Origin of the sequence: Methylobacterium sp. 22177 (genome assembly GCF_052045615.1) — a bacterium.
In the GTDB taxonomy this organism is placed as follows: Bacteria; Pseudomonadota; Alphaproteobacteria; order Rhizobiales; family Beijerinckiaceae; genus Methylobacterium; species Methylobacterium radiotolerans.
The window spans coordinates 11783-67420 of the sequence record NZ_JBQEPK010000025.1; the positions used below are offsets into that span (position 1 = coordinate 11783).

The following is a 55638-nucleotide window of genomic DNA, read 5'->3' on the forward strand; positions in this document are numbered from 1 at the left end:
CGGACCGGATCTCTGCCCGGGCGGCCCCGCCGCGGCGGGGCCAGCGCCGGAGCGGTCAGGCCGCCGGGGCCTTCACGCTCGCCAGGCTGGAATCTTCCCGGAGGAAGTACTTGTTGGTCAGGTAGGCGACCTCGGTCCGGTTCTTGGCCTTGAGCTTCTTCATGATGTTGCGGACGTGAACCTTCACGGTGCTCTCGCACATGTTGAGCTCGTACGCGATGATCTTGTTCGGCGTCCCCTTCCGGAGCGCCCGGGCCACGCAGAGCTGCCGCGGCGAGAAGATATCGTCGTCCCCGGCCTCGACCGGCTCGTCCACCTTGATGTTGGCCAGCAGGGGGAGGAGGCACTCGGCCGGGATGTAGACGCCGCCCGCCTGCACGAGCTGGAGGGCCTGCAGGGCGATGTCCACGGAGGTCGTCGTCGGGATGTAGCCTTTGACGCCGAGCTTGATGATCCGCACGATCTGGTCGAGGTTCTCGCCGTCCGAGATGACGGCCACCGGCGGAGCGCCGGCCTCACCCTGCAGGAACGCCAGTTCCCGCGTGATCTCGGTCCACTCGGTCTCGGTCAGGTTGCCGTCGGGCCGGCAGAGCACGACCACGCTCGCGGGGACGAACGGCTTCTGCCGCTTCCACGATTCGATGTCCGCGAAGACCTCGAACGAGGTCTGCCGGTCGGCCTCGCTGAGAGAGGCGGCGAGGCATCGGCCGACGAGCTGCCGTCGATCGATGATGACGATGCGGCTGGAGCGGCCCCGGGACTGGTCCCGTTGCTCGACGACGACCGGGCTGTCACCGGCATGTGCACCCGAAAAGCCGCCGCGGCTTTCGGCCGTGTCCCGCTCAACGAGGGTGAGCGCGTCTCGAGTACCAAGACTGGCCATAGAGAATTACCTCCTTTCGAAGGAAGCCGAATGTCAGCGATGACGGGATACCCAATGCGCTCGCCGACGGCGTGACACTGAGATACGCGGTGGCGCCGGTCGCCTTGGGCGATTGCCGATGACCACGGAAACAATGCTAGCTTTCGTAAAATCGTCTGTAAATACCCTATCTGAATCTAAACGCTTAAATTGCGGGGCTAAATACAATCATCGGGCACTACGTACGTACACGGTGATTTGTTTGGGTGCGGGGGGCGGCGCTGATGGAGAGATGCATTCGCAAGGTCATCCGCCAGCGGTCGGTGACCCGACGCAAGATCTTTCCGAATCTAGGCGCGCGAATGCCAGATTTAGAAATATGGAAATGTTGCCTCCTGTATCTCTGCTTATTGCGAGTGCGTCTTGGCAAGGCTTCAATCGCAATTCAGTGATCTGGGTTCGATGTCCCTATTCGGGGCGATAGTATTCGGTCGGTTTAGGCTCGCTTTACCTGGCTGAGGCTAAAAGGCAACATGCGTACACGGTTGTTTACCATGTTGGGGTCCGAGTACTGATTTCGTTGGTACGGCGCTGTACCGAACGGCACGCGCCGCGGGCGGGACAGCCGCCCCGTGCGCTGTCCGGCGCGGCGGGCGAATCACCGGCGAGTCCCGGCCGGGCTCGGAGCCGCCGCGGCGGCGACCTAGTCGAGCCGGACCAGGAGGTCGCGCATGCCGCCGACATCGACGAACGCGGCGAGGTCGCGGGCGAGCAGGTCGGCATGTCGCTCCGCGTAGGCGGCCGGCGTCAGCGTCCGCAGGAACGAAGTCACCGAGTCCGCGAGCGGCTCGGGAAACGCCCAGCCCAGGCGTTCCGCCACCGCGTAGCGGCCGCTGGCCGTCGCGGCGCGCGCCAGAGTCAGGGCGCCGCACAGGCCGCCCTCGTAGAGCCGGTTCGGCAGGAGCCAGTCCGAATTCAGTCCGTCATCGAGGTAATCGACGGCCCAACTGAAGTGAATCCCACTGTAAATCTCCGGAAGATCGCGGGGATTGGCGTAGGGACCACGGAACGACATGTTCGGCCGGCCGTCCAGCGTGTCCGCCAGGGCGCGCGGGGCGATGTCCTCCTCGGAGAGGCGCCCGGCCAGGACGATCCGCACCGAGTCGCCGAGGGCGTCCGCGATGGCGGCGAGGATCGTCAGGCTCCGGCGGCAGCGCAGCGTCCCGAACCAGCCGATCACCCAGGGCGGCTCCGCCGTCCGGGTGCGGTCCAGGCGGGTCGACACCTCGCCGAGGCGGTGGCCCATGACCTTGTTCTCGAGGAGGTGCCACGCGCCGGCGAAGCCCTGGACGGGCCGGAAATACCGGTCGATGAAATCCGGGGCGCTGACGACGAGGAGGTCGCTTTGGCCGAGGAGCCAGCGCTCGACCGCGCGGGCGATCCGCCCCGGGGCGTCCCGCCGGACCATCAGCCGCTGGATGTCGAGCACCTCGTAGACGAGGCGCGCGCGGCTCCCGGCGAGGCGCGCCGCGGCCCAGGCCACGAGGGCCATGTCGAGGTTGCGCACGTAGATCACGTCCGCCGCGCGCAGGTCGCGCCGGCGGCGCAGCGCCCGGGCGATGCCGACGGCGAGGCGGGGCAGGCGGCGGGCGTAGTTCCGGTCGACGGTCAGGCCGAGGGGGACGACGTCGTCCGCCACCGGGGCCTCGGCCACCACCCCGCCGGGGCGGTCCCGCTCGAAGGCGTACACGGTGACCGACCACCCGGCGTCCCGGATGGCGTCGACCCGCTTCCGGACCGTGGGCTCGGCCCTGTCGTGTCCGAAGAAGGCGACGCGGCGGCCGCGCGCGGTCGCGGGGGCGGTCGCGAGCGCGGCGACCGGGGCCGGCGCGTAGGCCGCCACGGGGTCGAGGCCTTCGGCGCGCGGGCCGGTCACGAGGCCGCCTGGGTCGCGCCGCGGGCGTTGCGCCGGGCCGCGGCCCAGCGGGTCAGCGCGCCGCGCAGGCCGCCGCGCCGGACCGTCGGGCCGTCGTTGGTCTTGTTGAGCACGATGCCCAGAACGGTGCTGCCGCCCGACTCGAGGTCGTGCACGGCGGCGGCGACGTCGTCGATGCTGGTCCGGCCCGCCTCCACCACGATGATCAGGCCGTCGAGTCCGTCGAGCAGCGGCCGGAGGGTGGGGAGCTCGTCCACCGGCGGCAGGTCGACGACGACGCGGTCGAGGGCGGGGCGTCCGTCACCGACCACGGCGGCGACGCCCTCCGGCGTCATCAGGTCGCTGAAATGGGGATCGTTCGGGTGGCGGTTGCCGCAGGCGAGCAGGCGGACCTCGCCGGGCTGGGGCCGGACCGCCTCGGTGGCGCAGCAGCGGCCGGCGAGCACGTCGAGGAGGCCGCGCTGCTCGGTGGCCTGGCTGAGCCGCGAGAGCGTGGCCTGCCGCACGTCGGCGTCGATCATCAGCACCCGCCCGGAACTCGAGCGGGCGCGGGCGAGGAGCTGGCCGAAATTGCTCGCGAACAGGGTCTTGCCCGCGCCGGCCCCCACCGAGGTGACGCCGATCGCGAAGACCGGGCCGCGGCGGTCGCTGCCGAGGACGTGGGCCTTGAGGCTGTGCAGGCGCTCGACGAACACCGATTGCGGCATGAACCGCACGGCGCTCGCCCGGAACGCCTCGACGCTGGCCGGGCGCTGCGCCTCGTTGGCGTGGGCCTGCGCCAGCGCCAGGGCCGCCCGGAAGCCGGGCTCGCGCCGCAGCTCGGGGAGGGCGGCGAGGCAGGTCAGGCCGTGCCCGGTCAGCTGCCGGGGCGTGCGGATCGTCCGGTCGAACCAGTGCCGCGCGAAGGCGCCGCTGACGCCGAACCCGGTCCCGACCAGCAGACCGAGCAGCATGATCAGGCTGCCGCGGGGCGCGCTCGGGGATTCCGGCACGGTCGCGGGCGTGATCACGTGGGCGGAGGGCTGCGGGTAGGATTGCTGGTTGACGGCGTCGATGTAGCGCTGGAGCAGGTTCGTGTAGATCTGGTCGTAGGTCTCGGCGGTGCGGTCGAGTTCCTTCGCCTTGACCCGGGCGTTGCTCATGATCAGCGTCTTCGAGATCAGGGCGTCGAAGGCCGCCGTCATGCTGTCCTCGCGCGCCTTGGCGACCTCGTAATCGTGGTCGAGGGACACGGCGAGGCGCTCGAGCTCGGTGCGCAGCGACTGCTTGGCCGCCTGGATGTCCCGCTGGATCGCCTGGACCGCCTCGTGGTCGGGGCCGAGGCGGCGCTTCAGGTCGTCGGCGCGCTGCACGAGGTCGACGTACTGCCGGCGCAGCTGGATGATCACGCTGTCCTTGAAGGCCTCGGTGATCCCCGGATCGGCGATGTCGGAATCGAGGAGCCCGCGGATCTGGTCGCGCACCGCGCGGGCGTCGACGGTCTTGGACCGGGCGGCGGCCACGGCGGTGTTGAGCTCCTCGACCTGCTGCTCGCCCACGAGGCCGCGCTTGCCGAGGTCGATGATGGTGTGCTCGGCCTTGTAGGTCTGGGCCTCGCGCGAGGCCTGGCTGGCGCGCTGCTGGAGTTCCTTCAGGCGCGGCAGCATCCACTCGCCGGCGACCTTCCAGACCTGGGCCCGGTTCTCCAGCTCGGTGCTGACATAGGCCTCGGCCACCGCGTTCGCGACGGCCGCCGCCGTGGCGGGATTGTCGGCGCTGTAGCCGACCTCGATGACGTAGGCGGCGCCGATGCGGCTGGCCTCCACGTTCTCGCGCAGCGTCCGCGCCTGGCGCAGGTCCGGGCTCACGGGAGCGGGCTCGCGGACCGGCCGCTCGGCGCCGATCAGCCGGAGGGCCTGCGCCTTGGCGGCCTTCACGAACTCCCGGACCTTCGCGACGAGCGGGTGCGTCGGCGTCGCCAGATCCCGCAGGGCCGACCCGTCGAGCCTGTGCACGGCGGCGAGGGCGATCTTCTCCGAGCGGATGTACTCGACCTGGCTCTCGACCTCGGCGATCTCGAGCGGGGTCCCGGCGTTGGGCGTGTCGCGGGCCGTGACCGGGCTGGAGCGGCTCTCGATGTAGACGCGGGCCCGGGCCGTGAAGATGGCCGGCGCGGTCGCGACGTAGATCCCGGCGCAGACCAGCCCGACGGCGGCGAAGGCCAGTATCGACCGCCAGTTCTGCCGCGCGATGGTCAGGATCGAGACCTGGGACTCCGTCTCGGGCGAGAAGGGCTGGCCGCGCCAGGCTCCGGTCCCGCCGGGGCGGGTCGCACCGATCGGCAGGAAGGACGCGCTGGTCGAGTGTCGGTTCATGGATCTCTCCTCGCCGCGGCGGTCACCGCCCCGGAGCGCTCTCCGTCAAGGGGACGCCGGCTCGGCCCGATGGGCGCGTCGAGCCGGGGTGGTGGGTCAGTTCTGGCCGGCCCCGTCGCCGACGCCCCGCATGGCGGGATCCGGCTTGAGCGCGATCTCCACGACGTCGCCCGGCAGGAGCGCCGTGTCCTCGGCGGCGTCGATCTGCGTCTTGGACGGGCCGCTCTGCCGGTAGACGGCGATTGCCGCCTGCGCCCGGCTTCCGGACAGGAGCTGCGCCCGGAGGGCGCCGGTGTAGACCAGCTTGTCGTTGATGCTGTTCAGGCGCGACCGGTACGTCGCGAGGTTGTTCTCCGCGACCTGGAGCTTCTCCAGGGCGTCCATGGCCTGCACGTCGTCGACCCGCTCGAGCTTGCGGCCGACCTCGCTCTTGTCGCGCTCGAGCTGGGTGAGCTGGACCGTCGTCTGCAGGGCGCGGGTCGAGGAGAGCAGGACGGCGCGCCGCGCGTCGGTCAGGCGCGTCGTGACGACCGCGCCGCGCTGGAACAGCGCCCGCACCGTGTCGTAATCCTCGGCGTCGGCGGTGACGCCCTCCTTCTCCTTGGCCTGCTGCTCGCTGAGGCTGGCGAACTGCGTCTGCGTCCGGTTGAGGGACCGCTGCAGGTGGTCCTTCTCCTTGGCGATGTCGGTCATCTGCACCCGGAGCTGCTGCTCGGCGAGCTTCTGCGCGGGGGTCGCGCGGCTGCCCGGGGCGACGTCCGCCGGCGGCGGGGACTTGTCGCCCCGCGACGCGGCGACGATCGCCTTCAGGCGCCAGATCGTGGCGGATTCCCGCTGGATGCTCGCCCAGGTGCTGTCGTACTCGGCGCGCAGGTTCGCCGTCTCGACGACGGGGTTCTCCATCCTGAACCGCAGGAGGTTGTAGCCGCCCGCCAGGGCGATGGCCTGCCGCACGGTCATGCCCGGGTGGAACGGGTGCTCGCCCTGCTTGGTCACGTCGCCGCTCAGGTAGACCGGCTGGTACTTCGAGATCCGCACCCCGATCTCGTCGGGCTCGAGCACGGCGATCGATTCCTTGCCCTCGGAGTTGCGCTGCCGCACCGCCTTGGCGGGCAGAGCCTTCTGCAGGCTCTGGCGCAGCTCCGCGACGGTGAGCCCGGCGGCCGGCACGTCCCCGAGCAGCGGGACCATGACGGTGCCGTCCGTGGAGACCGTCGCCTCCTGCTTGAAGGTCGGGATGCTGAGGGCCGTGACCTCGATCGTGTCGCCGGGACCGATGCGGTACTCCGCGGCCGCCGGCAGCGCCGACAGGGCGAGCAGGCACGCCGCGAGACCGGTGCGGGTGGTGGCGCGGGTGGCCGCGGTCTTCGTCGACGTCTTCGACACGCATCGTCCCCTTGAGGCTCGCCCTCGGAGCCCGGGCGCGGCGGTCGAGCGGCGGGACCGCGCGCCGGCCTCACGGGCTCCTGAGGGCTGAGACGGCATGATGCGTAACGGCCGAGCCGGCCGGGACCCCTCCAAAAGGCGGGCGCGCGCATCCATGCCGGGGCGGGGGCTTCGCCTTTCGGCGTAGCCCCCCTGTCCGGAACGGCGCGCCGGAGCCGGGAGGGGCCGCCCCGGATGGGCGCCGTTCGCCTTTCGACGGACGAACCGCATCGAAAGCCTGGGTTCCCGGCCGTCCGCAGCTCTGTGCAGTTTTGACGCACAGAAGTTGTGCGGAAGGAGCGGCGGTTATGCCGATTACCGATGCGGATATTGGGTCAGATGTGGGTATCTTCTACCCGGATCTAGTCAATATTTATGGATGTCGAATCGAAAGCGGTTCGCGCATCGGCCCCTTCGTCGAGATCCAGCGCGGCAGCCGGATCGGCCCGCGCTGCAAGATCTCCTCGCACAGCTTCATCTGCGCGGGCGTCTCGATCGGGGCCGAGGTGTTCGTCGGCCACGGCGTGGTCTTCACCAACGAGCTGTATCCGGAAGCCACCAACGCGGACGGCAGCCTGAAGCGGGACGGCGAGTGGGAGCTCGTCGAGACCGTGGTCGAGGCCCGCGCCTCCATCGGCTCCAACGCCACCATCGTGGCGGGGATCACCATCGGCGAGGGCGCCCTGGTCGGCGCCGGTGCCGTCGTCACCCGGGACGTCCCGGCCTTCGCCATCGTCGCCGGATGCCCCGCGCGGGTCGTCGGCGACACGCGCACCAAGCGCGCCGAGAGCGCCGCGCGCGCCCGTTCCGTCCAGTCGCCGCGGCCCGAGCCGGCCGAGCCTCTGCAGGTTGCTTGAGGGGAATGCAGTCATGATCTCGATCGGTATCGTCGGCTACGGCTACTGGGGGCCGAACCTCGCCCGGTGCACCTCGGAGAGCGAGCGCTGCCAGCTGGTGGCCATCGCCGACCAGTCGCCCGCCGCACTCGCCCGGGCCGGCAAGCGCTACCCCGCCGTCCAGCTCCATCAGGACTGGCGCGACCTCGTGGCCGATCCCGCGATCGACGCCGTCATGGTGGCGACGCCCGTGAGCTCGCACTTCGAGATCGCCATCAACGCGCTCCGGGCCGGCAAGCACGTCTTCATCGAGAAGCCGATCACGCCCTCGGCCTTCGAGGCCCGGCTGCTGATCGAGGAGGCGGCCAAGCGCAACCTGACCCTGATGGTCGACCACACCTTCGTCTACACGGGCGCGGTCGAGAAGATCCACGAGCTCGTCACGACCGGCGCCATCGGCGACGTGTTCTACTACGACTCGACCCGTGTGAATCTCGGCCTGTTCCAGCGCGACGTGAACGTGATCTGGGACCTGGCGGTCCACGACCTCGCCATCCTCGACCACATCCTGGACCTCGCCCCGGTGGCGATCTCGGCGAGCGGCACCGGCCATTTCAGCGGTCGCCCCGAGAACATGGCCCACCTGACCGTCTTCTACCCGCGCGGCGTCGTCGCGCAGATCAACGTCAACTGGCTCGCGCCCGTGAAGGTGCGGCAGACGCTGATCGGCGGCAGCAAGAAGATGATCGTCTACAACGACCTCGACCCGATCGAGAAGGTCAAGGTCTACGACCGCGGCGTCACCGTCGGCGGCGGCTCGGACGACATCACCGAGCTGATGGTCTCCTACCGGACCGGCGACATGTGGTCGCCGCACCTGTCCTTCCGCGAGGCGCTGATCGTCGAGATCGAGCACTTCGCCGACTCCATCGAGAACGGCACCGCGCCCATGACCGACGGCCACAGCGGCCTGCGCGTCGTCGAGATGCTCGAGGCCGCCATGCGCTCCCTGCGCCAGAACGGCCACCCCATCGACCTCATGCCACTTGCGAGGGCCTCGTGATCCCCTTCCTCGACCTCAAGGCGCAGTACGCGGCGATCGGCGGCGACGTCGAGACCGCGGTTCTCAACGTCCTGCGCAGCGGCGACTTCGTCCTCGGCCCGGCGGTCAGCGCCTTCGAGGCGGCCTTCGCCGAGGCCTGCGGCGCCCGCCACGCGGTCGCCGTCAGCAGCGGCACCGCGGCCCTGCACCTCGCCCTCCTCGCCCTCGACATCGGTCCGGGCGACGAGGTGATCACGGTCTCGTCGACCTTCGTGGCGACGGTGGCGGCGGTGCTGTACGCCGGCGCCACCCCGGTCCTCGTCGACATCGACCCGGTCAACTGGACCATGGACCCTGCCCTGGTCGAGGCGGCGATCACGCCCCGCACCAGGGCGATCCTGCCGGTGCACCTCCACGGCCGGATGGCCGACCTCGACGCCCTGGGCGCCATCGCCCGGCGCCACGGGGTCGCCCTCGTCGAGGACGCCGCCCAGGCGCACCTCGCCGAGCGCGCCGGCCGCAAGGCCGGCACGATCGGGGATATCGGCTGCTTCAGCTTCTATCCCGGCAAGAATCTCGGGGCCTACGGCGAGGGCGGCGCCATCGTCACGGACCGGGACGACCTCGCCGCGGCGGCCCGCTGCCTGCGCGACTGGGGTCAGCAGGGCAAGTACAACCACGTCCGCCACGGCTTCAACCTGCGCATGGACGGCGTCCAGGGCGCGGTGCTGGGGGTCAAGCTCCCGCACCTGGAGGCCTGGACCCGCGCCCGCCAGGCGGTGGCGGCGGAGTACGGCGCCCGTCTCGCGGGCCTCGGACTGGAGCTGCCGGCCCCCGCCGGGCTCGACCACGTGTTCCACGTCTACGCCGTGTCGACGGCGGACCGCGAGGGGCTGCGCCAGTACCTCAACGCGGCCGGCATCGCCACCGGCATCCACTACCCCGTCCCGGTCCACCGGCAGCCCGCCTACAGCCACCTCGACGACGGCGCCGGCCGGCTGCCGGTCACCGAGCGGCTGGCCGCCCGGACCCTGTCCCTCCCGATGTTCCCCGAGATGACGTCCGCGCAGATCGACACCGTCTGCCGGGCCGTCACCAGCTACTGCGAGGTCGCCGATGCCCAAGCTGCGTGAGGTCACCAAGGGAAGCCGGTTCAGCGGCGACCTGCGCGGGACCCGGATCCTGGTCACCGGCGGATCGGGCTTCATCGGCTCCCACATCATCGACCTGCTGGTCGAGGCCGGCTGCGACGAGATCGTGGCCATCGACAACATGATCCGCGGCCGCCCCGAGAATCTCGGGGACGCCCTCGGCTCCGGCCGCGTCCGCCTCGTCCAGGGCGACATCCGCGACCGCGCCCTGATGGACACGCTGATCAAGGGCACCGACGTGGTGTTCCACCAGGCGGCCCTGCGGATCACGCAGTGCGCCGCGGAGCCGCGCCACGCCTTCGAGGTGATGGCCGCCGCGACCTTCAACCTGCTGGAGAGCTGCGTCGAGGCCGGCGTCGCCAAGGTGGTGATGGCCTCCTCGGCCTCGGTCTACGGGATGGCGGAGGTCTTCCCGACGACCGAGAAGCACCACCCCTACGACAACCGGACCCTGTACGGCGCCGCCAAGTCCTTCGGCGAAGGTCTGCTGCGCTCGTTCAACGACATGCACGGGCTCGACTACGTCGCGCTCCGGTACTTCAACGCCTACGGCCCGCGGATGGACCTGACCGGCCGCTACACCGAGGTCATGGTCCGCTGGATGCAGCGCCTGGCCGAGGGCCAGTCGCCGATCGTCTTCGGCGACGGCCTGCAGACCATGGACCTCGTCCATGTCCGCGACATCGCCCGGGCCAACATCCTGTCGGCGATCTCGCCGGCCACCGACATGGTGCTCAACGTCGGCACCGGCGTCGAGACCTCGCTGGTCGACCTCGCCGGCCACCTCACCCGGATCATGGGCCGGGACGGCACGCCGCTGATCCACGAGGCCGAGCGGGCCGTGAACCCGGTGCCCCGGCGTCTCTGCGACACGAGCCTCGCCAAGGAGCTGATCGGCTTCGAGGCGAAGATCGGGGCCGCCGAGGGCCTCGCCGACCTCGTCGCCTGGTGGCAGGACGAGTCCCGCTCCGAGCATCTGCGGCGGGCGATGGCATGATCCCGATCGCCAAGCCCGAAGTCGGCGACCCCGAGGCCGAGGCCGCCGCCGCCGTCGTCCGCTCCGGATGGCTGACCCAGGGGCCGCAGGTCGCGGCCTTCGAGACGGAGTTCGCCGCGACCGTCGGCGCGCCCCACGCCTGCGCGGTCTCGAACTGCACGACCGCGCTGCATCTCGCGCTCCTCGCCGTCGGGGTCGGCCCCGGCGACGAGGTGGTGACGGTGAGCCACAGCTTCATCGCCACCGCCAACGCCATCGCCCAGTGCGGGGCGACGCCGATCTTCGTCGACATCGACCCGGCCACCTTCAACATGGCTCCGGACGCCGCCGCGGCGGCGATCACCGCTAAGACGAAGGCGATCGTCTGCGTCCACCAGATGGGCATGCCCTGCGACCTGGAGGCGATCGCCGCGATCGGGCGCCGGTCCGGCATCCCGGTGATCGAGGACGCGGCCTGCGCCATCGGCTCCGAGCGGCTCCAGGGCGACGTCTGGCGGCCGATCGGCAGCCCGGCGGGCGACATCGCCTGCTTCTCGTTCCACCCGCGCAAGGTGCTGACCACCGGCGACGGCGGCATGATCACCACCGCCAGCGCCGCGTGGGACCGGACCTTCCGGCTGCTGCGCCAGCACGGGATGAGCGTCTCCGACATCGCCCGCCACGGCAGCGCCCGGGTGGTGGTCGAGGAGTACGCCATCGCGGGCTTCAACTACCGGATGACGGACGTGCAGGCGGCCATCGGCCGGGAGCAGCTGAAGCGGCTGCCCGACCTGATCGCCCGGCGCCGCGCCCTCGCCGACGGCTACCGCGCGCGGCTGGCCGACCTTCCCGGGGTGACGCCGCCGCCCGAGCCGATGGGGCTGCGCAGCAACTGGCAGAGCTACTGCGTCCGCCTCCCGGACGACGCGGACCAGCAGGCGGTCATGCAGGCGATGCTCGACCGGGGCATCGCCACCCGCCGGGGCATCATGTGCGCGCATCTGGAGCCGCCCTACGCGGAGGCGCCGCGGCGGTTCGCGCTGCCCGAATCCGAGCGGGCGCGCGACCACGCGATCCTGCTGCCGCTCTACGCGGCGATGACGGAGGCGGAGCAGGATCAGGTCGTCGACGCCCTGCGCGACGCCCTGCGATGATCCCCGCACCGGTCAAGAGCCTCGCCCGGACGGTCGGCCTGACGCGCCCGCGCGTCGCCGCCGCCCGGATGGCCTGCGAGCGCACGACGCTCGCCCTCGCCCGGATCCGGCGGCCGGCGCCGGGCGGCCGCATCCTCTGCTACCACTCGGTGGGCCAGTCGGAATGCGGCGTCAACGACGTCTCTCCCGCGCGCTTCCGCCACCAGCTCGAGCGCGCGCTCGGGCTCGGCTACCGCTTCGTGCCGGCGGCCACGATCGCCGACGGGCGCGGCGGCGCGCGGGACCTCGCCATCACCTTCGACGACGGCTGGCGCAGCGTCCTCAGCGGGGCGGCGCCGGTCCTCAGCGATCTCGGGATCCCCTGGACCCTGTTCGTCGTGTCGGGCTGGCTCGACCGGCCCGAGAGCGCGCCGCCCGGAATCCTGGGCTGGCGCGCCATCGAGGCGCTCGCGGCGAACGGGGTCGAGATCGGCAGCCATTCCGTGACCCACCCGGATTTCGGGCGCCTCAGCGCGGAAGAGGCGGCCGAGGAGCTGGAGGAATCCCGGCGCGCCATCGGGGCCCGCCTTGGCGTCCTGCCCGACTCCTTCGCGATCCCCCTGGGGCAGTCGGCGAACTGGACGCGGGCGGCCGCCCACGCGGCCCGGGAGGCGGGCTACCGGATCGTCTACGCGCAGGCGGTGGAGACCCGTCCCGCCGGAACCGTGGCGCGCAGCTTCGTCACGCAGTTCGACAACGATCTCGTCTTCGGTGCCCTGCTCCGGGGCGCCTACGACGCCTGGGAGGAGTGGGTATGAACCGACTCGCGCAGCGCCGCGTCTCCGTCGTGGTGCCCACCTGCAACCGGCCCGCCTTCCTGCGCGAGGCCCTGGCGAGCATCCGCGCCCTGGAAGGCCCCGACCTCGCCTTCGAGATCATCGTCGGCGACAACGGCGAGCCGGGGCCGGCCGCCGAGGTCGCCGCCGCGTTCGGCGCGATCCACGTCCCGGTCGACCGGCCCGGCGCCGGCGCGGCCCGCAACGCCGGCCTGACCCGGGCGAGCGCGCCCTACGTGGCGTTCCTCGACGACGACGACGTCTGGCAGCCGGCGCATATCCGGGAGCATCTGCGCCTGTTCGAGGCCGATCCGGAGCTCGGGGTCGTGTTCGGGCAGATCGTCACCGCCGACCACGACCTCGTGCCGACCTACGGCCCCTGGCCGCCGGAACTTCCGTCCGACAAGGGCGCGCTGCTGCGCCGCATGCTGAGCGGCTACTTCCCGCAGATCGGGGCGACCGTGGTGCGCCGGACCGTCGTGGACGCGATCGGCCTGTTCGACGAGGCCCTGCTCGGCGATCAGGACTGGGACTGGCAGCTGCGCGCGGTCCGCGGCCACGGGGTGGGCTTCGTCGCGGCGCCCTGCGTCCATTTCCGGCAGCGGCCGGCGGGGACCTTCGACCGCCTGATCGCACGCCGGATCCACTTCACCCGCGTGGTCTTCCGACGCCACGCGCCGGCGCTCGGCGTCTCGCGGATCGCGGCCCTGCGGCTCTATTTCGGGACCGTGCAGGGTTACTACGACGCCCTGCTGGACGCCACCGAGGCCCACATGGCCCGCGGCGACCGCCGCGCGGCCGCGGGGGCCTTCCTCACGGCTTTCCGCCTGATGCCGCACCGGGCGATCCGGCAGGCCTTCCGGCCGACGCGCGTGCGCGCGGCCCTGCTGGCGCTGGCCGCCGGGCCGGCAGCCCGGCCGCTGACCGCCGACCCGAAGACGCGCTGAGCCGGACGGGACTGTCGCTCCGCGGCGCGGGCCTCCCCGGGGCCCGGCCGCCGGAGCGCGCTCGCTGTGTCCCTGTCGTACCCGGCGCGCGCCGCCGCCCGGGAGGCCGCGCCGTCCTGCGAGGCTCGACCGCCGCTCCCGGCGAAGCGCGGGCCGTCGCGGCGGACGCCCGTGAGGGCCCGGAGACGACCGCTCCGGCCTCCGGCGCCGCGCGAGGCCGAGGGGACCGCGTCGCCGGTCGCGACGCGCCCCGTCCCCGCATGACCGACTTGCGGCCGCCCGGGCCCCGGTGGCGGCCTCAGGTGCTGGGGACCTGCGCCCGGACCCGCATCGGGCCGAACCGGTCCTTCACGTTGCGGACCAGCCATTCCGGGAGGAGCAGCCGCACCGGTTCCCAGAGGCCGGAGAAGTCGCCCGCGCGGCGCAGGACGAGCCAGGAGGCGACGCGCTGGCGCAGCGGCAGCATGCCGATGTAGTTCTTGGTCATCTCCGACACGGGGAAGTCCGAGCCGAACATGTCCTGGTGGCGCAGGTCCGGCTCGCCGAGATGGGGCGTCTCGGCCGGGCCGGCCGCGTCGGTCTCCGGGGGCAGCCGGGGCAGGGCCCGCGCCTGCGCGTAGATCGCGTCGAGTCCCGCCAGCCAGGCGGCCGGCGCGTAGAGGCCGGCGACCGCGGCGGCGCTCTCGGCGCCCGCGGCGTCCCGCGCGGCGGCGTCGGTGATCAGCGCCGTGAGGTGGGCCTCGTAGGCGGCCTGGTCGTGGGCGACCCGGGCCGTGACGTCGAGCCCCGGATGGTTGATCGCCACGATCTCCGCCGCCGCGGGGGCCTCGAAGCGCGTGACCAGCGGCAGCCCGTAGGCGGCGGCCTCCAGCATCGAGGTCGACGACACGAACGGGTAGGAATCGACGTAGATGTCGGCCGCCTCGAAGAAGACCCGCGGGTCCGGCAGCTCGGCATGGGCCGTGATGCGCCCGCCGGTGGCGGCCCGGGCCCGTTCCCAGTCGGCCCGCTCGCCGGGGCCGACCACGATGAGCCGGGCCTGCGGATGCGCCGCGAGGAGGTCGACGTGGCGGTCCGCGTAGGTGACCGCCCCGACGTTGCGGTACTTCGCCCCCCGGGCCACCGAGACCAGGAGGACGCTGTCCTCCGGGACACCGAGGGCCCGCTTGGCCGCGCTGCGGGTGCGCTGGCGCTCGGGCAGGGTGATCAGGGTCGGCAGCAGGAGGCTGCGGGCCGGATCGACGCCGCGCCGCGTGACGGCCAGCCGGCGCGCGGCCTCGCGCAGGTTGATCACCGCGTGGCTGATCCGCGTCCCGATCCAGAACAGGTGGTCGGCGTGGTTGAGGAGCAGGACCGGCGGGCTCTTCGCCGGATCCGCGAAGGCGATCAGCGGGACCACGTCCTCGCAGTGGATGTGCAGGACGACGACGTCGTAGCCGCGCGCGATCTGGCGCAGCTCCCGCGCCCAGGCGAGCTTGTCGCCCTTGTGGTGGTTCAGGTGGTGGATCCCGCCGCCGCTCTCGCGCACCGCGGCGGTGATCCGCGCGTCGACCGGGCCGCGGTGCTGGGTCAGGGCGACGCCGTTGACCCGGTCGCGGTCGGCGCCGATCCAGAGCGCGAGCATCTTGGTGAGGCCGCCCACCGGGGCGAGCTGCGTGCAGACGTGGAGGACGCGCCGGTACGGGGCCCCGTCGGCGCCCGCGCCGTGCCGGGCGTCGCCGCCGCCGTCGAGGGTTCGGCCGATCCCGGTCATCAACCGTTCGAGGCGCGGGCTCGCGAACACGCCGCAGTGCCGGTGCGCCGCCAGGGTCGCCGCGATGGCGGTCTCGACGGCCGCGCCGGCCCGGTCGCCGGCTGCCGCGAGGCGCTCCGCGTGCCGCACCCGGGCATCGAAGGCGGCGAAGTTCGACCGGATCCGCCCGGCGCGGGACGCCGTCCCGCCCGCGGTTCCCCCATCGCCGTCACGGCAGAGTTCCGACGCGCCTTTGACCATCACGCCCTCCGGGCCTCAGCGCTGCGACGCGGCGCCGTACGTTGTCCAGGTCCCCGCCTCGTGGAACACGCCGAAGACGTCCGGCGCGAAGACGGGGTGCTCGATGTGGAAGCGGCCGCCGATCTTGGCCGCGAGGAGCCGCTCGAAGCCGCGCTGCCGGACCACCACCGAGACCGTGTAGGTGTCGGCGGTCAGGGTCAGCGGCGGCGTCAGCAGCTCCACCTCGCCCTCGCCCGAGAGGGCGGTCAGGCCGGCGCCGTCCGCCTGCGTGCTGAAATTGCAGCAGAGCAGCTCGTCCGACCGGGTGATCGAGAACAGGACGTGCGGGTCGGCGACCGGCTCCGCGGCGCTGTAGCGGGCCCGGATCCGCATCCGCTCGCCGTGGCGGAACAGCGTCCGCGGCGCGCCGGATTCGTCGGCGATCGTCACGTCGCTGATCCGGACCGGCAGGTCGCCGGCGTCGGGGCGGAACCACGCGGTGTCGGCGAGGTAGCTGTCCCGCTCGTAGTGGGTCAGGCCCTCGTCGGTGGGGCCGTCATAGGCGACGCGGCCGCCCTTGATGTAGATCACCCGCTCGCACATGGTCTTGATGCTGAACATGTTGTGCGAGACCAGCAGGATCGTCGAACCCTTGCCCTGGAGCCGTCGGGCGAAGTCCATGCACTTGCGCTGGAAGGTGTAGTCGCCCACCGCCAGCACCTCGTCGAGGAGCAGGATGTCGGGCTCGAGATGCGCGGCGACCGAGAAGGCCAGCCGGACATACATGCCGCTGGAGTAGCGCTTCACCGGCATGTCGATGAAGTCGCCGATCTCCGAGAACGCGACGATCGCGTCGAACTTCGCGGCGATCTCCCGGCGGTCCATCCCGAGGATCGAGCCGTAGAGGAAGATGTTCTCGCGGCCGGTCAGCTCCCGGTGGAAGCCGGTGCCGACCTCGAGCAGGGCCCCGACCCGGCCCTCGAGGCGGATCCGGCCGGTGGTCGGCGCGGCGATCCGCGACAGGAGCTTGAGGAGCGTGCTCTTGCCGGCGCCGTTGAGGCCGATGATGCCGACATTCTCGCCGTGCCGGATGCCGAAGCTGACGTCCTTCAGCGCCCAGAAGCTCTCCTGCGATGGGCGGGCGGCGGAGCGGCGGGTCACCAGGCCGCGGACGCCCTCGCTCAGCGCGTCGCGCAGCGAGTTCTGGTGCGCGGCGCGCGGGGCGCGCCAGTACTGCTTGCCGATATCCTGTACGCTGATTGCCATCGACATCAGATTACATCCGCGAAGGAGCGCTCCATGCGCTGGAAGAAGATCAGTCCGCTGACGAGCAGGGCGAGCGCGGCCGTGACCGAGACGGCGACCGCGAAAACGTCGGGCGGCGTGCCGCCCAGGATGGCGAAGCGGAACGCCTCGATCAGGCCGACCATCGGGTTGAGCGCGTAGATCCAGCGCACCGAGGCGGGCACGATGCTCGACGCGTAGACGATCGGCGAGGCGTACATCCAGATCTGGATCAGGAACGGCAGCGTGTGCTTGATGTCCCGGAAGCGGACGTTGACGGGCCCGAGCCAGAGGCTCACCCCGAGGGCGAGCATCGCCGTGACGATCAGGGTCGGGACGGCCAGGAGGAGGTGCCAGTCCGGCACCGCCCCGTACCAGGCCATCAGGGCCAGCAGCACGCCGAGGGCGATGGCGAAGTCGACCATCGGCGACACCACCGTCGCCAGCGGGATGACCAGCCGCGGGAAGTAGATCTTGCGGATGAGCTCGGCCTCCGCCACGAGGCCGTTGGCGCTGCGCCGCACCGCCTCGGAGAAGTACGTCCACAGGACGACCGCGCTGCCGGCGAAGAGTGCGTAGGGGGCGCCGTCGGTGGGGATCTTGGCGAAGTGCCCGAAGATCACCGTGAAGATCAGCACGGTGAAGAGCGGCTGCGCAATCGCCCAGGAGGCGCCCATGGCGGTCTGCCGGTAGAGCACCTTCAGGTCCCGCAGGATCAGGACGCGCAGCAGGTCGCGATACTGCCAGAGGCCGACCGCGTCGAAGGCGACGATCCGGTCGTCGGGCGCGATCTCGGTCACCCGCAGCGTCGACGGGTCGGTCCGCTGTTCGGCCGGCCCGCGCTCCGACGTGCCGAGGGCAAGCGCATCCAGAGATTTCATCATTCGAGGCGGTCCCGCATGACGCTCTGAGCCCGTGGTCGAGCTCGGGGGACTCGGTGCGAATCGGAAGTTGTGCCGCCCGGTCGTCCCGCCGGAACGGGCTATCATCGCGGTGCAGCGGTCCGAATTACACCTTTCGTCGTATCGGTCCGGCCGACTGAAGTGGTGGTTGTGATCAACGACCGTAATCGTAGCCAATCACGTCAAATGAGACCTCGGGGGGCGCCGCGCGCGGCGCCGGTCCCCGTCCGGGACGACCGGCTCTGATCGGCCGGCGACCGGGGCCAGGTTTCGGGAGAACCGCCATGCAGGACCCCGTGAGCGCCGCCGGCGCTCCGCTCGTGACGATCGCCATGCCGGCCCTGAACGAGGCCGCGCACATCGCCGACGCCATCGCGTCGGTGCTGCCCGACCGGGACGCGATCGCCTGCGAGCTGCTGGTGCTGGACGGCGGCAGTCGCGACGACACCTGCGCGATCGTCGCCGCCCTGAGCGTCCGGGACCCGCGCATCCGGCTCGTCCACAACGAGCGCCGCATCCAGGCGGCGGCGATCAATCTCGCCGCGCGGCTGGCGCATCCCGCCTCCACCTACCTCGTCCGCGCCGATTGCCACGCCGTCTATCCGGAGGGGTTCGTGCAGAATCTCGTCGGCACGATACGCCTGCGCGAGGCCGTCTCGGTGGTCGTGCCGCTCCGGACCGTCGGGGTCACACCGCTGCAGCGGGCGATCGCGGCCGCGCAGAACAGCCGCCTCGGCAACGGCGGCTCGGCCCACCGGCAGGGTGGGATCTCGGGCTACGTCGCCCACGGCCATCACGCGGTCTTCGACCGGCGCGAGTTCCTGCGGGTGGGCGGCTACGACGAGACCTTCACCCACAACGAGGATGCCGAACTCGACCGGCGGCTCTGCGCCGCGGGCGGGCGGATCTACCTCGCCGCCGAACTCGCCATCACGTACTTCCCGCGCGCCTGCCTGGGCAGCCTCGCCCGGCAGTACCTCCACTACGGGCGCGGCTGCGCGCGGACCCTCGAGAAGCACGCCAGCCTGCCGCGCCCGCGCCAGATCCTGCCGGCCCTGGTCCTGCTCTACGCCGTCGCGGCCCTGCCGCTGGCGGCCCTGATGCCCGCCCTGCTGCTTCCCCTGCTGCTCTATGCCGGAGGCTGCGCCCTGAGCGGCCTCGCCCTGGCGCTGAAGGCGCGGGAGCCCGTCCTGGTGATGAGCGGCCCGGCGGCCGTGACCATGCACCTGTCCTGGGCGGCGGGGTTCCTGTCCTACCCGGGCTACCGGCGGACGCTGTTCCGGGCCGCCCTGCGCCGGAAGCGCCGCCTGCTCGGCCTGCCGCCGGGATCCGACGCGGCGCGCGTCAATTGACCGGCTGAGGCCCCGTCGTCCGCGCGCCCGGCCTGTTCGGGGCGCGGACGAGGCGTGTCAGAAGCCCGACGCTCTCACGCATCCGTCGCCCGTTGGCCCTTCGGGGCGGTGGTCTCGCGCGGCCAAGGCGATTATCGACACGCGCAACGATCCGGCCGCGCAGAGGGCCCGGAGACCGGCCGCGCGCCGCGCGCGGCAGCCCAGGAGAGTTGTGACCGTGCCCGACAGTACCCCGCGTCCCGTGATGCTCGTGATCCTCGACGGCTGGGGTCTGCGGGACGCCGTGGCCGACAACGCCGTCCACCAGGCCAGGACCCCGGTCTTCGACGCGCTGATGCGGGAGCGTCCCCGGGCGCGGCTGAAGACCTTCGGCGCCGATGTCGGCCTGCCCGAGGGTCAGATGGGCAATTCCGAGGTCGGCCACCTCAATATCGGGGCGGGCCGGGTGGTCCTGCAGGACCTGCCGCGGATCGACGCGGCGGTCGCCGACGGCTCCCTCGCCCGGAACCCGGCCCTGATCCGGTTCATCGAGGCGCTGCGCGCGTCGGGGGGAACCTGCCACCTCGTCGGCCTGCTGTCGCCCGGCGGCGTCCACGCGCACCAGGACCACGCCGTGGCGCTGGCGCGCGCGCTGACGACGGCTGGCATCCCGGTCCGGCTCCACGGCTTCACCGACGGGCGCGACATGCCGCCCCGCTCCGCCGCCGCCTGCATCGCCGACGTCGAGGCGGCCCTCCCGAAGGGCGCCCGCATCGCCACCCTGTGCGGCCGCTATTTCGGGATGGACCGCGACCGGCGCTGGGAGCGGGTCCAGAGAGCCTACGACGCCCTCACGGAGGCGCGGGGAACCCGGTTCGAGCGGGCCGGGCAGGCCGTCGCCGCGTCCTACGCGCAGGACGTGTCCGACGAGTTCATGCCGCCCGCGATCATCGGCGACTATGCCGGCATGCGGGACGGCGACGGCATCCTGAGCTTCAACTTCCGCGCCGACCGGACCCGGCAGATCCTGGAGGCGCTCCTCGACCCGGCCTTCGCGGGCTTCGAGCGCGCGCGCGCGGTCCGGTTCGCCGCCGCCCTGGGGATCGTCCAGTACAGCGTCGAGATCGACGCCTTCGCCGAGACCCTGTTCGGGGCCCTCGACCTGCCCAACGGCCTCGGCGAGACCGTGGCCCGGGCCGGGCGCGCGCAGCTGCGCATGGCCGAGACCGAGAAGTACCCGCACGTCACCTACTTCATGAACGGCGGCCGCGAGGAGCCCTTCGCGGGGCAGGACGCGGTCCTCGTGCCCTCGCCGAAGGTCGCGACCTACGACCTGCAGCCGGAGATGTCGGCGCCGGAGCTCACCGACCGCGCCGTGGAGGCGATCGGCTCCGGGCGCTACGACCTCATCATCCTGAACTTCGCCAACCCCGACATGGTCGGCCATACCGGCAGCCTCGCGGCGGCCGTGAAGGCGGTGGAGACCGTCGACACCTGCCTCGGCCGCGTCGTCAAGGCGGTGACGGCCCAGGGCGGGGCGCTGCTGGTGACCGCCGATCACGGCAATTGCGAGATGATGCGCGATCCCGAGACCGGCGAGCCCCACACCGCCCACACCCTCAACCCGGTGCCCGCCGCGCTCGTCGGCGTCGACGGCGTGACCCTGGCCGACGGACGGCTCGCCGACGTGGCGCCGACGCTCCTCGACCTGATGGGACTGGACCAGCCGGCCGAGATGACCGGCACGTCGCTGATCCGCCCGCGGGGCCAGGGCTGAGGGCCGGCGGCACGCCGCCTGCAACGGCCGGGCTGTCATGCGCGCCGTCCCTGCGTTACCTCCCGCCACGGGCCGGTCTGTCCCAGCGTGGTGCGAGGTCGTGGTGCGTCTGACCGGTTCTAGGACATGATCGCCCGGCACAGCCTGATCTACGTCGGCTCCCGGGGCTTCGCGGCCGCCCTGAACATGGCCTCCGTGGCGGTGTTCACGCGGCTCGCGCCGGTGGAGAGCTACGGCACCTACCTGTACGTCCTGTCCTGGGCACTCGTGCTCTACGGGGCGACCTGCCAGTGGCCGAAATTCGCGTTCTTCGCCCTCTACGACGAGGCGCGCGAGCCCGCGCAGGTCGGCACCGTGGTGCGGATCCTGGGCGGCACGCTGCTCCTCGCCGGGCTCGGCAGCGCGCTCGCCGCCGCCCTCGGCCTGATGCCGGCGCGGATGGCGGCCGCGATCCTGGCGCTGGCCTTCGGGACCACCCTGTTCGAGGGCTCCACCGAGATCGCCCGGACCCGCCTGCGGGCCGGGGCGGTGGCGGCCTCGGTGATGAGCCGCGCCGTCCTGATCCTGGCCCTCGGCAGCCTGGCGCTGCACCTCTCGCAGGATCCCCTGCACCTCGCCTGCGCGGTGGCGGCCGCGAACGCCCTGGCGTCGCTCCCGGCCGCCGCCACGATCGCCCCGATGATGCCCGGCCGCGGCAGCCGGGCGGAGGCCCTGCGGTTGTTCGCCTACGGCTGGCCGCTGGTGCTGTCCTTCGGGACGGCGGCGCTCGCCCAGAGCCTCGACCGGCTGATCATCGCCAAGACGGTGGGGCCGGCGGGGCTCGGCGCCTACGGGGCCCTGGCCGACTTCCTGAAGCAGAGCTTCATCGTGTTCGGCGAGGCGATCGCCCTGTCGCTGATCTCGATCGCCAAGCGCGAGGCGCGGGTCGGCGGGATGGCGGCGGCCTCCGGGGTGCTGCGCGACGCCGCCCGGGCCATGACGCTGATCGCGGCCTTCGGGGCGGTGTTCTTCCTGTGCTTCGACGATCTGGTCGTGGCGGTGCTGCTCGGGCCCGACTACCGGGCCGAGGCGCGCGAGCTCGCCCCGGTGCTGATCCTGGCGAGCATCCTGATGATGTTCCGCGCCTACTATTTCGGGCAGGTGATCTACTTCGCCCGCTCCAGCGGCCTGGAGGCGGCCGCCGCCTTCGCGACCCTCGCCACCGTCGCCGCGCTGTCGCTCCTGCTGATCCCGCGCTTCGGCGCCGCCGGGGCGGCGCTCGCCTTCGCGGGCGGCCAGGGCGCGGCCTGCCTCGTGCTGGTGCTCGGCGCCCGCCGGACCGGCACGACGATGCCGCTGCCGCTCGCCGACATGGCCGGCATCGCCGGGATCGCGCTGGCCTGCGGCGCGGTGAATGCCGGCATCGCCCTGGTCCCCGGCGGGCTGATGCCGCCGGGGCAGGCCCTGCGCCTCGTCCTGCTCGCCGCCGCCGCCGGGGTGACGGCGTGGCGCTACGACGTGCTCGGCTTCGCCGGCGCGATCCGTCACCGCCTCGCGGCCTGACGGTCCCGCGATGGCAGGCCCCGCGTCAGGCACCCCATCGGACACGGCCGCGCTTCCCGGCGGGCTCGTGGCGGCGGTCCGGCCCCTCGACGGGGCGGCGCCCTGGGTCCCGGCCTGGCGGGCCCTGGGCCGGGCGAGCCTGGTGCGCAACCCGTTCTACGAGGCGGGCTACGCCCTGGCGGCCCGCGACGCGTTCGGGGCGGGCGTCCGGCTCCTCCTCGTCGCCGACCGGCCCCCCGAGGCCGCCGGGGCCCGGCTCGTCGCCGCCTGGCCGTTCCGGCCGTCGCGCCGCCGCTGGGGCGTGCCGCTGCCGCTGCTCATGGGCTGGACTCACGGCTACGCCCCGTTCGGGGCGCCGCTCCTCGACGGCACCGCCCCGGAGGCCGCCCTGGCGGGGCTGCTCGCTGCGCCGGGCGCCCTCGGCCTGCCGCCGCGCCTCCTCCTGCCGAACGCCCCGGCCGACGGCCCCCTGCCGGAGCTCCTGGCGGCGCGGGGCGGGCGCCGCGCCGCCTTCTGGCCGCACGACCGCGGGCTGCTCGACCTGACCGGGCTCGGGCCAGAGGCGCGGGCCGCCTATCTCGGGCACCTCTCCGGGCAGCGCCGCCGCAAGCTCCGCCGCGCCCGCGCGCGGCTGGAGGCTGCGGGGCCCGTGACCTTCGACATCCTCGCCGCGCCCGACGCCCTCGGCCCGGCCCTCGAGGCCCACGTCGCCCTCGAGGCCGCCGGCTGGAAGGGGGAGGCCGGCACGAGCCTGGCGCAGCGGCCGGCGGAGGTCGCGTTCCTGCGCGCCGCGCTGGCCGATCTCAGTGCCGATCTCGGGGCCGATCGCGGGGCCGCGGACGGCGTGCGGATCGCGCGCCTGCGCCGGGGCGACCGGCTCCTGGCCTCCCTGATCCTGCCGGTCACCGGCCGGGAGGCCTGGGTTCTGAAGATCGCCAACGACGAGACGCGGCCGGAGACCGCGCCGGGCGTCCAGCTCGTCCACCGGCTGACCGAGGCGGTGGCCGCGGGCGACTGGCCGATCGACCGGATCGATTCCTGCGCGCCGCCGGGCTTCGCCCTCGGCACCACCTTCTGGTCCGCGCGCCGGCCGATCGCCCATCTCCTGGTGGAGGCGGGCCGCGATCCGCTGTTCCCGGTGGCCCGGATCCTGGAGCGGGCCCGGGAGGGCGTCGCCCGGGCCCGCGTCACCATCCGAAGCGGGCGATCTGCTCCAGCCGCGCCCGCGTCGCCGCCGCGTCGCGGCCCATGACGGCGATCCGCCCGGACAGGTCGTAGCAGGTCGCGCAGAACGGCAGCTGCAGCAGCGCGTACCCGTCGTCGCGCGCCCGGGCGACGGAGGCGACGAGGCAGGGCAGGACCGGCCCGTCGGGCGGTCCGGCGAGGCAGTCGGCCCGGGGGCTGCCGAAGGCCGGGCGGTTCGGCCAGGTCAGGAGGAGCGTGGTGCCGCCCCGGCGGTCCGGGGCCGGCGGCAGGGTGTAGCTGCGCAGGAACAGCGCGCAGGCCGCGAGGACGAGGATCGGCAGGATCAGGGCTGTGCGCATCGGCGGGCTCCGGACGCCTCAATCCCCCACGTCGAAGCGCGTCCGATAGAACACCTCGCGGCCGGCGCCGTCGATCACCCGGACGGCCTCGGCCGGCTCGCCCGAGCGCTGCGGCACCCGCGCGCGGGCGAACAGCCGCAGGGCCCGTTCCTGCGCGCTCTCCAGGCTGCCGACCCGCACGGAGATCCGCGTCTGGATCTCGTCCGGCTCCGGTCCGAGGACTTCGATGTGGAAGGTCTCGCGCACGGGTATCCGCCTGATCGAGGGACGTTCAGCGCCGGATATCGGGATCCGGCCGGCGGCCGCCATAGCATGTTCCGGTCGGATACCGGGTTCGGCGCCCCGCGCGGGCTGACCGCGCCGCGCTGTCGGGGCGCCGCGCGGCGATTCCTGGGCGCCGCGCCGCAGGCTCGATCTCGGCACGAAGGCCAATTGCCCCGCGGCCCGCCGCGGCCCTAAGAGGACCGCTCCGCCCGAGGAGACATCACCGGAGCAACCCCGTGGACCCGCTCAAGGCCGCCGCAGCGACCCTGCTCTGCCTCGCCCTGTTCTGGCTGGCCTTCCGGCTGACCCGGCGCCTGGTCGATCTCGCCATCGCGGGGGGCTACGCCGAGGAGCGCCGGCGACTCGCCGAGGAGGAGGCCGCTCAGGCCGAGGCGGGCACCGTCCCGCAGGCCTCGGCCATCCGGGCCACCGCTTCGAGCTTGGCCTCGAACAGGGACCAGTCGTCGGCCGCGGCGATGGGCGCCCACAACGCCTCCACCTCGTCGATCAGGAGCGTGCAGGGCGCCTCCGCGAAGTAGGGGTGGTCGAGCCGCGCCCCCGGGGCGGGCGCGAGTGGCTCCAGCGCGGCCCGCACCGGCGCGAAGGCCTCGGACCGGTACTGCGCGGCGGCCGGCCCGGCCTCCGCCCGCCCGGCGCTGGCGCGGCCGCCGTACCAGTCGAAGAAGAACCGCTCGAAGGGCGCCCGCGTCTCGGCGAGGAACCGCCAGACCGCCGAGACCAGCCGGTCGGTCTCCGGCCGCGGCGCCGCGGCGAGGCCGAGCCGGCGGAACAGCGCCTCGGCGAACGCCTCCTGCAGGGCCGGGCCGAAGTTCGAGAGGGCGGTTTCGAGGCGCGCCTGGGGGGCCAGCACCAGCAGGCAGTCGGCGAGCCGGGCGAGGTTCCAGAACAGCGCCTCCGGCTGGCGGCCGAAGCTGTAGAGCCCGGTCTCGTCGAAGTAGGCGGCCGTGAAGTCCGGGTCGAAGTGCGGCAGGAAGCGCCACGGCCCGTAATCGAAGCTCTCGCCGGTGACGTTGATGTTGTCGCTGTTGAGCACCCCGTGGACGAAGCCGGCCGCCGCCCACTGCGCCCCCATCCGGGCGACCCGGGCGACCACGTCGTCCAGGAAGGCGACGGCGCGATCCTCCGCGCCGTCGCGCCAGAGTTCCGGCCGGTGGGTCGCGATCGCGTGGTCGAGGAGCCGGGCGATGTTGTCCGGCTCGCCGAGCGCCAGGAAGCGCTGGAAGGTCCCGATGCGGATATGGCCGTGGGACAGGCGCACCAGCACCGAGGAGCGCGCCGGCGAGGGCTCGTCGCCGCGCACGAGGTCCTCGCCGGTCTCGATCAGGCTGAAGCTCTTCGAGGTGTAGACGCCCTGCACCTCCAGGAGGGCGGTGGCCAGCACCTCGCGCACCCCGCCCTTGAGGGTGAGCCGCCCGTCGGCCCCGCGCGACCAGGGCGTCGTGCCGCTGCCCTTGGTGCCGAGGTCGAGGAGGCGCCCGTCCAGCCGGTCGTGCAGCTGCGCGAACAGGAAGCCGCGCCCGTCGCCGAGGTCCGGATTGTAGGAGCGGAACTGATGGCCGTGGTAGCGCAGGGCCAGCGGCGTCTCGAAGCTGCCCGGTAAGGGCTCGAACCGGCCGAAATGGGCGATCCACGCTTCGTCGGACAGGTTGCCCAGGCCGACCCGCTCCGCCCAGGCCTGATTGCGGTAGCGCAGGATGGTCCGCGGGAACCGGGCCGGGGTGACGGGATCGAAGAAGGCGGGCCCGAGATCGGCGTGGCGCCGGGAAGGCGTGAAGGCGGTGTCGTCCATGCGGCGGCGCGTCTCTCCAGTCGGAAGGTAGACCACGTCCTACCAAGCCGGCGGAACGGGATCCGTTGCGGTTTCCGTCCTTGCGAGCGGAGCCGAGCAAGCCAGCCGGCGCCCCGGTCACGGAGGGCGCGCGGCCCTGGATCGCTTCCATCCGCTCGCGAAAACGGCGGGAAGCCGTCATCGTGCGCGCTGTCTTCGGCGGCGGTCAGCCCACCTGACGCAGGGCCTCGCCAGCGATCATCGCGGCCGCGACCGCGACGTTGAGCGAGCGCAGGCCCGGCCGGATCGGCACCACGATCCGCGCGTCGGCCGCCGCGTGCACCGCCTCCGGCACGCCGGCGGATTCGCGCCCGACCATCAGGCAATCGTCCGGACGGAAGGCGAAGTCCGTGTAGGGCACGGCGCCCGCCGTGGTGGCGAGGACGAGCCGGATCCCGGCCTCGGCCCGCCACGCCGCGAAGGCCGCGAAGGAGCGGTGCCGGGTGATCGCCACGTGGTCGAGGTAGTCGAGGCCCGAGCGCCGCAGGTGGCGGTCCGAGACGTCGAAGCCCGCGGGCTCCACGATCTCCACCGCCAGCCCGAGGCAGGCGGCCATGCGCAGCATCGTGCCGGTGTTCTGGGGAATGTCGGGCTGGTAGAGGGCGAGGCGGAGCATGGCGCCGGCCTTGTGCGGGGCGCGGGCCCGGCCGTCAAAGGCGCGCCGCGCCGACGCGCAGCCGGCAAACCGCCGCGGCATCCCCGGCCGGCGCCGAGACCGCGCGGAACTTAAGCCCCGCCAGAACCTTGAGGCGGCGCCACCCCGTGTTCGGCCTCTCTGAAAGACCTGCTCCGATGCGCACCCCGCTCCTCGCCTCGGCCCTCCTGCTGGCCGGCCTCGCCACCGCCTCGGCGCAGACCGACGGCGCCAAGCCGGACGGCGGCAGCGCCGCGACCCCGGTTCCCGGTGCGCCCGCCACCATGGCCGACAACCTGCGCCCGACCTTCGTGGCGCAGACCCCCGACGACATGGTCGCCAGCAAGCTGATCGGCTCCAGCGTCGTCAACGGCGCCAACGAGACGATCGGGCAGATCGCGGATTTCGTCCTCGACCAGAAGGGCGCCGTGAAGGCCTGGATCATCGGGGTCGGCGGCTTCCTGGGGATCGGCTCGAAATACGTCGCGGTCGACCCGTCCGTGCTCAAGCTCGACCGCACCGACGGCAAGACCCTCCAGGCGCGGATCGACACGACCAAGGATCAGCTCCGGGCGGCGCCGGAATACGTCTATCTCGGCAAGGAGCCGCCGAAGGGCGCCGCCCCGGCGAGCCCCGCGGGGGAGCCGGCGTCGAAGCCGTAGCGGTCGCGCCGGCGCGGCGCCGGGCGGCCGGCGGCACCGCGCCGGCTTGCCTCCGCGCGCCGTTGTGTGCTGTGCCGGCCTCCCCCGGAGGTCGGAACCCGTCCCATGCGCCGCGCCCTCGTCCCGCTTGTCGCCTTCTGCCTCGGCCTCGTCGGCCTCACCGGGGCGGCGGTGTTCGCGTTCCTGCCCGACAAGGCGCCGGTGGGCGTGCCGAGCGTCGGCGGCCCGTTCACGCTGGTGAACCAGGACGGCCGCACCGTCACCGAGCGCGACTTCGCCGGCGCGACGCACCTCGTGTTCTTCGGCTTCACCCACTGCCCGGACGTGTGCCCGACCACCCTGCAGCAGATCTCCGACGTGCTGGCCGCCCTGGGCCCGAAGGGCAAGACCATGCGGGTCGCCTTCGTCACGGTCGATCCCGAGCGGGACGATCCGGCGAGCCTCAAGACCTACCTGTCGAGCTTCGACCCGCGCATCACCGGCCTCACCGGCACGCCCGAGCAGGTCACCGCCACCGAGAAGGCGTACCGGGCCTACGCCCGCAAGGTTCCGGCCAAGGACGGGGACTACACGATGGAGCACACCGCGCTCGTCTACGTCATGGACGCGCAGAACCGCTTCGTCGGCGCCCTCGACCTGACCCGGCCGGCCGACGAGGTCGCCGCGCAGCTCGCCAAGAAGATCTGACCGCGGGCCGGTCCGGCCGGAGGCGCGTCAGAGCGTCATCCCGGCGTGGAAGCGGTCGGGGGAGAGCGGCAGCAGGAACTGCACGCCGAAGCCGCCCTCGAAGTAGCGCACCAGCCGTCCCGGCGTGCTGCCCACCGTGACGGCGGCGCCGAGGGGCAGCGGCACCGGGCAGGAGATCGCCACGCCCGACATCGAGATGTCGATGAGGCGCGCCCGGATCTCGCGGCCGCCCTCGACGCGCAGGACGACCGCCGTGTTGGTCGGCACGAGGCGCTCGTGCGAGCGTCCCTCCGGCAGGCCCAGCATCTCCCGGTTCGCCAGCCAGGTGAGCTGGGAGGCGAGCTTGTCGCGCTTGCGGGAGGTGGCGTTGAGCTGGACCGCGAACCCGTCCGGGCAGGTGCGGGCGACGACGCCCTCGATCCGGCCGATATGCTCCAGGTAGAGCACCACGCGCTCGCCGACCTCGCCCTTGACCGCGCAGGTCAGCCGCACGCCGCCCGGTGACATGTCCACGGTCTGACAGGGATATTCCCGGCGGTCGGCCAGCATGTAGCGGCCGAGCACGGCGACCCGCACGCGCTGGTGGCGGCGCTGGTCGGCGGCGCCGCGCGCCGGCTCGGCGGCGAGGCCGCGCAGATCAGTTCCAGCGGTGGCCGCGACCGCGATCATTCCGAGTTTGGTCCTGCGCCGTGAGAATGGCCGGTGCAGACTAGGCGCGGACTGTTACGAAACCCTTTTTTCCTGTCTCGCGGTCTATCGGCCTTGTAGAAACATCCACTATCGAGCGCCGTCGCGGCGCGCGCGATCGACTTGTGCGCCGAAGATTTCCGCGGGCGCGCGCGCTGATTCGATCGAACTGGCCGGTGCGGCCCGGGCGTAACCTTGGACGAATACGGTCCTCAGGCGCGCCCGCCGGCATGGACGAGGAGGTGGCCGTGGCGGACCGGGCCGGGATAGCCCGCGCTCGTGCGCACGGCGGTGCGGGCGGGCGGGACCGGCTCGGTCCGGCGGCTCGGCAGGATGCGCAGGGAGGTGGTCTCGGCCTCCACCAGCGGGCGCAGGCCGAGCCAGTGCGGCGCGCCGTCGAGGCTGAGGGTGCCGAGGGCGCGGACCTGCGTCCGGCCGCGGTGGCGCAGGGGCAGGAGCAGGAGTTCGAGATCCGCCGCCTCGCCGGCCGCGTTGGTCCCGCGCAGGCCCGCCACGACGCCGAGGGTGTCGCTGGCCACGATCTCGACGATCCGCCACGGATCCGTCGCCCGGGAGCCCCACAGCCGGGCGAAGGGCTCGCCCTTCAGCTCGCGGCCGTACAGGGCGCAGACCCGCGTCCCCGCGAGCCGGATGCTCGCCGAGCGGCTCGGCATGTCGAGCTCCAGGATCAGGCTGTCGGCGAGAAGGTGCCGGATCTCGCCCGGCTCGATCTCGGCGCGTTCCGGCGCGGCCCGTTCTCCGCGCAGGCGCTCCCAATAGGCATGGAGCATGCGGCTGGTGGGATGCTTCATCGGTGTCCCGATTCTCAACGCCTGTGGTTCATCCCCGGATCATTCTGGCACATCCGCGGGGATGCGACCGGCCGATCCGGGCGTTCACCGCGTCCGGGCGCACGGGCCGTGCCGGCCCCGCACCCGCGCGTCGCCGGGCCACCGGCGACGCACCGGGCGGGGGGTAGCGCGTCGTGGCCGGCGACACAATCGTCGCACCCTGCCGGGCGCGCCGCGGTTGCCCGCGGTGGATCCGGCTCGGAGACGGGCCGGTCCGGTGTGGCGGACCGGTATCCGGCCGGTCTTCGCGAGCTTCAATACGTCGCCGGGGCTTGCCCCATCGCGCCGCACCCCGACATGGTGCCGCGATGGATGCCTCCCCCGATTTCCCGCGGCAGAGCCGCGTGCCCGTGTTCAACATGCCGGGCATCGTCACCGCGTCGATCGGGCTGCTCCTGGCGATCCAGGCGGTCCGCGAGTTCCTGCTGCCGGACACCTGGGACATCCGCCTGGTCCTGGACCTCGCGCTGGTGCCGGCGCGCTGGACCCTCTGGTTCGATCCCGGCCGGGCCTCCGAGGTGATCCGCGCCGCCGCCGATACGGGCGATCCCGGCCTGGAGGCCGCCCGCGAGGCCTTCGCCCGCTACATCGTGGGCGAGCACGCGCTCCAGCCCTGGACGCTCGTCACCTACGGGCTGCTGCACGGCTCGTGGATGCACGTGATCTTCAACAGCGTCTGGCTCGCGGCCTTCGGAGCCCCGGTGGCGCGCCGCTGCGGCGCCCTGCGCTGGTGCGTGCTCGCGCTGGCCGGCACGGCGGCCGGCGGGCTTCTCCACATCCTGATCGACCCGCTGAGCGCGGGACCGCTGGTCGGCGCCTCGGCGGGGATCTCCGCCCTGATGGCGGCCGCCGCCCGGTTCGTGTTCCAGCCGCCGGTCTCCGGCTACGGCGCGCCGGCCTGGCAGGTGCCGCCGCCCCGGCCCGCCGAGACGATCCCGGAGCTGCTGCGCAACCGCACCGCGGTGTCGTTCCTGGTGATCTGGCTCCTGACCAACCTGCTCTTCGGCCTCGTCAGCGTGCCGCTCGTCGGCGAGAACGCCGCCATCGCCTGGGACGCGCATCTCGGCGGCTTCATCGCGGGCTTCTTCCTGTTCCCCCTGGTGGATCCCCGGGAGCCGCGCCGGCACTGAGTCCCGGCCCCGGCGCCCGGCACCTTGCCATCCGGCCGGATCGGTCACACACTCGCCACAATGTGAACGAGCCGGGCCAACCCGGCCGAGAACGCCATCAGGGCGCCGCGGGCTGACGGCGCACCGGACGCGTCACATAGGGAGAGAGCCATGACCGTCGCACGCATCCTCGCCGAGAAGGGCAGCTCCGTCGTCACCGTGGGCCCCGACAAGACCCTCGATGAGGTGATCCAGATCCTCGCCGACAAGCGCATCGGTGCCCTCGTGGTCGCCCAGGCCGACGGGACGGTGGCGGGCATCATCTCCGAGCGGGACATCATGCGGGCGCTCGCCCGGCACGGCGGCTCGGCCTTCGACGCGCCGGTCTCGGCGCACATGACCGCGGAGGTCACGACCTGCGGCCGGAGCGCGACGATCGAGGAGGTCATGACGCTGATGACCGACGGGCGCTTCCGCCACGTGCCGGTCTGCGAGGACGGGCGGCTGATCGGCCTCGTGTCGATCGGCGACGTGGTGGCGCGCAAGATCGCCACCGTCGAGGCCGAGCACCAGGCCCTGCGCGACTACATCACGATGGCGTAGCGGCGCCGGAACCGCGCGTCTCTCTCGCCCTCCGCCCCCGGGCCTCGCCGGTTCTGGGCAGGCCGCCGGGGCCGGGGCGCGACGCGCTCCCTCTCCCGTGCGGGAGAGGGTTGGGGTGAGGGATCAGGTCTTTCCGGAGCGGTCGCACCCCTCACCCTGTCCCTCTCCCGCACGGGAGAGGGGACCCGCGCCCCTTCGCGTCGACGGGCCAGCAGGCCGACATCGCGAGCCCGTATCACCCGCGGTCCGTCTCAGGCCTTCACAGGATCGAGCGTGACGTGCCAGAGGTCGGTGTCGGCCGCGTCCTTGAGGGTCACGGTCATCTGCTCGGTCCGACCGTCCACCGCCACGTGGCCGAAGAACTGGTAGCCGGCGGCCGGCGACAGGTTCACCTGCCCCTTGTCGGGCGCCTTCACGTAGCGCAGCTGCGGCCCGAACGTGTTGTCCAGCGCGTTCGGCCCGAAGGTGCCCGCGTGCAGCGGCCCGGAGACGAACTCCCAGAACGGCTCGAAATCCTGGAACTGCGCCTTGTCGGGGTCGTAGTAGTGGGCGGCCGTGTAGTGCACGTCGGCCGTGAGCCAGACCGTGTTGCGGATGCCCGCGCTCTTGATGAAGCGCAGGAGGTCGGCGATCTCCAGCTCGCGCCCGAGGGGCGGGCCGTCGCCCTGCGCCACCGCCTCGGAGCCGAAGTTGCGGTCCGTGTCGTAGGTGACCACGAGGCCGAGCGGCATGTCGGCGGCGATCACCTTCCAGGTGGCCCGGGATTCGAGCAGCGCCCGCTTCAGCCACGCGATCTGCTGCGGCCCGAGGAAGTGGGACTCGGGCCCGTACGCCGTCTGCCGGTTCTCGCCGTTCGGCCCCCGGTAGGAGCGCATGTCGAGCATGAACACGTCGACCAGCGGGCCGTAGCCGATCTTGCGGTAGACCCGGCCGGGCTCCGACGGCTCGAAGCGCATCGGCATGTACTCGTGGAAGGCCTTCGCCGCCCGCAGCTGCAGGGCCAGCACGTTCGGGTCGGCGTACTTCTTCTTCAGGTGTTCGGCCCGGGTGAGGGGCTCGCCCGGCCACCAGTTGTTAGTGACCTCGTGGTCGTCCCACTGCGCCAGGATCGGCACGGCGGCGTTCATCGCCAGCACGTTCCGGTCGGTGAGGTTGTACTTGTGCCGGCCCCGGAACTCCGCGAGCGTCTCGGCGGGCTTGGCGACCTCCTCGGTCACCCGGTTGCGCCACAGGCTGCCGTCGGGGAGCTTCACCTCGGACTGGATCGGCCCGTCGGCGTAGATCGTGTCGCCGGAATGGATGAAGAAGTCCGGCCGGTTCTTCAGGATGGCGGAGTAGATCGTCATGCCGCCACGGGCCTCGTCGATGCCCCAGCCCTGGCCCGCCGTGTCGCCCGACCAGCAGAACGACACCGAGCGCCGGTCCGCCGGCGCGGTCCGGAACCGCCCGACCTGGGCCGGTCCGACGATGGTCGGCGCGGCGACGTCCTCCAGGCGGACCCGGTAGAACACGTCCTGGCCGGCCGGCAGCCCGGTCAGCGCCACCTTCACGGTGCCGTCGGTCTCCGGCAGGGCGTCGGCGAAGACGCCGCCGCGGATGTCGGCGAAGCTCTCGGTGGTCGCCCACTCGACGATCGCCCGGGCGGGCCGGTCGGACCGGGCCCAGACCACCGCCGAGTCGGTGCCGACATCGCCCGACTGGAGACCGTGGGTCAGGACCGGCCGGTCGGCGGCGCGGCTCAGGCCGGGCCGTCCGAGGCCCGAGGCCAGCCCGACGAGGCCCGCGCCTCCGGACAGCAGGATCTGACGGCGACTCGTATACATTGGAGGTCCTCCAGCATGCACGGCGCCCATCGCAGGCGGCCACGACAGCCGGATGACGGCCTCCTCCGAAGGGACGCGCCCGGACCTTTCAGGCCCGCGCGGCCGCACCCTCCAGCACGGCCCGGATCCGGGGCAGGGCGGCGCGGGCGGCGCGGTGCCCGAGGGCGATGCCCTCCGCGGCCCGGTGGAAATCGAACAGCCCGAAGGCGGCGAGATCCGGGCCGATGGCCACGTCCGGCGGGTCGCGCTCCAGCCGCGCCCGCGAGATCCGGTCCTGCGTGGTGTTGAAGGCGTCGAGCACCACCCGGGCGATGCCCGGCACGGCGATCTCGGGCTCCGGCCGGTCGAAGCCCGGCAGGCGCCCGCGCACCCCCTGCAGGAAGCCCCGGCGCGGGGGCGGGTGCGGTGCCTCGCGCACCACCGGTCCGCCGGTGTCGCCGTTGAGGTTCACGCAGATGACCAAGTCGGCTCCGAGCGCGCGGGCGAGCGCCACCGGCACCGGGTTGACCAGTGTCCCGTCCATCAGCACGCGGCCGTCATGGGCCACCGGCGGGAACAGGCCGGGGATCGCGTAGGAGGCGCGCACCGCGTCCACCGCCGGGCCCGCGGTCAGGCTGACCTCGTGGCCGGTGCCGTACTCGGTGGCGACGCAGCCGAAGCGGACCGGCAGCGTCTCGATCCGGCGCTCGCCGAGATCGGCGGCGAGGCGCTGGCGGAGGCGGTTGCCGGCGATCAGCCCGGAGCCCGGCAGGCGGGGATCGATGAGCCCGACGACCCGGCGCCGGGTCAGCGCCCGGGCGAAGGCCTCGAGCCGGTCGAGGCGCCCGGCCGCGTAGCAGGCGCCGACCACGGCGCCGATGGAGCAGCCCGCCACCACGGACGGGTGGATGCCGGCCTCCTCCAGGGCGCGGATCACCCCGATATGCGCCCAGCCCCGGGCCGAGCCGCCCCCGAGGGCGAGCCCGACGAGCGGACCGGGGCTCGGCGGCGGCCGGAGCGGCTCGACGGTTCCGGGCGGGAAATGCGGGTCGGCGGACTCGTCTTGCCACCGGGTGGCAAGAGGGCGGCTCATCGCCCGGCGGCTTTCAGGACCACCCGGCCGTCCGCCTCCCGGACGACGCTGCGGTAGAAGCAGTCGCGCCGGCCGGTGTGGCAGCAGCCGCCGTCGCCGCCGACCTCGACGCGGATCAGCAGGGCGTCCTGGTCGCAGTCGACCCGCATCTCGACGATGCGCTGGATCTGGCCGCTGGTCGCCCCCTTGTGCCAGAGTTCCCGGCGCGAGCGCGACCAGTACCACGCCTCGCCGGTCTCGAGGGTGCGCGCCAGCGATTCGGCGTTCATGTGGGCGAGCATCAGCACCTGCCCGTCCCGCGCGTCCACCGCGATGCAGGCGACGAGGCCGTCGCGGTCGAAGCGCGGCGTGAGGGCCGCGCCCTCCTCGACCTCGGCGCGGGTGCCGGGGGGATCGAAGGCGATGTCGCGCGCGGTCATGGCAGGGTGATCCGGCTCGCTCGTCGGAGCTACTTGGCGCCGCCGCGCACCAGGGTCAGGAAGCGGACCTGCTCGTTGGCGTTGTCCTTGAAGACGCCGCGGAACTGGCTCGTGATGGTCGAGACGCCGGCCTTCTGGACGCCGCGCATCGCCATGCAGAGATGCTCGGCCTCCACCATCACGGCGACGCCGCGGGGCTTGAGGATGCTCTCGATCACGTCGGCGATCTGGGCGGTCATGGTCTCCTGCGTCTGCAGGCGGCGGGCGAAGGTGTCGACCACGCGGGCGAGCTTCGACAGGCCGACCACGCCCCGGGTCGGATAGTAGGCGATGTGGGCGAGCCCCATGAACGGCACCATGTGGTGCTCGCAGTGGGAGTGGAACGGGATGTCGCGCACCAGCACGATGTCCGAGTAGCCCTCGACCTCCTCGAAGACGCGCTCCAGCAACTTCTCGGCGTCGACCGCGTAGCCGCCGAACAGCTGCTCGTAGGCCTTGGTGACCCGGGCCGGGGTGTCGAGCAGACCCTCGCGGGTCGGGTCGTCGCCGGCCCAGCGCAGGAGGGTGCGGACGGCGGCCTCGGCCTCGGCGCGGCTCGGGCGGCCGGTCTCGATCCCGTCCGGGACGCGGGTCGCGGAGGCCGGCTCGGGCGCCACCTCGACGGGCCGCCCGTCATCGGCGGGCCGATTGTCATTGCGCATGCCGTTCAGACCTTGCCCCTCGATCCCGTTCCGGTCGAAACCCTGGCCGTCACCCTGGTAGGACAAGGATTTGAGCGCGGCATCCATGGCATCTCCGGCCCGCGCGATGCGGGATTTCATCGGGGTGCTGTCGGGCTTGGCGTACATCGTCGGATCGCGTCGGGCGTTCGAGGGAAGATCCCGGGCTCGAAAAGGTTTCAAGCCGGCGCCCCGGGATGGACGAAAGGCCGTGGGAACCACCGTGGCCGTGGGCGCGACCCTGGTCGACGGCCCGCCTCCTCGCGAAGCGGCCGCATCGCGCCTATATCATCGTTCGCGGGGCAACGCGCAATGCGCGTCGCACGCGGCAGAGTCCCGATGGACATTGTGCCTCCGGCCGAGGACCCGATGCTCGACGACATCTACAACCGCCGTATCCTGGAACTCGCCGCCGACATCCCCCGGCTCGGCCGGCTCGAGAACCCGGACGCGACCGCCACGGCCCATTCCCGCCTGTGCGGCTCGACCGTGACGGTCGACCTCGTCCTGGGCGAGGACGGCCGGGTCGCGGATTTCGCCCAGGAGGTCCGGGCCTGCGCCCTCGGGCAGGCCTCCTCGTCGCTGATGGGTCGGCACGTGGTCGGCGCCAGCGCGGAGGAGCTGCGCGGCGTCCGCGAGACCATGCGGTCCATGCTCAAGGAGAACGGTCCGGCGCCCGACGGCGCGTGGTCCGACCTCGCGGTGCTCGAGCCGGTGCGGGACTTCAAGGCGCGCCACGCCTCGACGCTCCTGACCTTCGACGCGGTGGTGGACGCCCTCGACCAGATCGCCGCCAAGCGGCAGGCCGCCTGACGGGATGGTCCGGCGCGCCGCCCACTGGGCGATCCGCGGCTACCAGCTGACGCTGTCGGGCCTGGTCGGCCGCCAGTGCCGCCACTGGCCGAGCTGCTCCGAGTACACCGACACGGCCATTGCCCGGCACGGGCTCTGGCCCGGCGGCTGGATGGGATTCGCCCGGATCTGCCGCTGCGGGCCGCTCGGCACGCACGGCATCGACCTCGTGCCGGAGCGCCTGCCCGCGGGAGCGGCGTGGTATCGCCCCTGGACCTACGGCCGCTGGCGCGGCGTCGAGGCGCCGCCGTCGCCCTTCGCCTGCGAGGCGGTGGGGCAGGAGGCCGACATCCGCTAGGCCGATGTTCCTGGTTTGTTTCACGTGAAACACGCCCGCCGAGCCCGTGGCCCGGGACGACCGGCTCGCGTTCCACGGAGGCCGGCTCCGGCGATGATCGCGACCGCCGCGGCACCTCGGGACGGGGGCGCGGATCGCCGCCCCCGTCATCCGCCGAGTCTCACGCCGCCGAGTCTCACGCCGCTCGGCTGGCTGCGAGCTTCTCGGCGAACTCGATCGCCTCGATGAGGCTGCGCTCGTTGGCGACGCCGGTGCCGGCGATGTCGAAGGCGGTGCCGTGATCGACCGAGGTGCGGATGATCGGCAGGCCCAGGGTGATGTTCACGCCCGACAGGTCCATCCACTTCCCCGTGGCCGGGTCGATCTCGAAGCCGAGCAGCTTCACCGGGATGTGCCCCTGGTCGTGGTACATGGCCACCACCGCGTCGTACTGGCCCGCGCGCAGCTTCACGAACACCGTGTCGCCCGGCACCGGCCCGTGCACGTCGAGACCCTCGGCATTGGCCTTCTCAATCACCGGCGTGCTGACGTCGATGTCCTGGCGCCCGAACAGGCCGCCCTCGCCGGCGTGAGGGTTCAGCGCGGCGACCGCGATCTTGGGCTTGGCGAGGCCGAGCCCCTTCAGGGCCTTGTCGGTGAGGTCGATGACGAGGCGCAGCCGCTCCGGGGTCAGGCGCTTCGGCACGTCCTCCAGGGCGACGTGGGTGGTGACGTGGGAGACCCGCATGTTGCCGTGGGCCAGCATCATCACCGACCCGCGCACCCCGGTCAGCTCCGCCAGCATCTCGGTATGGCCGGCATAGTGGTAGCCGGCCTTGTTGAGCGCCTCCTTGTTGAGCGGCGCCGTGACGATGCCGCCGATCCGCCCCGCCATGGCCAGGCGGACGCCGGCCTCGATCGCCTTGTAGGCGAAGCGCCCGCCGTCGGCGGAGAGCCGGCCGGGCTCGATGGGCGCGCCCTCGGCGTCGGCCTGGAGGCAGCACAGCGCCGGCCAGTCGCCGGCCTCGGCGACCTCCGGGATGGCCTCCGGCAGGAGGCCGAGCGCCTGCTCGGCCCGGCGCAGGGCCGGGGCGCTGCCGATGACCACGAGCTTCAGGTCGCCCGCCGCGATCCGGTCCTTCAGCCGGGCCGCGGCCTTGACGATGATCTCGGGGCCGATGCCGGCGGGATCGCCCATGGTGATGGCGAGATGTTGGGTCACGGGGCGCTCCTGTCGTGCGGGAAGCCGTTCTGGTGGAGGAGGTCGCGCCAGACGCCCTCTGTTCCGAAGGCGCCGGACTTCGACACGACCGGCAGCCCGTCCCAGCGGCCGCCCCGCAGGGTCGAGCGGGGCAGGCCGGGCGCGATCTGCCCGGTGACGTCGAGGCGCGCGACGGCGAGGGCGAGGCAGAGCGCCTTCAGGGTCTCGCCGCCGGCGACCAGCAGCGTGCCGGGCCGCGGGATGCGGTCGATCACGCCCGCGAAGGTCGCGGCGATATGCGCCGCGGCGTCCTCCCGGGCGGTGCCGGCGGGCAGCGCGAGGCTCGCCAGGACAGCGCCGTCCCGGTCGAGGCGCGCGGCCACCGCGCCGGCATGGTCGGGATCGTCCGCCGACAGGACGAGGTGGTGGGTGCCGGAGGCCGCGAGCTGCGCCGCGGTCTCGGGCCGGTCGGAGCCGAACAGCCCGAGCACGGGACCGGCCAGCCGGGCGTCGCCCGGCGGCGCCGCGCCCCGCGCCAGGGCGGCGGCGAGTCCGCCGCTGCCGCACCAGAGCACCGGGCCGCCGCCACCGAGATCCGCCACCCGGGCGAGATCGGCGTCGCTCGCCGCGTCGTAGACGGCGACGCCCGCCACGGGGCCGTCGGCCGGGTCGACCCGGCGCGCCGGCAGCCCGACCGCCCGCAGGGCCTCGGCGATGTCGCCCGAGACCGGCTCGAAGCCCGCGCCGCGCCGGGCGAGCTGCCGCCCGCCCGCCGTGCGGCGTCCCTGGTACGGGAAGGCCGGCGCCACGACGCAGCGCTCCCAGGTCCCGGTCCGCAGCACCGCCGCGAGTTCCGCCGCCCAGGGGCCGCGCAGGAGGCTGTCGACCTTCTTGAAGGCGATGCCGGCTCCGTCCAGCCGGGGCGCGAGGGCGCCGACGATCCGCCCGGCGGCCTCCGCCGACAGTTCCCGCGTGCCGGAATCGATCGCCAGGCACCCGCGCGAGCCCCCGGCGGCCTCCGCGGCCAGGATCTCGGGCCACGCCACAGGGATCGACCCGCACAGGCCGGTGAAGCCCGCGGCCGTGTCGAGGGTGCCGGTGAGATCGTCGGCGATGAGGCGCAGGCGGGTCATGTCGGGCGGATCATGGCGGGAGCCTCGCCGGCCGCGCCGCCCGGCCGAGCGCGGCTCGCGTCCTTGTTGTCAGGTTGTCGCGAGGCATACAGACCGGCCGGCGCGGCGGTCAAGCGGGCGGCGCGGCGGCGCCGGCCTCCGCGGGCCGTCCGAGCGAGAGATCGAGGAGCCGCCCCTCGAACAGCCGGTCGCGGGACCCGGCGATATGGGCGGCCATGCGGCTGCGGGCGCCCGCGCCGTCGCGGCCCTCGATCGCCGCGAAGATCCCGCGATGCTCCTCCAGCACGCCGCGCAGGCCGGAGCGCGGGCCCTGCAGGGCGAGGCCGTGGATCGTCATGCCCACGGCGATGTGGGATTGCAGCGCCTCCAGGCAGGCCGCGTAGTAGTGGTTGTTCGACGCCGCCGCGATCGCGTGGTGGAAGGCGAAATCGGCGTCCGCCCGGTGCTGCTCCTGCCGGGTCGCGACCGCCAGCCGGTCGAGGGCCGCCGCGATCCGGTCGAGGGCCGCCGCGTCGTGGCGCAGCGCCGCGTGGTAGGCCGCCTCCGGCTCGAGGGTGAGGCGGAACTCGTAGCAGCGCTGGATGTCGGCGACGCTCTCCACGGGGGCGAAGCCCAGGGCCGGGCGCACCGGCCGCGCCCGCACGAAGCTGCCGGCCCCCTGCCGCGAGACGATCGCGCCCTCCCGGCGCAGCCGGTCGAGGGCGGCCCGCACCACCGGCCGCGAGACCTGGAAGCGTCCCGCGAGGTCGTGCTCGCTCGGGAGCCGCGCGTCGGGCCCGTAGGTGCCGTTCGCGATGCCGGTGCGGATCGCCTGATAGAGGCCGTCGGCCAGGGAGGCGGGCCGTGCCGGCTCCGCGCCGCGGAGCGCCCGCTGCCCGGGCGCCTCCGCCGGATCAGGGGAGCCGGACAGGGAAGGGGACATCGCTGACGACATCCGGGGACGCCTCCGTGGATCGAGCCGATCCGCGCCGAGTCAGCGTTGCGCCGGCGGACTTGTCAACATTTGTGCTGATCCGGGCGCCAGTTGCGCCGACTTGTCGAAAGGTTGTAGCAGCCCGCCCGGGGGGAAGAGTGGGTGCCAGGGCCCGGGCAGGGCGGCACCGGAAGGGCGACCTATGCAGATACCCATCAAGCGCTCCCTGGAGCGCGTGCCCGGCGGCCTGATGGTCGTGCCGCTGTTCCTCGGCGCGATCCTCCACACGCTCTTCCCGAACACCGCGACCTTCTTCGGCTCGTTCACCGGCGCGCTGTTCAACGGCGCGCTGCCGATCCTGGCGGTGTTCTTCGTCTGCATGGGCGCGGGCATCGATTTCCGCGCCACCCCGGCGATCGCCCGCAAGGGCGGCGTCCTGCTGGCCGCCAAGGTCGGCATCGCGGCGATCATGGGCGTGGTGTTCGGCCAGCTCCTCGGCGAGGCGCCGGTGGTGGGCGGGGCTTTCGCGGGGATCTCGACGCTGGCGATCGTCGCCGCCATGAACGACACCAACGGCGGTCTCTACCTCGCGCTGATGGGGCAGTTCGGCCGCCCGAAGGATGCCGGCGCCTACGCGATCATGAGCCTCGAATCCGGGCCGTTCCTCACCATGGTGACCCTCGGGCTGGCGGGTCTGTCGGCCTTCCCGTGGCCGACGCTGGTGGGCAGCATCCTGCCGCTGCTGATCGGGATGATCCTCGGCAACCTCGACCGCGACATGCGCGCTTTCCTGTCGGGGGCGGCGCCGGTGATGATCCCGTTCTTCGCCTTCGCCCTCGGCTTCGGACTCGACCTCACCAAGATCTGGCAGGCGGGCCTCCTCGGCATGGGTCTCGGCGTGGCGGTGGTGGCGATCACCGGGGCGGCCCTGTTCGTCGCCGACCGGCTCACCGGGGGCAACGGCGTGGCGGGCGTCGCGGCCGCCTCGACGGCGGGCAACGCCGCCGCCGTGCCGGCGATCATCGCCGCCGCCAACCCGGCCTACAGGGAGGCCGCCGGTCCCGCCACCGTGCTGGTGGCGGCGAGCGTGGTGGTCACGGCGCTGCTGGTGCCGCTGCTGACCGCCTTCGTGGCGGCGCGGGTCCGCCCGGACGCGGCCGAAGCGGATCCGGCGCCGGTCCCGAGCCCCGCGCCGACCGCACCCTGATCCGTCGCGCGCCCCGGCCGCCCGTCCCGCGCGACCGGCGGCAACCGAAGTCTCCGAGCCCGGTTGTCCCTCCAGGGCGCGCGGCACGGCCGCGCCTGACGGCGAACCGGAGCGGGCACAGCATGTCGACCGAGGCCAGAGGCAAGACGCATATCGACATCTACGACCGCGCCACCCGCGAGGAGTGGGCGCAGCGTTTCGGCGTCAGCGAGGAGCGGCTGCGCAAGGCGGTGACGATGGTCGGGAGCCGGATCACCAGCGTCGCCGCCTATCTCGACAAGCCGGCCTCCTGAGGCCGCCGCCATGGAAGTGCCCCCCGATTTCCGTCCGCCTCCGGATCACCCGATGGCGGGGACACAGGCGCCCGCGTCCGAGACCGGCTCCGCGCCGGAACCCGCATCCGGGCTCGAGGCGGCGGCACCGCAGCCCCCGCCGCGGTCGCCCGACACGATCACCTTCGAGCAGATCCGCGAGCGGGCCTACGAACTCTGGGAGCGCAACCACCGGCCCGAGGGCTTCGAGATCGAGTTCTGGCTGCTGGCCGAGCGGGAATTGCGCAAGGAGCGGGATCGCCAGAGGGCCGACGCGGCGCCGGCAGCTCCGGGATCCGAGCCGCCGCCGGGCTGACGGCGTCCGATCGTCTCCTGAGACGGCCCCGGGTCGCGGCGGACCCGGGGCCGGCCGGCCTTCAGGCCTCGATCGCCGCCCGGGCTTCCTTCACCGCCGCCTCGAACGCCACGAACGCCGTGGTCGCCGAGTCCCAGGCCTGGCTGCGCACGTGGCGGACCAGGGCGGCCGCCTGCTCGCGGGCCTGCGCCAGGGGCGTCTCGATGGCGGCCGGCCGCGTCGCGTCGGCGGGGATCCCCTCCGGCGGCGTGTCGGTCGAGCGCATGCCGACCAGCGTCGCCGCGACGGCGCGCCGCCACGCGGCGCAATCCGCCGACAGGCGGATCACCCGCTGATCCGCGGTGGTTCCGGTCTGCCGGTCGAGCAGGGTGCGGCCGAGATCCTCGATCCGTCCGAGCTGCGCGAGGGCGTCGCCGATCTCCCGGCGCGCCTTGTCGGTCCCTTCCGCGATGCGGCCGACGTTCTGGGCGATGTCGCCGGTGGCCTGCATCTGCTGGCCGAGGATCTCCGAAGCCTCGCGCATCTGCGCGGCGACGTTCGCGACGGCGCCACTCTCGGCCTCGACGCGGGCATTGGCCCGCACCATCGCGGCCGCGCCGGCCTCGACGGCGTTGCGGCTGCGCGACACGGCCGCCTGCATCGCGGCCATCTCCTCGCGCAGGCCGCTGACCCGCGCCCGGATCTCGTCCGTCGCCTTCGCGGTCTGCGCCGACAGCGTCTTCACCTCGGCGGCGACCACCGCGAAGCCGCGCCCGGCCTCGCCGGCCCGGGCCGCCTCGATCGTGGCGTTGAGCGCGAGCAGGTTGGTCTGGGCCGAGATCGCCGCGATCGTGCCGGCCATCTCCTCGATCCGCAGCGCGGCGGTCGAGAAGCTGTCGAGACGGCTGCCGATCTCCTCGGTGCCCTCCTCGATCCCGCGCATGCCGTCGGTGGCCCGGTGCAGGTCGCCCACGCAGGTGGCGATGCCCGCCCGGGCGGTCTCGGCCATCTCGGCCGCCGACGAGGAGCGGGCCGCGATCTCACCGGTGGTCGCGGCGAGTTCCTCGCTGGCGGCCGCGATGAGACGGGCCTGCTCGGCGGTGCCGGAGGCGTCGTGGGTCATCCAGCCGATCGAGGTGCCGGCATCGGACGCGGAGGCGGACAGGCGCGCCAGGAGGGTCAACCATTCCCGGTCGACGGCCAGTTCCGCGACGGGATTCGGTGCCGTCTCGACCGGCGCGGCAACGGCCGTCTCGACCGGTGCGATCGCCGTCACCGGGGTTGCTAGCGCGTCAGGGTTCTGACGCTGCCGGCGCAAACTGAACATGCGGGCCTCTCCGACATTCTAATCGGAGCGCATGGTCACACAGAACCTTCAACCAATGGTGAAGGATAGACTAGTCTCCGAACAAGCGTTGCGGGGCATCCCTGCGGCGCAACAGCTTTTCTTCGAGAAGTTGCGCCCCCGGATAGCGCTCTATCGAGGGGCGCAATGCTTCATTCGCCGGTCAGGGCCGCCTTGGTGCGGGACCACCAGCCGGCGCGCTTCGGCCGATCCGGGTCGGACGGGGGCGTCAGCACGATCGCCACGGGCTCGGGCGCCGGCTCGGCGGGGGCGGCCTCGGGCGACGCGGGCTCGGGCGACGGGGCTTCTGCCTGCGCGCCGACGCTCGCCCGGTCGGCCGCCGGCGCCGCGGACTCGGCCGGCGCCACCGGCAGGTCCACCGCGGTCTCGGCGTCGGCGGCCGGTGCCGGCGCCGATCCGACCGCCTCGGCCACCGCCTCAGCGCTCACCGGCTCCTCCGCCGACAGGGCGACGACGTCGCCCGCGGCCTCCGAAGCGTCGTCCGTCGCGGACGCGTCGCGGGAGCGGCCCTCGCTGCGCCCGCGCCCGCCGCGGCGTCCGCGGCGACGGCGACGGCCGCCCTCGTCCTCGGACCGGGCCGCCTCGTCCGAACCGGCCACCGTCTCGTCGGCGTCGCCGGCCTCCGCGGCGACGGCCGCGGCGGGGGCCTCGGTCCCGGCCGGCTGCTCGCCGTCCCAGTCCCCGTCGCCTCTCTCCGCGTCCGAACGGGCGCCGTCCTGCGGGTCGTCCTGCGAGTCGTCCTGATCGTCGTCGCCGCGATCGTCCTCGGCGCGGCCCTCCTCGCCGCGGCCCTCCTGGCGACCGCCGCGCCGCCGGCGGCGGCGGCGGCGGCGACGGCCCTCGCCGTCCTCGCGCGACCCGTCCTCGCGGGCCTCGGCCCGGCCCTCGTCGGCCTCGCCCTCGGACTCCGTCTCGGCCTCGGCCTCGTCGGCCTCCTCGTCCTCGTCGTCGAACTCCATCGCGGGCGAGATCGCCTGGGCGCGCACGCCCGTCACCGGGCCCTCCGCCCGCTGGGCCGGCTCGCCGCGGTCGAGCTGGAACGGGGTGGTGGCCGCCAGCCGCTCGTCGGCCGCGATCGTGATCGTCACGCCGAAGCGCACCTCGAGCTCGCGCAGGTGCCCGCGCTTCTGGTTGAGGATGTAGAGCGCGATCTCGGTGCGGGTGCGCAGGACGAGGTTGTGCGAGGCCGACTTGAGCAGCACCTCCTCGATCGAGCGCAGGATGTGCAGGGCCACCGACGCGGTGGCGCGCACGAAGCCCGAGCCGCCGCAATGGGCGCAGGGGATCGAGGAGGATTCGAGCACGCCCGTGCGGATCCGCTGGCGGCTCATCTCCAGCAGGCCGAACGGCGAGATCCGGCCGACCTGGATGCGCGCCCGGTCGTTCTTCAGGCACTCGTTGAGCTTCTTCTCGACGGCGCGGTTGTTCCGCTTCTCCTCCATGTCGATGAAGTCGATGACGATCAGGCCCGCGAGGTCGCGCAGCCGCAGCTGGCGGGCGACCTCCTCGGCGGCCTCCAGGTTCGTCTTGAGGGCGGTGTCCTCGATGTCGTGCTCGCGGGTGGCGCGGCCGGAGTTGACGTCGATCGAGACCAGCGCCTCGGTCGGGTTGATCACGAGGTAGCCGCCGGATTTCAGCGAGACGTGCGTGGAGAACATCGCGTCGAGCTGCTGCTCGACGCCGAAGCGGGCGAAGATCGGCGTCGAGTCGCGGTAGGGCTTCACGACCTTGGACTGGCCGGGCATCAGCATCCGCATGAAGTCCTTGGCCTCGCGGTAGGCGTCCTCACCGGCGACCAGAACCTCGTCCAGATCCTTGTTGTAGAGGTCGCGGATGGCGCGCTTGATCAGCGAGCCCTCCTCGTAGACCAGCGCCGGGGCCATGGAGGTCAGGGTCAGCTCCCGGACCGACTCCCACAGCCGCATCAGGTACTCGAAATCGCGGGCGATCTCGGGCTTGGAGCGCGAGGCGCCGGCGGTGCGCAGGATGACGCCCATCCCCTCGGGCACCTCCAGGTCCTGCACGACCTCCTTGAGGCGCTTGCGGTCGGCCGCCGAGGTGATCTTGCGGGAGATGCCGCCGCCGCGGCCCGTGTTGGGCATCAGCACCGAGTAGCGGCCGGCGAGCGACAGGTAGGTGGTGAGCGCCGCGCCCTTCGTGCCGCGCTCCTCCTTGACGACCTGCACCAGGATGATCTGGCGGCGCTTGATCACCTCCTGGATCTTGTACTGGCGGCGGTAGTGGCGCGGACGCTCGGGGATCTCGGCCAGCGCGTCGCCGTTGCCGCCGACCTGGGCGATCTTGGGCTCGGCGTCGGGATCGTCCGACTCCTCGTCCGACTCCTCGTCGTCGTCGGACTCGTCCTCGTCGTCCTCCGACTCGTCCTCATCCTCGTCGTCGTCGGACTCCTCGTCGTCCTCCTCGGAGGCCTCGTCCGCCGCGTCGGCGGCGGTCGGCGCGGCGGACTCCTCCGCCTCGCTCGCCTCCGTCGCGAGCGCGTCCGCGACGGTCTCGCCCGGCGCGTCGGACACGGTCAGCGCCTCCGCGACGGCGATGCGGGCCTCCGGCTCGGACAGGTCGGATCCGGGCTCGGCGGCGACCGGTTCGGCCCCGGCGGGGGCGGCCTGCGCCTCGACCGGAGCGGTCTCGGACAGGTCGGATCCGGCCGCGTCGACCGCGGGCTCGGCGGCGCGCGCCGGCTCGCCGTCCGCCGGGATGTCGCCGGCGGCGGCCTCGGAGGCGAGGGCCTCCTGCACGGCCTCGGGGTTCTCGGCGAGCGTGTCGGGCTGGACGGCCGGGTCGATCCCCGACTCGTTCCGGACCTCGGCCTGATCCTCGCCCTCGGCGGCCGCGTGCGTGTCCTCGGCGCTCACGGTCTCGTCGGCGCCGCGGGCACGGGCCTCGGCGCGGCGGCCGCGGGACCGGCGCGACGACGACCGGCGGCGACGCTCCTCGCGCTCGCGGTGCTCCTCGGCGTCGCGGGCCTCCTCCTCGAGGAGCGCCTGCCGGTCGGCCAGCGGGATCTGGTAGTAGTCGGGATGGATCTCGTTGAAGGCCAGGAAGCCGTGGCGGTTGCCGCCATACTCGACGAACGCCGCCTGGAGCGACGGCTCCACCCGGGTGACCTTGGCGAGGTAGATGTTGCCGCGCAGCTGGCGCCGGTTGGCGGCTTCGAAGTCGAACTCCTCGACCCTAGACCCGTGGACCGTGACGACCCGGGTCTCCTCCGGGTGCATCGCGTCGATCAGCATTTTGTTGGCCATGTCGGACTCTCGGCATGGCGGCCGACGTCGTTCTCCGTGCCCGTGGTCCCGGCGGCGCCTCGCCCGACGTCAAACCTGTCGGGCGGGATGCCGGCCTCGTCGCCGAGGCGGATGGGTTCGAGGGGAAATTGCCGTCAACCGCCGTTCGGCGCCCTGGGCGCCTGGGGTTGAAACAGGCCGGGCGGACGGACGGACCGGTGCGACGCGCCTCGTGCGCCTCCGGGGCACGCGCAGCTCTATGCTGGGCCGTGCGTCCGTCCATCGTGGTCCCGACCTCGCGAAACAATCTCGGCCGGCGGGGGACCGGCCGTGAATTCCTGGGTGCGACGGAGGAACTCCGCCGCGTCGTGCGACACCTGCCCGATCGCGGGCGGCACGGGCCGCCGCCAGGCGGACCGACAGGGCCCGCCGCGACACCACGACCGATTTCGCGAGGAATTCGGTCACGTCCGCGGGCCGTTGCGGCGACCGGCGGGACCGGAGAGGGGTCGACATCATTACAGACCGCTGCGCGGATTTGGCAAGGGTCAACGTGAATAGATGTCACGGGCCTGTCACGGCGCGGAGGCGGCCGGTCCGCGGTCGCGAGCGCGGCCAAGCGATCCAGGGCGGCGCTGACGATCGCGGATGGGCCGCATCCCTGGGCCGCATCCCTGGGCCGCATCGCCGGATCGCCTCGCTGCGCGCGATGACGGCCTGCCGCGTCGCGACAGGCGTGTGCCTACTCCGCCGCTTCGAGCCGCGGCGCCACCCCGGCCAGCGCCGCGGGCTTCGGGCCGCCGGTGGCCCAGTCGAGCAGCTCGACCGTGTGGACGATCGGGATGCCGGTGCCCTTCCCGATCTGCGTGGCGCAGCCGATGTTGCCGGTGGCGATCACGTCGGGGCGCACGCGCTCGATATTGGCGACCTTCCGGGCGCGCAGCTTCGCGGCCAGCTCCGGCTGCAGGATGTTGTAGGTCCCCGCCGAGCCGCAGCAGATGTGGCCCTCGGGCACGTCCTTCACGGTGAAGCCCGCGCGCTTCAGCAGCGTCTTGGGCTCCAGCCGGATGCCCTGGCCGTGCTGCATCGAGCAGGCCGAGTGGTAGGCCACCACCAGGTCGGTCTCGGCGACGGGGGCCAGGTCGAGCAGCGCGAGGTACTCGGTCACGTCCTTGGCCAGGCTCGAGACCCGCAGCGCCTTCTCGGCGTAGGCCGGGTCGTCGCGGAACATGAAGCCGTAATCCTTGATGGTCGTGCCGCAGCCCGAGGCCGTGACCAGGATCGCGTCGAGGCCCTTGGCGATCTCGGCGTCCCAGGCGTCGATCGCCTGCTTGGCGTGGGCGTGGGCCGAGTCCTCCTTGCCCATGTGGTGGGTCAGTGCCCCGCAGCAGCCCTCGTTCGCGTGGACGACCTCGATCCCGTGCCGGTTGAGCAGCCGGATCGCGGCGGCGTTGAAGTCCGGCCGCAGCACGCTCTGGGCGCAGCCGCGCAGCAGGGCGACGCGCTTGGGGGCCGTCCCGGCCGCCCCCGCGCCCGCCGGCGGGAACCGGCCGGGCCGGTTCGTCGGCTCGCGGGGCGGCGTCCCGGCCGGCGCGAGGTCGAGCATGGCCGCGAGGCGGTTGCCGACCCGCGGCAGCCGGGCCACCAGGCCCCGGAACGGCGCGCCGAGCCTGGCGGCGGTGAGCGCGAGGCGGAAGCGGCCCGGATAGGGCAGGACCTGGGCGAGCAGCGCCCGCAGGAACCGGTCGCCGGCGGGGCGGGTGTAGGTCTCCTCGATATGCGCCCGGGCGTGGTCGACGAGGTGCATGTAGTGCACCCCCGACGGGCAGGTGGTCATGCAGGACAGGCACGAGAGGCAGCGGTCGACGTGCTTGACCACCTCCTGCGAGGCCGGCTTGCCGCCCTCCAGCATGTCCTTGATCAGGTAGATCCGCCCGCGCGGGGAATCGAGCTCGTCCCCGAGCAGCAGGTAGGTCGGGCAGGTCGCCGTGCAGAAGCCGCAATGCACGCAGGTCCGCAGGATCTTCTCCGACGCCGCCATGGCGGGATCGGCGAGCTGGGCGGGGGCGAAGTTGGTCTGCACGGGTCGCGTCCTCGGCGCCACGCCTCCCCACGGTCGGGGAGGGGCGAAATCTGATGCTTACAGTCCGGCGTACATCCGGCCGGGGTTGAGCACCCCGGCGGGATCGTGCGCCGCCTTGATGCCGGCGGTGAGCCGCATCAGCGGCTCGGCCAGCGGCTCGAACACCGGCACGGCGGCGCGCACGGCGTCGGGTGCGCGCACCAGCGTGGCGTGGCCGCCCTGGGCCTTCACCGCCCGGCGCACCGTCGCGGCGCCGGCATCGCCCGCCGAGCCGGTGGCGAGCCAGATCAGGCCGCCGCCCCAGTCGAAGAACCAGCGCGCCTCGCGCTCGGCCGCGACCGCCGCCGCCAGGGCCGGCCCGCGGGTCGGCGCGGTGGAGATCCGCCAGAGGGCGGCCTCCCGGGGCTCGGCGAGCGGCGCCGCGTCGCGCACCGACCGCCAGAGGGCGGCGCCGGCCTCACCGTCCACGGTCTCGGGCTGACCGTAGCGCTTCAGCAGGCGGCGCAGCGCGCCCGCGCGGTAGTCGATGGAGTCGGAGAAGCCCTCGAGGCGCATCAGCGTCCGCGCCTCCGGGGCGCCGATCCCCGCCGGCAGGTGCGCGGCCCCCGTGAGCTCGAAGGGCGAGCCCAGCGCCTCCGCCAGGGCGGTCACCGCCCGGGCGTCCTCCAGGCCGGAGAAGACCAGGGTCGCCACCCGCTCGCAGGCGGGCAGCACCTTGAAGGTGATCTCGGTGAGCAGGCCCAGCGTGCCGTGGGCGCCGGCCATCAGCTTCACGAGGTCGAGGCCGGTGACGTTCTTCATCACCCGGCCGCCCGACTTGATCGCCTCGCCGCGCCCGTTGACGAAGCGGACGCCGATCAGGCTGTCCCGGGCCGCGCCGGCGTTGATCCGCCGGGGACCGGCATTGTTGATCGCCGCGACCGCCCCGAGGGTCGGCTCCCCGGCGCTGCCGTAGAGGCCGCGCAGGTCCATCGGCTCGAAGGGCAGCATCTGGCCGCGGGAGGCGAGCAGCGCCTCGACCTCGGCGAGCGGCGTCCCGGCCCGGGCCGCCACCACCATCTCGGCGGGCTCGTAGAGCGTGACGCCGGTGAGGGCCTTCGCCGAGAGGGTCGCGCTGTCCTGCGCGGGCCGGCCGAGCCCCGCGGCGGTGCCGCCGCCGGCGAGGCGCAGGCGCTCGCCGCGCCCCGCGGCCGCCCGCACGATCTCCCCGGCCTCCGCCTCGGTGCCGGGCTCGTACACGCCCATCGTTCCCGCCCCGGTCCTGTTTGTATCCATTCCAGGACGGGTGTCGCCGGATCCGGCGGCGGATTCAAGCGGAGGTGGAGTCGCGGGGTTTCAGCGGCGGGATTTCCACTGCGGCGGCGGCGCGCGAGCCTACTCCGCCGCCACGGTCCCTGCCGGGCGCAGGCGCGCCAGGACCTGGCGGCGCAGGCCGGCGATGTCGAGGATCCAGACCAGGGTCCCGTAGAGAACCATCCCGGCCGGAACCAGGACCGCCAGCGCGGTGGCGGGCGGCAGCTGCCGGAAGGGGGCGAGGGCGAGCCCCATCGCCGCGCAGGCGAGCGCCGCGACGCCGATCTCCCCCCAGGGCAGCGCGATCCGCTCCGCGCCGGTCAGGGCGCGCCAGCCGAGCCACGTTCCGGCGGCGGCGAGCCCGGCGCTCTGCGCCAGCGCGACGCCGAGACCGCCCATCCGGTCCGGCAGGACGAGGAGGCCGGCGCCGTTCACCGCGAGGCCGACCAGGGCGGCGGCGACCACCGGCAGGGTCCGGCGGCGGATCTGGAAGACCGGGTTGAGGGCGTAGAACATCATCGCGAGGCAGAACAGGCCCGGCATCAGCACGGTGCTGTAGGTCTCGAACGGCCCGCGATAGGCGTCCGGCACCACCAGCCCCTGGAGGGCCGGCAGCACCGCCCAGAAGCCGACCGCGCAGGGCGCCAGCAGGGCGAACACGGTGCCGGCATTGGCGGCGACCTGCGCCTCGGCGGCGGCGCGGCCGCTCTGCTCCTCGGCCTGCACGGCGAGCTGGAACAGCAGCAGGTCGAGGGCGGTGCCCAGCGTCATCAGCGCGCGCGAGGTGACGTCGGCCGCCAGGGCGAAGTAGCCGGCCTCGGCGAAGCCGGCCTGGCCCGCGATGGCGCCACGATTGACGAAGGTGAGGCACTGGTAGGCGGTGTTGGCGGCGATGAGCGGCAGGCCGTAGCGCGCGAAGACCCGCCAGGTCGCCGACAGGCGCGGCCGCTCGAGGGGCGTGCGCGGGTCCCGCAGGGGGTGGCGCAGCACCACCACCGCGAGGAGCTGGCTCAGTCCCGCCGCCGCCAGCACCCAGGCCGGCTGGGGCAGCCACCACGCCGCCGCCGCCATCAGGGCGAAGGACAGGACGTTCTTCACCGCGACGAGGCCGAGATAGAGCTTGCCGTCGAAGCGCGCCCGGGCGAGGGCCGCGTGATAGTCGAACACGCCGATGCCCAGGGCCGCGAGGCCGGTGCCGCACAGGACCGCCTCGCGCCCGTCGGCGCCGCCGGCGAAGCCGAAGGCCCCGCATAGGGCCGCGGCGGCCAGGAGCAGGGCGCCGATGCGCAGGTAGGCCCGGTCGAGCCCGTGGCGGATCCACGGCTCGTCGACGCGCACGCGCCCCGAGTAGAACCGCGTCGCCGACAGGCGCAGCCACTCGAACAGCACCGTGTTCAGCACGATGGCGCCGGTGGTCGCGAGGGCGAACCGGCCGAAATCCGCCGGGCCCAGCAGCTTGGCGATCAGCAGGCCGAGGACGAAGTTGAGCCCCGCATTGATGACGAAGGCGACGATCACGGCCATGGACGGCGACTCATGCGCGGCGGGATTGCGCCCGCCCGTTGCGTACGCTGTAGCGCGCGAGCCGTAAGACTCCCCTAAACGGGCGAGATCGGGGCGGAGGCCCGCGGGCCCCGGCACCGTTCGGTCAGGCGGCCCGGACGCTGTCGAGGAAGCGCGCGACCTCGGCGGTGAGCGTCTCGGATTGCCGCGACAGCGCGGACGCCGCCGCGAGTACCGCGGCGGCCGCCCGGCCGGTCTCCTCGGCGGCCCCGGCGACCCCCAGAATGGTGTTGGTCACCGCGCCGGTGCCGACGGCCGCCTGCCCGACGTTGCGGACGATCTCCCGGGTGGCCGATCCCTGCTCCTCCACCGCCGCCGCGATCGCGCTCGCCACGCCGCTGATCTCCTGGATCCGCCCCGTGATCGCGCCGATCGCCGCGACGGCCCCGCCGGTCGCGCCCTGGATGCCGGCGATCTGGCCGGCGATCTCCTCGGTCGCCCGGGCGGTCTGCGCCGCCAGCGCCTTCACCTCGCCGGCGACGACCGCGAAGCCCCGGCCCGCCTCGCCGGCGCGGGCGGCCTCGATGGTGGCGTTGAGCGCCAGCAGATTGGTCTGCCCGGCGATCGCCGCGATCAGCCCGACCACGTCGCCGATCCGCGCGACCGCGCCGCTCAGGTCGCGGACCAGCGCGCCCGTCTGCCCGGCCTCCGAGACGGCCCCCTGGGCGAGCCTGGTCGATCCCTCGACCTGCCGGCCGATCTCCTCCACGGAGGCGCCGAGTTCCTCGGCCGCCGCCGCCACGGTGCTGACGTTGGCGGCGGCCTCCTCGGCGGCGGCCGCCACCGTGCTGGACTGGCTGGCGGTCCGGGTCGCGGTGGCCGTCATGGTCTGGGCCGTACCCTGCAGCGCGGTGGCCGAGTCCGAGACCTGGGCGATGATGCCGCCGACCGTCCGCTCGAACCGCTCGGCCATCGCCCGCAGGTCGGACCGGCGCCGCGCCTCCGCCGCCAGCCGCGCCTCCGCGGCCTCGGACTCGAGCTGCCGGCTGCGGATGAGGCTGTCCTTGAACACCTGGACGGCCCGCGCCATCGCGCCGATCTCGTTGCGGTAGGTGCGCGCCGAAACTGTGACGGAGGCGTCCCCGTCGGCCAGCGCCCGCATCGTCGCGGTCAGCGCCCGGAGCGGGCGCAGCACGCCGCCGAACAGGGTCCACAGGCCGAGGGCCACCAGCAGGATCACCGCCAGCAGCGCCGCCCCGCTGCGCGCGACGTCGCTCCGGGCCGCGTCGGCGAGGGCCTCGGCGCGCGCCACCATCGCGTCCAGGGCCGCGTCGCAGAGGGCCACGAGGGAGCGCTGGTTCTCGGTGTTGCGGTCGCGCAGCTCCGCGAACGAGTGGCGCGGGGGCGTGTGCGTGCTGAGCGCGTCGAAGACCGCCTGCGCGATGGCCCTGGTCTCGCCCTCGAAATTGCTGGCCTTCGCCCGCTCGAACGCGGCCCGCACCGCCTCCGAGACGCCGGTCGCGGCCTCGGTCGTGCGCCGCCACGCCGCCAGAAGTTCGGTCCGCTCCTCGGCCGCCGCGATCGTCTCGGGCAGGGACCACGACGCGCCGGCGACCAGCGAGCTCTGCACCCGCACCGCGACGTTGCCGCTGGCCACGCGCGTGTCCCAGGCCGCCTGCTTGAGGGCGAGATAGCGCTGCAGGGCGGGATCGGAGCGGGGAATGGACGCGTCGACCGCCTTCAGCGTGGCCGTCAGCGCCTCGAGCAGGTCCTGGAAGGCGGCCATCGCGGCCTCCCGCAGCGCCGGGTCGCGCCGCGCCTTCGGCAGCCGGAGGGCCTCGTCGATGCGGGGGCGCAGGGCCGCCATCGCCTCCTGCGCCGTGGTCAGGCGGTCGAGCGTCGCGCTGACCGCCGGCTCGGCCAGATCGCTCAGGCTGCGCTGAGCCCGGCGGTAATTCTCGGTCAGCGCCTGCCGGCTGCCCGCGACGGTCGACAGGGTCTTCGCGTCCGCGGGCGCCTCACCCCCGAGGGCGAGGGACGATCCGCGCTCGAGCCGCAGCGGCAGGATCGCCCTGAGGAGGCCCTGACTCGCCTCCGTCAGGGTCACGGCGCGGGCCGCGCGCGCCGCCTGCGCCCGCGCGTCGACGAGCGACCTGACCGCGTTGCCCAGCGCCATGCAGGCCATGATGACGATCACCAGGCACAGCAAGGTCCGGATCGAGAAGCGTCCCAGCCAGCGACTCATGGGATAAAATCTCAGGATCTGCGATGCTCGGTCCTATAACGTCAGGTTTCGTCGGGCAATCGAGCGATCGCGCTGTCCGTAATAAAGATTAGGATATTTTATGATCCGCCGTTTATATAGATAAATACAGAGATTATCAGCGCGAAGACTTGTCTGACGAGATCGCGCCGAATTTCGACGGGCCGAAATCGGCCCGCTCTTCGGCGGCGCGGCGGTGCGGCTCCCGCCCCGGGAGCGGCGGGGAGCGGATCTGGCGCCCCGCGCCGCATCCGCGAGGAGCCCCGGGCCGGGCCCGGGGCCGCGCGGGGTCGGCCTGCCGGCGTCCTGCCGGCAACCTGCCGGCGTCCTGCCCGTCCGGCCGTCGCGCGCCCTCGTCATGGCGGATCGGGTCGCGAGAACGGACCGTTCGATCGGGGCCGGATATCGGCGGGGGCCTGCCGGCCCGCGGGCCGCCCGCGGACCGGCGGCACCCCGCGCGTCGCCTACAGCGCGCGCTCGTAGCGCCAGGCCTCCATCCCGTCCTCGTAATAGTCCGGCCGCACGGCGAAGCGGGTGTAGCCCCGGCGCTCGTAGAGCCGGATGCCGGCGCCGTTGTCCGCGCGCACCTCCAGCCGCAGCCGGTCGCAGCCCTGGGCGCGGGCGCGGGCCTCCGCGGCGTCGAGGAGCCGGCCGCCGAGGCCGAGGCCGCCGCGATTCGGTGCCACCGCGATCGAGGCCAGCCGGGCGATCCGGCTGCCGCGCCGCCGCTCCAGCACCGCGGCGCCCACGAGCACCGGAATCGGATCCCGGTCCGGCGGGTCGATCAGGGCCGCCAGCACGTCCATGGTGGGCGAGCGGATCGCGTGGCGGATCGCCCGGCGCTCGGCCCGGTCCGTGGCGAAGGCGGCGTGCTCCAGGGCGACCAGGGCGTCGAGGTCGGCGAGGGTGGCGGTGCGGATCGTCGGCTCGGGGAGCCCGTCGCCGACCGGGCTGCGCAAGGGAGCGCTCACAGGGGGGCGCTCACGCCCGCGCCGTCGCGGTGGATCTGATCGGCCCGGCCATCGCTCGCTCGCCTGAGTCCTCTGCCCCCTCCGGTCAGATGCCCGCTTCCGCCGCGCTTGGGAAGCCCGCGCGGCCCGCCGCGCGCCGGCGGGATGCGTCGTTTTTGCAACGGAGCGCGCGGGGTGTGGATTGCGGGCGGAAAAGCGGGCGTTTCGGGGCGGTTTCCCCTTGTCGCGCGGGACCCGTCTCCGTATATGCGCCGTGCCCAATTTCGCACGTGCCTGTGGCCGCGTGTCGGTTGGTGGGCATCCGGTCAACTGCCGGACAGCCGCCAGGGGTCTTAAAGGATCGATGGTCGCAAGGGTGGATCCCTACGGCCGGCATCCAGGTGGCAACACCGGACCCCGACAACAACCGGCAGCCGGAGGCGAAACCGGCGAACCCCGCTCTCCACGGGGGACGCAGCTTAAAGCAACGACGAACGGGCTTTTTTGGTCTCGTCGGCCCTCCAAAGGCCGGCACCGAAGAGGCTTGTTTCTCTTTGCCCGGCGTGCGGTGGGGGTCCTCCCTTCCAATCCACGGCAGCTTCCGGGTGCTCTGCGCCCGCACTGACGCACGCGTCTCCAAAGCGCGTGGGTCCGCGCGACGCATCGCCCCCTGACGCCGGCGGCCTGTCAGGCCGTCATCTTCGACAGCGCGCCCCGCGTAGGGCGCCCGCGAACCCGTGCCGGGAGACGACCATGACCGACCGCATCCGTGACTACCTGCGCGTGCGCCGCGACCTCGGTCAGGACGAGGGCCCCGTGATGGTCCTCGACCTCGACGTCGTGCGCGACAACTACACCGCCTTCGCGCGCTCCCTGCCGGACACCCGGGTGTTCTACGCCGTGAAGGCGAACCCGGCTCCCGAGGTGCTGCGCCTTCTCGCCGAGATGGGCTCGTGCTTCGACACGGCCTCCGTCGCCGAGATGGAGATGGTGCTGGCCGCCGGCGCCACCGCCGACCGGATCTCCTTCGGCAACACCATCAAGAAGGAGCGCTGCATCGGCCGCGCCCTGAAGCTCGGCATCCGCCTGTTCGCGGTCGACTGCCAGGCCGAGGTCGAGAAGATCGCCCGGGCCGCCGAGGCCGTGGACGTGCCGGCCGGCGAGATCCGGGTGTTCTGCCGCATCCTCTGCGACGGCGCGGGCGCCGACTGGCCCCTGTCCCGCAAGTTCGGCTGCGTGCCCGAGATGGCCGCGGACGTGCTGGAGCACGCCCACCGCCAGGGGCTGGAGGCCTACGGGATCTCGTTCCATGTCGGCTCGCAGCAGGGCAACACCGAGGCGTGGGACGGGGCCCTCGGCTCCGCGGCGGCGGTCTTCCGCGAGTGCGCGGAGCGCGGCATCGGCCTGTCGATGGTCAATCTCGGCGGCGGCTTCCCGACCAAGTACCTCAAGGCGGTGCCGGGCGTGGAGAGCTACGGCGAGGCGATCTTCCGGGGCCTGACCAAGCATTTCGGCAACCA

48 protein-coding genes (1 of these 48 running past the window's edge) are annotated in these 55638 nt (G+C 73.2%); 21 read left to right on the top strand and 27 right to left on the bottom strand.

The window, feature by feature from the left end; genetic code table 11:
• Nucleotides 1-55: 55 nt before the first annotated feature.
• The 4 genes from ACTJK8_RS20840 to ACTJK8_RS20855 form a co-directional block, all read right to left on the bottom strand.
• A complete protein-coding gene (locus ACTJK8_RS20840) occupies nt 56-883 on the bottom strand; it encodes a response regulator transcription factor (protein WP_012321527.1) in 828 nt (275 codons plus the stop codon).
• A gap of 682 nt (nt 884-1565) precedes the next feature.
• Entirely contained in the window at nt 1566-2798 is a 1233-nt protein-coding gene (locus ACTJK8_RS20845; protein ID WP_012321528.1) for a glycosyltransferase, read from the bottom strand.
• Entirely contained in the window at nt 2795-5152 is a 2358-nt protein-coding gene (locus ACTJK8_RS20850) for a GumC family protein (protein WP_024828700.1), read from the bottom strand. The genes ACTJK8_RS20845 and ACTJK8_RS20850 overlap by 4 nt, the downstream gene beginning before the upstream one ends.
• A 96-nt stretch (nt 5153-5248) precedes the next feature.
• Entirely contained in the window at nt 5249-6538 is a 1290-nt protein-coding gene (locus tag ACTJK8_RS20855; RefSeq protein ID WP_012321530.1) for a polysaccharide biosynthesis/export family protein, read from the bottom strand.
• A 347-nt stretch (nt 6539-6885) separates the two neighbouring features.
• Here ACTJK8_RS20855 and ACTJK8_RS20860 point away from each other — a divergent pair, with 347 nt between their 5' ends.
• The 7 genes from ACTJK8_RS20860 to ACTJK8_RS20890 are packed head-to-tail and all read left to right on the top strand — an operon-like array spanning nt 6886 to nt 13498.
• A complete protein-coding gene (locus ACTJK8_RS20860; protein ID WP_012321531.1) occupies nt 6886-7434 on the top strand; it encodes an acyltransferase in 549 nt (182 codons plus the stop codon).
• Between the two features lie 13 nt (nt 7435-7447).
• Nucleotides 7448-8476: a Gfo/Idh/MocA family protein gene (locus tag ACTJK8_RS20865; RefSeq protein WP_012321532.1), complete on the top strand. Its 1029-nt coding sequence runs from the start codon at nt 7448-7450 to the stop codon at nt 8474-8476.
• On the top strand, nt 8473-9588 hold the full coding sequence (locus tag ACTJK8_RS20870; RefSeq protein ID WP_076729980.1) for a DegT/DnrJ/EryC1/StrS family aminotransferase: 1116 nt from the start codon (nt 8473-8475) through the stop codon (nt 9586-9588). Before ACTJK8_RS20865 ends, ACTJK8_RS20870 begins: the two co-directional genes overlap by 4 nt.
• Complete coding sequence (locus ACTJK8_RS20875) at nt 9572-10603, top strand: NAD-dependent epimerase/dehydratase family protein (RefSeq protein ID WP_440762450.1); 1032 nt, start codon at nt 9572-9574, stop codon at nt 10601-10603. The genes ACTJK8_RS20870 and ACTJK8_RS20875 overlap by 17 nt, the downstream gene beginning before the upstream one ends.
• A complete protein-coding gene (locus ACTJK8_RS20880) occupies nt 10600-11736 on the top strand; it encodes a DegT/DnrJ/EryC1/StrS family aminotransferase (RefSeq protein WP_012321535.1) in 1137 nt (378 codons plus the stop codon). Before ACTJK8_RS20875 ends, ACTJK8_RS20880 begins: the two co-directional genes overlap by 4 nt.
• Complete coding sequence (locus tag ACTJK8_RS20885) at nt 11733-12533, top strand: polysaccharide deacetylase family protein (protein WP_012321536.1); 801 nt, start codon at nt 11733-11735, stop codon at nt 12531-12533. Before ACTJK8_RS20880 ends, ACTJK8_RS20885 begins: the two co-directional genes overlap by 4 nt.
• Nucleotides 12530-13498 carry a glycosyltransferase family 2 protein gene (locus tag ACTJK8_RS20890; protein WP_440762451.1) on the top strand — a complete coding sequence of 323 codons (969 nt, stop codon included), beginning with the start codon at nt 12530-12532 and terminating at the stop codon, nt 13496-13498. The genes ACTJK8_RS20885 and ACTJK8_RS20890 overlap by 4 nt, the downstream gene beginning before the upstream one ends.
• Nucleotides 13499-13796: 298 nt before the next feature.
• On the opposite strand, the gene ACTJK8_RS20895 is transcribed toward ACTJK8_RS20890, so the two are convergent.
• From ACTJK8_RS20895 to ACTJK8_RS20905, 3 genes are read right to left on the bottom strand one after another with little or no spacing between them, the layout of a single operon-like run.
• Nucleotides 13797-15491 carry a glycosyltransferase gene (locus ACTJK8_RS20895; protein WP_012321538.1) on the bottom strand — a complete coding sequence of 565 codons (1695 nt, stop codon included), beginning with the start codon at nt 15489-15491 and terminating at the stop codon, nt 13797-13799.
• Nucleotides 15492-15506: 15 nt separating this feature from the next.
• Complete coding sequence (locus tag ACTJK8_RS20900; RefSeq protein ID WP_029361107.1) at nt 15507-16742, bottom strand: ABC transporter ATP-binding protein; 1236 nt, start codon at nt 16740-16742, stop codon at nt 15507-15509.
• Entirely contained in the window at nt 16742-17635 is an 894-nt protein-coding gene (locus tag ACTJK8_RS20905; protein ID WP_287080956.1) for an ABC transporter permease, read from the bottom strand. Before ACTJK8_RS20905 ends, ACTJK8_RS20900 begins: the two co-directional genes overlap by 1 nt.
• Before the next feature lie 305 nt (nt 17636-17940).
• Between ACTJK8_RS20905 and ACTJK8_RS20910 the strand changes: the two genes are divergently transcribed.
• From ACTJK8_RS20910 to ACTJK8_RS20925, 4 genes are all read left to right on the top strand, one after another.
• Nucleotides 17941-19008: a glycosyltransferase family 2 protein gene (locus tag ACTJK8_RS20910; RefSeq protein WP_024828695.1), complete on the top strand. Its 1068-nt coding sequence runs from the start codon at nt 17941-17943 to the stop codon at nt 19006-19008.
• Nucleotides 19009-19252: 244 nt separating this feature from the next.
• The gene (gpmI, locus tag ACTJK8_RS20915; RefSeq protein WP_440762472.1) at nt 19253-20764 is read left to right on the top strand and encodes a 2,3-bisphosphoglycerate-independent phosphoglycerate mutase; all 1512 of its coding nucleotides are present in this window, start codon (nt 19253-19255) and stop codon (nt 20762-20764) included.
• 126 nt (nt 20765-20890) lie between these two features.
• The gene (locus tag ACTJK8_RS20920; RefSeq protein ID WP_440762452.1) at nt 20891-22306 is read left to right on the top strand and encodes a lipopolysaccharide biosynthesis protein; all 1416 of its coding nucleotides are present in this window, start codon (nt 20891-20893) and stop codon (nt 22304-22306) included.
• Between the two features lie 10 nt (nt 22307-22316).
• On the top strand, nt 22317-23558 hold the full coding sequence (locus tag ACTJK8_RS20925) for a GNAT family N-acetyltransferase (protein ID WP_058606242.1): 1242 nt from the start codon (nt 22317-22319) through the stop codon (nt 23556-23558).
• Here the strand turns inward: ACTJK8_RS20925 and ACTJK8_RS20930 are convergent.
• From ACTJK8_RS20930 to ACTJK8_RS20945, 4 genes are all read right to left on the bottom strand, one after another.
• Complete coding sequence (locus ACTJK8_RS20930) at nt 23494-23850, bottom strand: hypothetical protein (protein ID WP_012321545.1); 357 nt, start codon at nt 23848-23850, stop codon at nt 23494-23496. The genes ACTJK8_RS20925 and ACTJK8_RS20930 overlap by 65 nt on opposite strands.
• 18 nt (nt 23851-23868) lie before the next feature.
• Nucleotides 23869-24096: a hypothetical protein gene (locus ACTJK8_RS20935; protein ID WP_012321546.1), complete on the bottom strand. Its 228-nt coding sequence runs from the start codon at nt 24094-24096 to the stop codon at nt 23869-23871.
• A 400-nt stretch (nt 24097-24496) separates the two neighbouring features.
• On the bottom strand, nt 24497-25924 hold the full coding sequence (locus ACTJK8_RS20940; protein WP_440762453.1) for a protein adenylyltransferase SelO: 1428 nt from the start codon (nt 25922-25924) through the stop codon (nt 24497-24499).
• Between the two features lie 205 nt (nt 25925-26129).
• Nucleotides 26130-26579 carry a tRNA (cytidine(34)-2'-O)-methyltransferase gene (locus tag ACTJK8_RS20945; protein WP_024828690.1) on the bottom strand — a complete coding sequence of 150 codons (450 nt, stop codon included), beginning with the start codon at nt 26577-26579 and terminating at the stop codon, nt 26130-26132.
• A gap of 176 nt (nt 26580-26755) precedes the next feature.
• Between ACTJK8_RS20945 and ACTJK8_RS20950 the strand changes: the two genes are divergently transcribed.
• Both ACTJK8_RS20950 and ACTJK8_RS20955 read left to right on the top strand, forming a co-directional pair.
• Nucleotides 26756-27259 carry a PRC-barrel domain-containing protein gene (locus ACTJK8_RS20950; RefSeq protein ID WP_012321549.1) on the top strand — a complete coding sequence of 168 codons (504 nt, stop codon included), beginning with the start codon at nt 26756-26758 and terminating at the stop codon, nt 27257-27259.
• A gap of 105 nt (nt 27260-27364) precedes the next feature.
• Nucleotides 27365-27946: an SCO family protein gene (locus tag ACTJK8_RS20955; protein WP_012321550.1), complete on the top strand. Its 582-nt coding sequence runs from the start codon at nt 27365-27367 to the stop codon at nt 27944-27946.
• Nucleotides 27947-27973: 27 nt separating this feature from the next.
• Here the strand turns inward: ACTJK8_RS20955 and ACTJK8_RS20960 are convergent, their stop codons facing one another.
• Together ACTJK8_RS20960 and ACTJK8_RS20965 are read right to left on the bottom strand one after the other, a co-directional pair.
• Complete coding sequence (locus ACTJK8_RS20960) at nt 27974-28615, bottom strand: PilZ domain-containing protein (protein WP_024828689.1); 642 nt, start codon at nt 28613-28615, stop codon at nt 27974-27976.
• Nucleotides 28616-28845: 230 nt separating this feature from the next.
• Nucleotides 28846-29445 carry a PAS domain-containing protein gene (locus tag ACTJK8_RS20965; protein ID WP_012321552.1) on the bottom strand — a complete coding sequence of 200 codons (600 nt, stop codon included), beginning with the start codon at nt 29443-29445 and terminating at the stop codon, nt 28846-28848.
• Nucleotides 29446-29792: 347 nt separating this feature from the next.
• Between ACTJK8_RS20965 and ACTJK8_RS20970 the strand changes: the two genes are divergently transcribed.
• Nucleotides 29793-30614: a rhomboid family intramembrane serine protease gene (locus ACTJK8_RS20970; protein ID WP_058606240.1), complete on the top strand. Its 822-nt coding sequence runs from the start codon at nt 29793-29795 to the stop codon at nt 30612-30614.
• A 150-nt stretch (nt 30615-30764) separates the two neighbouring features.
• Nucleotides 30765-31196, top strand: coding sequence for a CBS domain-containing protein (locus tag ACTJK8_RS20975; RefSeq protein ID WP_012321554.1), 432 nt, complete (start codon nt 30765-30767; stop codon nt 31194-31196).
• A gap of 251 nt (nt 31197-31447) precedes the next feature.
• Here ACTJK8_RS20975 and ACTJK8_RS20980 read toward each other — a convergent pair whose 3' ends face one another.
• The 4 genes from ACTJK8_RS20980 to folE form a co-directional block, all read right to left on the bottom strand.
• Complete coding sequence (locus ACTJK8_RS20980; protein ID WP_012321555.1) at nt 31448-33019, bottom strand: alkaline phosphatase D family protein; 1572 nt, start codon at nt 33017-33019, stop codon at nt 31448-31450.
• A gap of 88 nt (nt 33020-33107) precedes the next feature.
• Nucleotides 33108-34091 carry a patatin-like phospholipase family protein gene (locus ACTJK8_RS20985; protein ID WP_012321556.1) on the bottom strand — a complete coding sequence of 328 codons (984 nt, stop codon included), beginning with the start codon at nt 34089-34091 and terminating at the stop codon, nt 33108-33110.
• Nucleotides 34088-34510, bottom strand: coding sequence for a phosphoribosyl-AMP cyclohydrolase (gene hisI, locus ACTJK8_RS20990; protein ID WP_012321557.1), 423 nt, complete (start codon nt 34508-34510; stop codon nt 34088-34090). The genes ACTJK8_RS20985 and hisI overlap by 4 nt, the downstream gene beginning before the upstream one ends.
• 29 nt (nt 34511-34539) lie before the next feature.
• Nucleotides 34540-35358: a GTP cyclohydrolase I FolE gene (gene folE / locus ACTJK8_RS20995; RefSeq protein WP_024828686.1), complete on the bottom strand. Its 819-nt coding sequence runs from the start codon at nt 35356-35358 to the stop codon at nt 34540-34542.
• Between the two features lie 240 nt (nt 35359-35598).
• Between folE and ACTJK8_RS21000 the strand changes: the two genes are divergently transcribed.
• Nucleotides 35599-36042, top strand: coding sequence for an iron-sulfur cluster assembly scaffold protein (locus ACTJK8_RS21000; protein WP_024828685.1), 444 nt, complete (start codon nt 35599-35601; stop codon nt 36040-36042).
• A gap of 4 nt (nt 36043-36046) precedes the next feature.
• A complete protein-coding gene (gene yidD / locus ACTJK8_RS21005) occupies nt 36047-36379 on the top strand; it encodes a membrane protein insertion efficiency factor YidD (protein WP_053620567.1) in 333 nt (110 codons plus the stop codon).
• Between the two features lie 175 nt (nt 36380-36554).
• Here yidD and pdxA read toward each other — a convergent pair whose 3' ends face one another.
• The 3 genes from pdxA to ACTJK8_RS21020 form a co-directional block, all read right to left on the bottom strand.
• Nucleotides 36555-37580 carry a 4-hydroxythreonine-4-phosphate dehydrogenase PdxA gene (gene pdxA, locus ACTJK8_RS21010; protein ID WP_024828683.1) on the bottom strand — a complete coding sequence of 342 codons (1026 nt, stop codon included), beginning with the start codon at nt 37578-37580 and terminating at the stop codon, nt 36555-36557.
• Complete coding sequence (locus tag ACTJK8_RS21015; RefSeq protein WP_440762454.1) at nt 37577-38692, bottom strand: four-carbon acid sugar kinase family protein; 1116 nt, start codon at nt 38690-38692, stop codon at nt 37577-37579. Before ACTJK8_RS21015 ends, pdxA begins: the two co-directional genes overlap by 4 nt.
• Nucleotides 38693-38801: 109 nt before the next feature.
• Nucleotides 38802-39626, bottom strand: a complete 825-nt coding sequence (locus tag ACTJK8_RS21020; RefSeq protein WP_012321563.1) for a FadR/GntR family transcriptional regulator — start codon at nt 39624-39626, stop codon at nt 38802-38804.
• Nucleotides 39627-39807: 181 nt separating this feature from the next.
• Between ACTJK8_RS21020 and ACTJK8_RS21025 the strand changes: the two genes are divergently transcribed.
• The 3 genes from ACTJK8_RS21025 to ACTJK8_RS21035 all read left to right on the top strand — a co-directional run bounded on the left by ACTJK8_RS21025 (nt 39808) and on the right by ACTJK8_RS21035 (nt 41439).
• A complete protein-coding gene (locus tag ACTJK8_RS21025) occupies nt 39808-40812 on the top strand; it encodes a 2-keto-3-deoxygluconate permease (protein ID WP_440762455.1) in 1005 nt (334 codons plus the stop codon).
• A gap of 122 nt (nt 40813-40934) precedes the next feature.
• Nucleotides 40935-41105, top strand: a complete 171-nt coding sequence (locus ACTJK8_RS21030; protein ID WP_012321565.1) for a DUF3606 domain-containing protein — start codon at nt 40935-40937, stop codon at nt 41103-41105.
• A gap of 52 nt (nt 41106-41157) precedes the next feature.
• A complete protein-coding gene (locus tag ACTJK8_RS21035) occupies nt 41158-41439 on the top strand; it encodes a DUF2934 domain-containing protein (RefSeq protein ID WP_440762456.1) in 282 nt (93 codons plus the stop codon).
• Nucleotides 41440-41500: 61 nt separating this feature from the next.
• On the opposite strand, the gene ACTJK8_RS21040 is transcribed toward ACTJK8_RS21035, so the two are convergent.
• The 7 genes from ACTJK8_RS21040 to ACTJK8_RS21070 form a co-directional block, all read right to left on the bottom strand.
• On the bottom strand, nt 41501-42745 hold the full coding sequence (locus ACTJK8_RS21040) for a methyl-accepting chemotaxis protein (RefSeq protein ID WP_029361094.1): 1245 nt from the start codon (nt 42743-42745) through the stop codon (nt 41501-41503).
• 170 nt (nt 42746-42915) lie between these two features.
• On the bottom strand, nt 42916-46047 hold the full coding sequence (locus ACTJK8_RS21045; RefSeq protein WP_440762457.1) for an Rne/Rng family ribonuclease: 3132 nt from the start codon (nt 46045-46047) through the stop codon (nt 42916-42918).
• 721 nt (nt 46048-46768) lie between these two features.
• On the bottom strand, nt 46769-48109 hold the full coding sequence (glcF, locus tag ACTJK8_RS21050) for a glycolate oxidase subunit GlcF (RefSeq protein WP_012321569.1): 1341 nt from the start codon (nt 48107-48109) through the stop codon (nt 46769-46771).
• A gap of 57 nt (nt 48110-48166) precedes the next feature.
• On the bottom strand, nt 48167-49354 hold the full coding sequence (locus ACTJK8_RS21055; RefSeq protein ID WP_058606229.1) for an FAD-binding protein: 1188 nt from the start codon (nt 49352-49354) through the stop codon (nt 48167-48169).
• Between the two features lie 129 nt (nt 49355-49483).
• Nucleotides 49484-50926 carry a polysaccharide biosynthesis C-terminal domain-containing protein gene (locus ACTJK8_RS21060; protein WP_012321571.1) on the bottom strand — a complete coding sequence of 481 codons (1443 nt, stop codon included), beginning with the start codon at nt 50924-50926 and terminating at the stop codon, nt 49484-49486.
• Between the two features lie 124 nt (nt 50927-51050).
• Nucleotides 51051-53150 (bottom strand): methyl-accepting chemotaxis protein, encoded by a 2100-nt coding sequence (locus ACTJK8_RS21065; protein ID WP_440762458.1) that lies wholly within the window; start codon nt 53148-53150, stop codon nt 51051-51053.
• 482 nt (nt 53151-53632) lie between these two features.
• Nucleotides 53633-54139: a GNAT family N-acetyltransferase gene (locus tag ACTJK8_RS21070; protein ID WP_012321573.1), complete on the bottom strand. Its 507-nt coding sequence runs from the start codon at nt 54137-54139 to the stop codon at nt 53633-53635.
• A 732-nt stretch (nt 54140-54871) separates the two neighbouring features.
• Between ACTJK8_RS21070 and ACTJK8_RS21075 the strand changes: the two genes are divergently transcribed.
• On the top strand, nt 54872-55638 hold the 5' portion of the coding sequence (locus ACTJK8_RS21075; protein ID WP_024828676.1) for a type III PLP-dependent enzyme. The gene runs 400 nt beyond the window's last position; the window shows 767 of its 1167 coding nt (coding positions 1-767); its start codon is at nt 54872-54874; its stop codon lies off the right edge, out of view.

Bases quoted from the DNA above. Each gene is read 5' to 3' on its own strand.
- ACTJK8_RS20840 (WP_012321527.1), bottom strand. From the start codon at position 883: ATGGCCAGTCTTGGTACTCGAGACGCGCTCACCCTCGTTGAGCGGGAC.
- ACTJK8_RS20850 (WP_024828700.1), bottom strand. From the start codon at position 5,152: ATGAACCGACACTCGACCAGCGCGTCCTTCCTGCCGATCGGTGCGACC.
- ACTJK8_RS20860 (WP_012321531.1), top strand. From the start codon at position 6,886: ATGCCGATTACCGATGCGGATATTGGGTCAGATGTGGGTATCTTCTAC.
- ACTJK8_RS20865 (WP_012321532.1), top strand. From the start codon at position 7,448: ATGATCTCGATCGGTATCGTCGGCTACGGCTACTGGGGGCCGAACCTC.
- ACTJK8_RS20875 (WP_440762450.1), top strand. From the start codon at position 9,572: ATGCCCAAGCTGCGTGAGGTCACCAAGGGAAGCCGGTTCAGCGGCGAC.
- ACTJK8_RS20880 (WP_012321535.1), top strand. From the start codon at position 10,600: ATGATCCCGATCGCCAAGCCCGAAGTCGGCGACCCCGAGGCCGAGGCC.
- ACTJK8_RS20885 (WP_012321536.1), top strand. From the start codon at position 11,733: ATGATCCCCGCACCGGTCAAGAGCCTCGCCCGGACGGTCGGCCTGACG.
- ACTJK8_RS20890 (WP_440762451.1), top strand. From the start codon at position 12,530: ATGAACCGACTCGCGCAGCGCCGCGTCTCCGTCGTGGTGCCCACCTGC.
- ACTJK8_RS20895 (WP_012321538.1), bottom strand. From the start codon at position 15,491: ATGGTCAAAGGCGCGTCGGAACTCTGCCGTGACGGCGATGGGGGAACC.
- ACTJK8_RS20900 (WP_029361107.1), bottom strand. From the start codon at position 16,742: ATGTCGATGGCAATCAGCGTACAGGATATCGGCAAGCAGTACTGGCGC.
- ACTJK8_RS20905 (WP_287080956.1), bottom strand. From the start codon at position 17,635: ATGAAATCTCTGGATGCGCTTGCCCTCGGCACGTCGGAGCGCGGGCCG.
- ACTJK8_RS20910 (WP_024828695.1), top strand. From the start codon at position 17,941: ATGCAGGACCCCGTGAGCGCCGCCGGCGCTCCGCTCGTGACGATCGCC.
- gpmI (WP_440762472.1), top strand. From the start codon at position 19,253: ATGCTCGTGATCCTCGACGGCTGGGGTCTGCGGGACGCCGTGGCCGAC.
- ACTJK8_RS20920 (WP_440762452.1), top strand. From the start codon at position 20,891: ATGATCGCCCGGCACAGCCTGATCTACGTCGGCTCCCGGGGCTTCGCG.
- ACTJK8_RS20925 (WP_058606242.1), top strand. From the start codon at position 22,317: ATGGCAGGCCCCGCGTCAGGCACCCCATCGGACACGGCCGCGCTTCCC.
- ACTJK8_RS20930 (WP_012321545.1), bottom strand. From the start codon at position 23,850: ATGCGCACAGCCCTGATCCTGCCGATCCTCGTCCTCGCGGCCTGCGCG.
- ACTJK8_RS20940 (WP_440762453.1), bottom strand. From the start codon at position 25,924: ATGGACGACACCGCCTTCACGCCTTCCCGGCGCCACGCCGATCTCGGG.
- ACTJK8_RS20945 (WP_024828690.1), bottom strand. From the start codon at position 26,579: ATGCTCCGCCTCGCCCTCTACCAGCCCGACATTCCCCAGAACACCGGC.
- ACTJK8_RS20950 (WP_012321549.1), top strand. From the start codon at position 26,756: ATGCGCACCCCGCTCCTCGCCTCGGCCCTCCTGCTGGCCGGCCTCGCC.
- ACTJK8_RS20955 (WP_012321550.1), top strand. From the start codon at position 27,365: ATGCGCCGCGCCCTCGTCCCGCTTGTCGCCTTCTGCCTCGGCCTCGTC.
- ACTJK8_RS20960 (WP_024828689.1), bottom strand. From the start codon at position 28,615: ATGATCGCGGTCGCGGCCACCGCTGGAACTGATCTGCGCGGCCTCGCC.
- ACTJK8_RS20965 (WP_012321552.1), bottom strand. From the start codon at position 29,445: ATGAAGCATCCCACCAGCCGCATGCTCCATGCCTATTGGGAGCGCCTG.
- ACTJK8_RS20970 (WP_058606240.1), top strand. From the start codon at position 29,793: ATGGATGCCTCCCCCGATTTCCCGCGGCAGAGCCGCGTGCCCGTGTTC.
- ACTJK8_RS20975 (WP_012321554.1), top strand. From the start codon at position 30,765: ATGACCGTCGCACGCATCCTCGCCGAGAAGGGCAGCTCCGTCGTCACC.
- ACTJK8_RS20980 (WP_012321555.1), bottom strand. From the start codon at position 33,019: ATGTATACGAGTCGCCGTCAGATCCTGCTGTCCGGAGGCGCGGGCCTC.
- ACTJK8_RS20985 (WP_012321556.1), bottom strand. From the start codon at position 34,091: ATGAGCCGCCCTCTTGCCACCCGGTGGCAAGACGAGTCCGCCGACCCG.
- hisI (WP_012321557.1), bottom strand. From the start codon at position 34,510: ATGACCGCGCGCGACATCGCCTTCGATCCCCCCGGCACCCGCGCCGAG.
- folE (WP_024828686.1), bottom strand. From the start codon at position 35,358: ATGTACGCCAAGCCCGACAGCACCCCGATGAAATCCCGCATCGCGCGG.
- ACTJK8_RS21000 (WP_024828685.1), top strand. From the start codon at position 35,599: ATGCTCGACGACATCTACAACCGCCGTATCCTGGAACTCGCCGCCGAC.
- yidD (WP_053620567.1), top strand. From the start codon at position 36,047: ATGGTCCGGCGCGCCGCCCACTGGGCGATCCGCGGCTACCAGCTGACG.
- ACTJK8_RS21015 (WP_440762454.1), bottom strand. From the start codon at position 38,692: ATGACCCGCCTGCGCCTCATCGCCGACGATCTCACCGGCACCCTCGAC.
- ACTJK8_RS21020 (WP_012321563.1), bottom strand. From the start codon at position 39,626: ATGTCGTCAGCGATGTCCCCTTCCCTGTCCGGCTCCCCTGATCCGGCG.
- ACTJK8_RS21025 (WP_440762455.1), top strand. From the start codon at position 39,808: ATGCAGATACCCATCAAGCGCTCCCTGGAGCGCGTGCCCGGCGGCCTG.
- ACTJK8_RS21030 (WP_012321565.1), top strand. From the start codon at position 40,935: ATGTCGACCGAGGCCAGAGGCAAGACGCATATCGACATCTACGACCGC.
- ACTJK8_RS21035 (WP_440762456.1), top strand. From the start codon at position 41,158: ATGGCGGGGACACAGGCGCCCGCGTCCGAGACCGGCTCCGCGCCGGAA.
- ACTJK8_RS21040 (WP_029361094.1), bottom strand. From the start codon at position 42,745: ATGTTCAGTTTGCGCCGGCAGCGTCAGAACCCTGACGCGCTAGCAACC.
- ACTJK8_RS21045 (WP_440762457.1), bottom strand. From the start codon at position 46,047: ATGGCCAACAAAATGCTGATCGACGCGATGCACCCGGAGGAGACCCGG.
- ACTJK8_RS21055 (WP_058606229.1), bottom strand. From the start codon at position 49,354: ATGGGCGTGTACGAGCCCGGCACCGAGGCGGAGGCCGGGGAGATCGTG.
- ACTJK8_RS21060 (WP_012321571.1), bottom strand. From the start codon at position 50,926: ATGGCCGTGATCGTCGCCTTCGTCATCAATGCGGGGCTCAACTTCGTC.
- ACTJK8_RS21065 (WP_440762458.1), bottom strand. From the start codon at position 53,150: ATGAGTCGCTGGCTGGGACGCTTCTCGATCCGGACCTTGCTGTGCCTG.